Origin of the sequence: Amycolatopsis sp. A133 (assembly GCF_031082405.1) — a bacterium.
GTDB lineage: Bacteria > Actinomycetota > Actinomycetes > Mycobacteriales > Pseudonocardiaceae > Amycolatopsis.
Map to the genome: position 1 here is coordinate 1 of NZ_JAVHJU010000076.1, position 54,165 is coordinate 54,165.

Sequence of the window (54,165 nt, forward strand, 5' to 3'; positions counted from 1 at the left end):
AAGCGGCAAATGTACGGACGAGCAGGCTTTGCTCTCCTTCGCCACCGCATCCTCCTCGGGTAAGACCACCACCGAAATGCGCCAGAGCCGATCTTGGAACAGGCCCGACGGGGGTCGTGCTGGTAGCCCTGGTCGGCCAATTCATCCCGGTGGACGCCGAGTCCACCTGGGGGCGTGACCGCCCGGCAGGCGACCGGCGACCTCGACGGCGGGCCGGTCTGGGGCACGCGGGTGTTCGGGATGCCGGCTGATCCGCCGCGCAAGAGCACCCATTACAACACCGAGGTGTCCGACGCCGCGATGAGCCTGATCGACGAGGTGGTGACCAAAGCCGAAGACACCGGGTTCACGCCGCCAAGCCACCGCCAGCGGCCCGGCGCGGTGGGCAGGCCATGGTTTCTGCCCACGCCAGGCGCACTTTTCTCGCTGCAGTCCCGCCGGCCCGACGGGGCCGGAACCATCCCGTCCGCCCCGCCCACGACTTACCGGGCCGAGACCTGTTCGCTGATCGTGGTCGCGCGGTCCGCCGAATCGAACCTCCTCGGCCCCGCCCCGGCAGACCGGGACGGGGCTGATGGAGGTTCGGGGCCCTTCCGGCCGTTGACCGCACGATTGCGGCGGTGCGGCTGGTCGTCGAGGAGCGCCCGTCGCGGCGGCTCGCGCCCAGCGGCGGGAGCCAGGTCGACGGCATCCGGATCCGTGCCCACCGTCGGACCGGCGAGCTCGCGGCTACCGGGCGGGTGCGCTCTTCGCGCGGAGTGGCGCGCTCGCGTCGTGCAGGTGTTGCAGGACGTAGTGGTAGGTCTTCAGCAGCCCGCATTGGGCGTAGTCGATCCCGCGATCGGCGCAGAACGCTCGCACCAGGGGCTGCGCGCGGCGCAGGTTGGCGCGCGGCATGCTGGGGAACAGGTGGTGCTCGATCTGGTAGTTCAGCCCGCCGAGCGTGAAGTCGACCCACGGACCACCGCGGACGTTGCGGCTGGTGAGCACCTGCTTGCGCAGGAAGTCGAGCTGCGTCTTGTCGGTGTAGGTGGGCATGCCCTTGTGGCCCGGCGCGAACGAGCAGCCCAGGTAGACCCCCCACAATCCCTGGTGCACGGCGATGAACGCCACCGCCACCGGCGGGGACAACACCACGAACACCGCACCGAGGTAGACACCGACGTGGACGAGCAGCAGCACCGCCTCGAGCCGGCGGGCTTTGACCTCGCCGCGCCACACCGCTTGGATGCCCGCCCAGTGCAGGCTCAGCCCTTCCAGCAACAGCAACGGGAAGAACAGCGCCGCCTGGTGCTTCGAGGTCCAGCGCACGAACCCGCTCTTCTCGGCCGACTGTCCCCGGGTGAAGGCGAGCAGCGGGATGTCGATGTCGGGATCTTCGCCTTCGTGGTTGGGATTGGCGTGGTGGCGTCGGTGCTTGCCCATCCACCAGCCGTAGCTCATCCCGACCACGGCGCCGAAGGCGTAGCCGGCCCGGTCGTTGGCGCGCCCGGTGCGGAAGATCTGGTTGTGGCCGGCGTCATGGCCGAGGAACGCGATCTGGGCGAACACCACCGCGAAGAACACCGCGGTGGCCAGCTGCCACCACGAATCGCCCAGCACCGCGAACGTCACGCAGGCGCCGGCCAGCGCGAGCAGTGTGAGAGTGATCTTCACCGCGTAGTAGCCGTAGCGGCGGTCAAGCAGGCCTTCACCCTGCACGAGGCGAACGAGATCACTGAAGTCGTTACGCGACTTCGCGCGAACGCCGACGTCGACGCTCTCCGGAGACGCAACCATGGAAGCCCTTCCCTATCATGGCGCCGGGGACCGGGGCGACCACATGTTCGCTACTTTGCCGGGCTTCCCCGCGGACTCACGGGCTAAACGAGACAGGACCGGCGCCACAAGAACCGTCAGGTGTTCACGGGAACGACCGCGGGCACGGGAACAACCGGCTTCCGGCGGCCACCGGGAAGGAGCTGCGGGGGTCGGCGGCCCGCCAGGTCCTCGACCCAGCCGAAGGCGAGCACGGCCACGGCCGTGAGGACGGCCGATGTCGCCGGGCGGATCCGGCGGAGCAGGCTTTCACGATGGGCGAACCCCGGCACCCAGCACGCCCCGAAGGTGACGAAGTCCGGCACGTCCTCGCCGATCGCCCCGAATCGGCCGGCGGAGAGCCCAGTACGGCATCTGTTGCCCCCGCTGTGGCTCTTCGGCCTGGTCGCGGTCGGGCTGATGCTCGCGCACGGCCGGGCCCGCGACACCGGCGACCTCGCCTTGAGCTGGCCGCAGCTGGTGCTCTGGGTGTTCCCGATCCGACCGCGACGGTGACGGTGGCGAAGTGGTGGCCCTGCTGCTGGTGCACCGCCGCCGGCCCGCTCGTGCCATTCTGCGCTCCGCCTGCGGGCTGCTGTCCCCCTGGCACGTTGCCGCCCGCTACCGCGGACAGGCGGAGGACGTTCGCGGGTATGGCGATCCGCGGCCCGGACTTCCGGCCCGTCCCCGGCGACTGCTTCTCTCCCGCGCCGGCGGCGGGCTGCCACCCCGCGCCCGGCGCAGCCGGCAGTCCGCCCGGTGCGGAATTCGACTCGGCGTCGCCGGAGGCGGACGTCGCCGGCTGGTTGGCCGGCAACAGCCCCGTACCGGTGATGAACGCGACCCCGCGACGGCCGGCACTCCGGCCGAACCAGCCGCCGGCGCCCGCTCGGATCGGCGAACACCGGATCGAGGCGACGGTTCGCCTCGACTTCGAGCCTCGATCGCCGAATCGTGCCCCACCGGAAGTGGGGCTAAGATTCGGAAAGAGCAGCACGTCGCGGCAACCCCGGACCCCGGTGGCCGAACACACGTCACCCGCCCACCGGGAGCAGCCGATGACCAGCGTCCAGCACACGACGAAACCACCCATCACGCGCGAGTTCGGCCGGCGAGCAGCCAACGCCTGGGTCCGCGCCGCGGACGCCGGCATCATCGACGCCGCGGAACTCGTCTGGTTGCTGGACCACCTGCCGGTGGATTCAGCGCGGCCGAAGGTGAACGGATGACCGCCGAGAGCCGCTCCCGGTCCTCGGTGGCGGGCACCGTGCCGGAGTGGGAGTCAGCGGAGGTCGATCTGCCCGGCCGGATGCTGACGCTGGTGTACCGGGTCGCGTGCCAGACCGGCCATTCCCGGCGGACGAGTGCCACCTTGTGCCGCCGAATCCTTTGTGCACAGCCGAAAGCCACCGAATCGCGGGCGGTCGTGGACGCCGGACGGCAGGTGCGCGCCCGCGTCCTGCTGGAGCTGCGCGCCGACCTGGGCCGGCGGATCGACCGGCCACGGCTGGACGCGGCACTGCGGGACGCGGTGCTGCTCGACGAAGTGACGCTGTTACCGCCTCGCCAGCGCTTCGCCTTGTGGTCGACGGCGGTGGACCACCTCACGACGGCCGAACTCGCCACCCGCACCGGCTGGACCTCCCCTCAGATCGCCCGGCTGCTGCGGGGTGCGCTGCGAACCGTGACTTCGAAGGCCACGTTGCCCGCGTGAGGGCGCTCGACAACGTCGTCGCGACGCCGCGGCCCCGGTGGTGCTCGGAGCTGCGGCGGCGGCTGCTGGTGCCGGGCCGGCCTGCTGCGGAAAGACAGGCGGGCCGGAGACCGGTTACTTGTTCGTGCCGGGGGTGAGGACCTTGTCGATGACGAAGACGGTGGCGTTCTTGGTGGGGATGTTGCCGCACAGGACCTTGGCGCCGTTGACGGTCATGGTGTCGCCCGAGCCTTCGATCTTCAGCGCGCCACCGGCGGTGTCGAGGGACTCGAGCGTGCCGGCGGACTCCAGGCCCTTGGCGTCGTAACGCTGGCCGACGACGTGGTACTGCAGGATCGGGGACAGCTCGGCCGGCTTGCCCGCGAGCTCGGTGAACTTGGCGTCGCCGAGGGCGGCGAAGGCCGGGTCGGCCGGGGCGAACACCGTGATGGCCTGCTGGCTGTTGAGGGTGTCGACGAGGTTGGTGGCCTTGACCGCGGCGACCAGCTTGGTCAGCAGCGGGTTCGTCGACGCGGCGGAGGCGACGGGCTGCGGGCCCATCGAGTCCAGTGAGCCGGGCGCGGACCCCTGCGGCAGCTGCGAACACGCCGGGCCGAAGACGTCGGCGTTGGTGGTCACGCCGTTCGCGGCGGCCATGCTGGGCGACGGCGCGGCCATCGAGGGGGTCGGAGCCGGGGCGCCGGAGCTGCCCGAGGATGCGGTGTCGTTGCTGCCACACGCGGTCAGCGTGAGCGCGGCGGCCGCGGTGAGACCGAGACCGGCGATACGAAGATTACGCACGAATATTCACTCCAATTGGATGATGCGGCCGAGGCGAACTGAGCGGCGCTGCCTCTGGTCACTGGTTATTCGATCCCGGCGGCGAACCGGATTGGTCAATCGGGAAGGAATTTCTCAGGCGGCGGTGAAAGTGCCGTTGTGCCAGCCGGTGGCGCCGTCCGGGACGGTCCCGGCGCGCTGGTCGGTCTTGGTGTAGCCGGATTTGTCGGTGGCGCGGCAGAACACCTGGTGCACCCCGGTGGGCAGGTCGACCTCGGTCCGCCACATCCGCCAGGTGTTGCGGTTGACCTCTTGCGAGAGCGTGGCTTCACGCCAGGGACCTTGCTCGATCCGGACTTCGACCTTGGCGATCCCGGTGTGCTGGGCCCAGGCGACCCCCGCCACGCGCACTTTCCCTTGGCTACGTTGGCGAAACCGCGGTGGGAGTCGATCCGCGACTCGGTCCTGATCGGCGCCTCCTGGCCCCAGCCGCGTTTCAACCAGTACGCGTGGCGCGCGGCCCAGGTGGTGACCTCGATGTCCACGACCCACTTCGCCGCCGACACGTACCCGAACAAGCCAGGTGTCACCAGCCGGGCCGGGAACCCGTGCTCCAGCGGCAGCGGTTCGCCGTTCATCCCGATCGCGAGCATCGCGCCGCGGTCGCGATCCTGCGCCGCGCCGACGGGGTGCCCGACGTCCAGCCGTCCACGCTCCGGCAGAACAGCTGCTCGGAGCCGGGTTTCACGCCGGCTTCGGCGAGCAGGTCGGCGAGGTCGACGCCGATGAAGTTCGACGTCGACACGTAGTCGCCGCCGACCTCGTTGGACACGCACGTCATCGTCACCGTGCGCTCGACCAGCGGCCGGTTGCGGATGTCGTCGAAGCGGTAGCGCACTTCCCGCTCGACCATGCCGTGCAGCCGCAGTGTCCGGTCCTCGGCCCGCAGCTGCGGCACCGACAACGCGGTATCCACCCGGTAGAAGTTCGCGTTCGGCGTCAGGAACGGTGGAGTCCCGAGCTTCGCTAAGTCGGCGTCGGCCGGAATCATCGGCGCGGTCCGCGCCGGAACCAGCTTTCCGATCGCCTCCGGCGACGCGGGGCGTCTCGCGACGAGCTGATCAGCTGACCGCCGAGCCCGGCCGCGCCGACGCCGGCGACGACCCCGGCACCCCCGAGCAGGAACGCGCTCCGGGACGTCCCGGCCTGCACCCCGGACTTCGCTGACCACCAAGTGCGAGGCTCGATCCGGTGCAAGAGAAGGAAAACGGCGATGCCGGTGACCAGGCTGGCGAGCGGCGCGAGCAGCGCCACCGCGGTCAGGTCCGGGCGCTGGTAAACGGCGATGGCGCCGACGAGCCCGAACAGGGCGATGAGCGCGGTGCCGGGTACCGGCGATCGTCGCGAAAGGACACCGGCGAGCGCGGCGACACCCACCATGCTGCCCAGCAGCACCAGCTTGTCGTAAGTGCCGAAAGTGCGGACGGCGAAGTCCTTCAGCTCCACCGGGGTGAGGTCGATGGCGCCGTTGCCCACCGCCAGGTAAGGCGAGGCATTGACACTGATGAATCCCGCCACCAGGTGCCGGCCGCCAGCGCGGCGGCGAGGGCGAGGATCCCGGTGAACGCGGCCGCGAAGAATCGCAACCGTGTCCGCTGCGGCGGAGGGGGCTGGTCGGGCTTCTTCTCGATAGTTGCGGCATTCGGCGTGCCGGCTCGCCGGGATTGGTCTCGCCACCTTATCGAGACCCGTATCACCCATTTCGGTGAGCGCGAGCATCGGCCGGGCCTCGTACCAATACGCCGGGTCGTCGCCGACGAATCAGAGGCAACAGCTCACCCGCACCGCGGACGATCCGCCGTAGGGCGAGCTCGGCTCCGGCCGGGAAGGATCCACCATGGCCGCCGCGCGCACCACCCTCACCGCTCTTCCACCACTACCCGGCGATGCCCTCGTCGTCCCCTCGACGCCCGAGGAGCTTCTCGGACGAGCCGCCGTTGGTGACGAGCGGGCTTTCGCCGAACTCCACGACCGGCTCGCCGGTCCGATTTTCGGGACCGTGCTGCGGGTTCTCCGGTCCCGGGCCCAAGCCGAAGAGGCCGCCCAAGAGGTGCTGCTCGAGATCTGGCGCAAAGCCACGCAGTTCGACCCGGTCCGCGCCAAGCTCCTGGCTTGGGCACTGACCATCGCGCACCGCCGTGCCGTCGACCGGGTCCGCGCCGAACGGTCCGCCCGAGACCGGGAGGACCGCGACCAGCGGCTGGATCCGCGCCGTCCCTACGACGACGTCGCCGAGACCGCGTTGTCGACCGAGGAACAGCATCTGGTCCGCGAGGCGCTGTCCACCCTCACCGAGCTGCAGCGGGAATCGGTCCTGCTGGCCTATTTCGACGGGTTCACCTGCCGTGAAGTCGCCGAGAAGCTCGGAGTGGCCACCGGCACAGTCAAGACCCGCATGCGCGACGGCCTGATCCGGCTGCGGGACGCGTTGGGAGCAACCCGATGACCACCGCCGACGCCCACACGCTGACCGGCGCGTACGCCCTCGACGCGGTCACCGACGTCGAACGTGCCGCCTTCACCCGGCACCTGGGCGAGTGCCCGGCCTGCGCCCGCGAAGTCGCCGAATTCCGCGAAACGGCCGTCAAGCTCGCGATGGCGGCGACCACCCACCCCACCGGCCGGCTGCGCAGCAGAGTCCTCGCCGGCATCACCATGACGCGGCAGCTCCCGCCGGTGGTCGCGACACCGACGCGGAACCGCCGGCCGTGGCGCACGCGCGCCGCCGTCGCCGTGACCGCCGTGGCCGCCGCCGCGGTCGCCGGCGGAATGAGCATCGGCTCGTCGCCGCCGGAACCGGCGCCATCGACTCAGCTCGCCGGTCCCACCGGGGTGCACGGTGCGCCGGATGTCACGGTGTTGCGCGCCGACAGCACCGGCGGCGGTTCCGTCGTCGTGCACCTTTCGCGACAACGAGGTGAAGTCGCCGTCGCCGCGCAAGCTCTGCTTCCTCTCGACACGGGCCACGCCTACCAGGTGTGGCTCATCGGAACCCGGGGCGCGCAGTCTGCCGGGCTGGTGCCCGGCGTGTCCGGGATCGTCGCGGCGCGGCTTCCGGCGGACGTCGACCGGATCGGCATCACCACGGAACCCGCGGCGGGCTCCCCGCAGCCGACGACTCCGGCGGTGGCCCGCGTACCCCTCGCCTGAGGTGCGTGCCGCGCGAAATCGTCCAGCAGATCGGCAACGCCGGTCGACGGAATCGAAATTGCCGGCCTGGTCACGGTGCGAAAGGTGATCACGGGTGTCCCCGGAATCGTCGAGCAGCGGCGCCATCTCCGGTGTTGCCGGTGATGGTGCCGCTGTGGTGCAAAACCCACTCGACGTATCCACAAGAGACGCAGGATTCCGGCACGGCCCTCGCCCGCAACGCCGAACGGCCGCGCCCCCACTCGAGGCGCGGCCGTTCTCGTCGCCCCGGTTTCGTCCGGGGCAGGGACTGGATCAGCTGTTGGTCTACGGCGTGGTCGGGAGGACGCAGGCGTAGCTCAGCGGGAGCAGGTTCACGAACGTGCCGCCGGCCCCGGTGCAGATCCGGCCGGCCTCCGTGACGCGGCGGTTGGTGGGACTGAGGGGATTGAACACGCAGACGTAGCCGACCGGGTTCGCGGTGAGGGACAATACGCCGCCGGTCGCGGTGCACAGCTGGGTTGCGTTCGCCGTACCCGAGCCCGGGCCCGTCGTCGGCGGGGTGCTGGTGTTTTCGCAGCTTGCGTGGATGTCGGGGTCGGGTGCGGGGCCCTGGCAGGTGTCGGTACCGAGGCCGCCGTCGAGACTGTCCTGGCTGCCGTCGTTGGATGCGCCGATGAGGGTGTCGTTTCCGGCGCTGCCGGAGATCGTGTCGATGCCCAGGCCGCCGGTGAGGGTGTCGTTGCCGGTGCCGCCGGTGATGGTGTCGTTGCCGTCCCCGCCGTTGATCGTGTCGTCGAAGTCCGAGCCGGTGATCGTGTCGTTTCCCCCGTTGCCGTTGATGGTCTTGCCGGGGTTCGTGCCGCCGCAGTCGATCGTGTCGTTGCCGGGAGTGCCGATCACGGTCGTATCGGTCTGGGTCACCCCGGCGCTCACGACGCAGTTGACGGCGGCATCGGCGGTCAGCGGGGCGATCACCCACATGACGGGAACCGCAAGTACTCCGGCCAGCGCGGCGACGAATCCCCGGTGGAATTGAGTCTGTTGAATTCTCATGGCTTCATTTCCTGGAACGCAATTCAGCGATGACTCACATGGGCGCGGCGCGCCACCGTGACTGAGTTGTGCGGATCACCAGCCATTCACCGTCGCCGTACTGCCGGCGTGCGCTCCTGAGCGCAGAAGAACCTCGGCTCGTGATCTGCATCCGCGATCATCGCGGACTGTCACGTCACCGAGGTCCGGGGCAACGACACACGAATCTACCCCTGCGTTCGCCTGAATCAATACCGGAGTCCCCCGAATGGACGCACTCTCCCCGACGCCGACACGAACCCCTCTCGGAGGCACTCGGTTCGACGCGGCGCCGGCCCACGGCGATCGCGGGGCTGACCGATCTCCGAGCCGGCGCGTCGGCACGCTTGCGGCCCGAATGGCGGAAACATCGCGGGCGCACCGGGCGGAACGGCTCAAGCTGTTCCCCCAGCTCGTCGGTAGCGCTTCCTCACGCATACCAAGATTCCGGAAAGTCACGCAGGCGACGCGAGGACGACAGTGCAGACTTCGTCATCAAGCGGACGCGGCGGCCGATCAGCTGGAACCCACGCAGACGAACGGCCTACGGTACGGGTCTTGCGCAGTCGCCTGCGCGAGCGCGCTCGCCGGTTTGATCCCGGCCGCGAGCTGACGGTGAAATTCACTCATGGCCCGCGTCGCGGCGTTCCTGCCGACCCGGGTGACCGCGGCCACGACCGTGCTGACGCCCGACGCCAGCAGAACACCGGCGAATCCCAGCGGCTCGTCACCCGGCCTGATGTGGGTCAGGGCGAGCTCGCTCGCAGCCAGTACCACCTGTGCCGGAGGTTGCCGAAGTCGGAGCACGTCGTGGGCGAAGAGCGGCCCGTCGGCCAGCTCCAGCCGCGAAAACAAGGCATTTTCCGGCTCATGCTGCCCCTGGACGGCGAGGTGGGCCATCTGCGCACCGTCCAGGCGCTCCGTCTCGCCCGCCCGGCCGCGAGTCGGCGGGCGATCCGCAGCCAGCCAGGCCGTCGCGGAAGGAGTGACGACGTGCGGACGGCTCTGCAACGACGGCAGCACTCCCCAGGAGATCGAATGCAGCGGTCCGCTGGGAACGATCACCAGCTCCCGTCCGGCAAGCAACTCCAGCAAAGGCACAAACAGCTGGTCGTCCAGGGAACCGGCTCGCCGTCGCGCCGACGCGATCACGACCTCCGCGATCGGCTGCGGCAAGTTGTCCGGTGCGTAGGCGTCGATGTCCGCGTAAAGCTCCCACGCCAACTGTTCCGCGCGGCGCCGGCTGCCGATCTGGACGACATGGGCACGACCGGCGGCAATCACCACCGCGAGCTGCGTCTCGCCGATCGCCAGGAAGTTCACAAAAGCTCGATCGCCGAGCTGGTCCGCAAGCTGGGAGAGACCGGCCCGTCTCCGGAAGCCACCACGCGTTGCCGCAGTGGTGGACTGGCTGGCCGAGGCCGGTGTCGCTCCCACGAGCGCGGCACCGAATGCCACCACTGCGGCAGCGGTCGAAAACAGGCGTCTCATGCGTTACCTCCGGTGAAGAGGGTTAGTCGGATGGGCGAGTTTCCCGGCCGGCCGGGAGAATTCTTGATCAGCGCCGTCACTTCGTGAGGAGGGATCACTGCTGCGCGACAACCACGTGACCACCGGCCTCGTGGTTGTCACGGTCGCTCCTAGCGGACGGCCTGGAACTGAGCGGTCCAGGTCGTGTGGAAGGTCATGGCCTGGCAGCGGATGTCCGTGTCATCCTTCATTTTCACGGCGTCGGTCAGCTTGTACGGGAAGTTGGCCTCACTCACGGCGAGCGTCGGCAGCAGCGGGTCCGCGCCGGCGACGGACAGTTCGAGCTGACCCTGGCAGTAGGGTTTGTCGGCGACGTTTCCGACGGTGTCGATCGCAACATCACCCGGGGTCACGGACAACAGTTTGATCTTCACGTTGGCGTTCGGGTTGGACAAGGTCAAGGTGACGTAGGCCTTCTCTCCCGGCAGCAGCGTGCCGGTCTGCGCACCGGTCACGGTGGCGGGGGTCATCGCCTCGGCGGACCCGGACACCCCGCCGGTGGTGCTGTCCTGGACGAACGCGGCGACCGCGAAACCACCGACTCCCACCAGCGCGCCGGAAGTGGCGACGACGAGGACGGATTTGACTTTATTGCTGATACGCATGGAACTTCTCCTTCAATCGAATGGTGCTCGGTTCTCAGGGTTCGGTGGTCGGCGCCGGTTCAGGGGGACTGGGTGTCACCTGGGTGGGCGTGTTGCTCATCGGCGTGACTGTCCCGGCTGGTGTCACCGGCTCCGCCGACGGCGCGGCAGACGACGTTACAGTTTCGATCGCCGATTCCGGCGTGTGGATCGGCCGGTTCCCCAGTTGCCGGTCGTGCCGTCGACCGTCGCGGTCACCACGACCAGGTCAAACCCCGTGGCCACCGCTGAATTGGCGGCGGAAAGCGTGATGGCCGTCAAGGCCACGCATCTGCGACGTTCCCTGTTACGAAATTCGACCTGCGGCTTCGAACTGTTATAAATGTCCGAAAATCGCGCAGAAAACGAACTCCGTACGTACTGTGTTCACGAACGTGCCGAACCAGGTACCCTCGGCGAGATCATCGGGAAACCGCAGCCCGGATGTCGAGCGGGCAATGTTGTCGCCGCCATCGAGGCAATTGGCGCCTCGGCGCGCGGCCCGACCACCAGATGGTGATCAGGTGGGGTCGGGCCGCCTTCCGCGTCCACGACGTCCGGCTGGGCATGTTGACCAGTTCTCCGCGGCCGGTGCACCACAGCGGCACCCGAGCGGGGTCTTCGGCGGAGCGTCGGGAAACAGCCGATCGAGTGTGACTGCGCTCGACGGTGCCGACGACAGCGCGGCTGCAGCTTGTCCGCGGCACGGGGGTCAGCGCGCCGTTCGCGTCCGGATACCGGTGAGCCTGCGGGTCGGCCGCCGCCCGACGACGTACCAGGCGACTCCGGCGCTGCTGCCCGGCGATCGTCGTGGCCGACAGCGGCGGCGCAACTCGTGGCGTTCGCCCGCGGGGACGGCACGCCGCTCCCCGCTCACGGGGTGGCGATCGGCGAAGGCCTACACGGCGGCGGCGTTCACCCGTCGACAGCCGAAGCCGCGGCCGTGTCCGGCGGGCGGGTCCAGGTCACCGGGACCGGAATGGCTAAAGGCTCATCCAGCAGAACAGCGGCTCATCGGCTTCTCGAGCCCGCCGCGCGAGCCCGCCCACCGCCTCGATGAACGCCTGCGCCTCCGCCACGCCGACGCGGCCGCCGAGTTCTTCGATCCGGGCCCACTCCCGCGCCACCCGGGGCAGATCGCCGGCCTCGGCCAGCACATTGCGGGCCGACTCGTTCAGCTCGGTCACCCACGGGCCCTCGTGGCCGGGATCCGGTTCGCCGCCTGGTGGCCAGACCAGCTTTTCGCTCACGAGGTCCGGGCGCCACGGCACCTGCCGGACCGCCGCGATCAGCATGCCCAGCACGACCGCCGGATCGACTCCCTTCGCTTCGACCCCGTCGAACACCTCGCCCATCGGAGAGCACTCGTCAGTGACATCCATCGCCCGTCGCACGGCGTCGGCGCCGGGTGCACGGAAGTAGTCGAACAACGGCATGGGGCGATTATGTCGAAGCGGCGCCTCACAAGCTTCCCGCCACACCTCTGCGTCCGGGGTAACGCGACACGCCGGCACATCCCAGCAGCTCGGCGGTCGCCTCCCGCAGGCGCCGCTCCCCGTCGCGGTCGTGGGCGACCGGGTGGACCTCGACCCGCTCGGTCTTCACCACGAACGCGGCGTCACGCAGGTGCGCCCACCGGTCGTCGAGAGCCATCGCGGCCGGCCGCGGCCCCGAGCGCTGCGGCGTCGAGACGCCAGGAGGCCGGGAGCGGGTGCCCGGCCGGTCAGCCGGCGATCCTGCCGAACAGGTGCGCGGCGGGGGCGTCCGGGTTGTCGCCGTAGAAGAACTCCTCCAGCGCCTGGTGGAACTCGGCGCGATCCAGGCCGCCCGAGCCGTCCACGTCCAACGCGGCGAAGACCGCTGAACAGTCCTCAGTGGACACGTTGCCCGCCAGGCCGAAGATCTCCCCGAACTCCGCCTGGTCGATCCGGTCGTCACCGTCGAGGTCGATCAGGTCGAAGTAGCAGTCGGCCACCGGTCCGACCTGCTGCGGGTACAGGGCGGGATCGGCCAGCGCCCGCCGGAACCCCTCGGTCATCTCCCGCAGATCGACCTGCCCGTCGCCGTCCTGGTCCATCGGCGCGATCACGTTGGCCCAGAACGCGTCCAGCCCTTCGGTCAGCCGGCGGGCAGTCGCGGCCTCGGGCGCGGCCCCCCGGGCGGCGATGTAGCGTTCGCCCATCAACCGGACGTCCTGGCGGGTGATCACCCCGTCGCCGTCGACGTCCGCGCCCTTGAACCACTGACGGTACTTGAGATCCCGAATTTCAGTCATGGGCCCGCAACGTATGCACGCCCTCACGTGATGTCCAGCGGCGTCCCCCAAGGAGGGAATCGGATCATTCGTTCGGGTGGCTACCGGGCAGCACGAGGCTGGGTGGTGCGAAGGCGAGCACTTCGGGCAGGGGGCCGTCGTAACGCTCGACGTCGACCAGCGCGCTGAGAGCACTCGGTCCCTGGGACAGGCGCGAGCACGGCCGGTCCGCGGTGAGAACGTTCGGATTGCCGTGGCGGTCCATGGTTCCGCTCTGCCCCGGCTGAACCGGATCCCACCACGCTCCCGTGGACAGTTGCACGACGCCCGGCATGACGTCGTCCGACAGGACCGCGCCCGCGAGACAGCTGCCTCGGTCGTTGTGGACGCGGACGATCATGCCGCTCTCGATGCCGCGTGAAGCGGCGTCCGACCGGTTGATCGTCACCGGCTCCCGGCCACGGATCTTCGAGCCGAGGCTGTGGCCACCGTTGTCGTACTGGCTGTGCAGGCGCGAAGCGGGCTGGTTCGAGATCAGGTGCAGCGGGAACCGGTCCGACAGTTCGGCACCCAGCCACTCCGCCGGCTCGAACCACTTCGGGTGCCCGGCGCAGTCGTCGTAACCGAACGAGTCGATCTCCTCGGAGAAGATCTCGATCCGGCCGGACGGCGTCGTCAGGGGGAACCGCCGCGGGTCCGAGCGGAGAGCTGCGAAACTGCCGGGATACGGTCCGGTCGACGCCGGCAGCTCAGCGCTGGAGCTTCGCCAGAAGTCGTCGAAGCCCGGCAAGGCGGCATCGCCGCCGAGCTTGTCCCGTGTCTGCTCGTAAAGGTGCCGGACCCATTCGATCTCCGAACGCGACTCGGTGAATTCCCGCTCGAATCCGAGCCGGGAGGCCAAGGCGGCGAAAATCTCGTGATCGGTGCGCGACTCGCCCGCCGGCTCGCGGACTTTCGGCATCGCGACGAGGTGGGGATCGGAGAACCCGGCGGCGAAGTCGTCCCGTTCCAGGCTGGTGGCGACGGGCAGGACGATGTCGGCGAACTTCGCCGACGTGTTCCACCAGGCCTCGTGCACCACCACGGTGTCCGGGAGCTGCCAGGCGCGGGTCAGCCGATGGAGGTCCTGGTGGTGGTGGAACGGGTTCCCGCCGCACCAGTAGATCAGGCGGAGCTCGGGCAAGGTGAGGCGCCGGCCGTCGTAGTCGATGACCTCGCCCGGACGCAGCAGGGTATCGGCGATCCTCGCGACCGGGATGAAATCCGGGACCGGGTTGGCCACCTCCGGTACCGACGCCACGAAAGCGCGGTCTTCGGCCACGCCCGTCGCGTCCATCGTCGCGTAACCCGTGCCCCAGCCGCACCCGGGCCGCCCCATCGAACCCGCCATGGCGGCCAGCACGACCGACATCCAGACCGGTTGTTCGCCGTGGTCTCCCCGCTGCACCGCGTAGTTGACCATGACGAGGGAACGCCGGCTGGTGAGGCGGCGAGCGAGGTCGACGAGCGCGTCACGGCCGATGCCCGTGATCTCCGCCGCCCAGGCGGCGTCCTTCGGAACGCCGTCGAGTTCGCCGGTCAGGTAGGCGGCGAAGCGGTCGAACCCGGCGCAGCACCGGCGCAGGAAGTCCTCGTCGTGCCACCCGTTGACCAGCATCGTGTGGGCGATGCCGAGCATCGCGGCGACGTCGGTGTTGGGGACGACGGGCAGCCACTCGGCGTCGAGGAAGCCGGCGGTGTCGCTGCGGATGGGACTGATGTTCACGAACCGCACCCCGGCCGCCCGGCACCGGCGTTGCAGCTCCTGCGTCCGGTGCTTGACCAGCCCGCCGGGGTTGATCTGGCTGTTCTTGAGGGCCAGGCCGCCGAACGCCACCACCAGCTCACAATTCTCGGCGATGGCGTCCCACATCGGCATCCGGCTCTGGTAGCTCCACGGGTGACCGCCGATCACGTGGGGAAGGATGACCTCAAGAGCCGCGGTGCTGTAGGTGTTGCGGGAGTCGGTGTAGCCCCCGCCCAACGCCAGGAACCGGTGGAGCTGCCCCTGCGCGTTGTGGAACCTGCCCGCACTCGCCCACCCGTAGGACCCGCCGAACACCGCGCTGTCCCCGTACCGGGCACGAACTCGACGGAGTTCCTCGCTCACCAGGGTGATCGCCTGATCCCAGCTCACCTCCACGAAGGCGTCCGCGCCCCTGGCCGCGCCAGGGGCGCGCGGCTCGCCGTCCAGCCAGCCCTTGCGCACGGCGGGGCGCAACACGCGAGCGCTGTCGTCGGCGGCAGTCACCATTCCGGGGCCGATGAGCGACGGCGCCGGGTCATCGTGCCTCGGCTCGATGCGCACCAACCGCCCGGAATCGACGACGGCGACGAAACTACCCCAGTGCGTCGCCACCGGCACGCGTCGTTCCATCACGCATCAACTCCACCTCTGCAGTGTCCCGGTGTGACGTGGCTCTCACAGTACCCGGCCGAGGCGAGGCTGACGCCGACCTTCGCTCCCCGGGCCCGGACCGCGCAAGGTCTACAACTTCGCCCACGGCTACGGCAGCAGCCCGCAGAACTCCCTGTTCATCATCCGGGCCCTGGCTGCCGCCGGCTTCGTCGTCCCCGCCCCGCACTTCAACCACCACTTCGGCGACGTCAACAACGGCAACACCTCCAAAGACGTCTCCCAGATCATCACCAACACCCTCGCCCTCAACACCAGCGGCCCACTGGCCGGGCACCTCAACACCGGAATCGGCGTCGGCGTCTCGGGCCACTCCCTGGGTGGCATGGTGACCCACGGCCTGCTGACCTCCTGGCCCGACAGCCGGATCGTCTCCGCCAACCCACAGTCCTGCGTCGACATGGGCAACCCCGCCACCTCGGTCAACGCCAAAGGTCCTCTTCGTCCACGGCGACCGGGACACCACCTGCGCCTGCTCCTCGGCCCACCAGGCCTACAACGAAATCAACTGGCCCAAGGCGTTCCCCACCTTCGTCGGCGGCAGCCACACCAGCTTCTGGAGCGACCAGCGCTTCCCCAAGACCGTCGTCGACTGGGCCCGCTGGACCATGTACGACGACACCGCCGCACGAGACCGCCTCGCGGCCGACGCCTCCGGCACCAAAACCAGGTGGGAAGCCCAACTGGGCTGACCCGCCCGCGGTGCCGGGCCACCCGGGTGCGGGTGGCCCGGCACCGCGGCAAGCCCGCCGGCATCCCCCTTCGCAACCACACTGGGCGGGTTCCATGACCCAGCCTTTCCCCGAGTCGGCCGCACCGCGACGTCCGCGCCGACGCCGCAGTAGTCGCTCTGGCCGGCGCACTGCCCGCACTGCTGCGCCGCTTGCCGGCGCTGCGGCCGGCCGTGCCGTTCGAGGAGCTCGAATTCCGGACGCTCTCCCCGATCCACGGCGTGGCATCCCTTCCGGTGACCTGGTGACGCCCTGAGCCCCGCGCCGCTAAGCGGTCGGGTCGGGGCCCAGCGCGCGGTCGTGGAGTTCCGCGCGTTCCGGGAGCTCGCCGACCCCGGGACGTTCCACCGCTACGAGATCTACGCCGACACCGACGCGTTCCGCGCCCACCTCGCGACCGGCCACGTGGCGCACTTCTTCACCGAACCGGCCCGGCACAGCACCGCCGACGCCGGCGCGCTGACCCAGCTGGGCGAGCTGCCCACAGCCTGATCCCTCGGCGGCCGCCTTGCTCGACGACCGCCGGTGACCGGTCAGCCCGTCAGCCGTCTACAACGACGACGTCCCGTGCCATTTTCGAGCGAGGCGACGAGCGATCCAAGAGCCTGCGCGACTACCCGCCGCGCCGTGCCGCGAGCACTCGCACCGGCCAGGTGTGCGTAACCGGACGCCTGCACAACGTCATCCTCGACGGCTGATCGCAACACGACCTCGCCGGCCACAACATCAGTGCCGAGACAGGCCTTGGGCAAGCGCCCGGGATGCCCATCGGTTGATCAGCGCCGTCGTGAATCTCGCGTTGCGGTGCAACGCGAGATCGTGCGCGGCGTTCGGGATCAACACCGCCTGGACGCCGGCTGCGGCGTCGAATGCGCGCTTCTGGTCGGGTTCGAACGTTGCCGGATCGTCGCCCTCGTACTGCACGGAGGTGCGCGTAGACCACGATGTTGTCCAGATAGCTGCGCGCAGTACGGTCGAATTCGCCGCCGCAGGTGACCAGCCGAAGCCCGGCGTACTCCACCGCGCCGTAGACGTCCTTCGCCGGAAACCGGCTTTTCGGGTACTGCCGCTTGGCGTCGACCGTGAACGTCGCCGTCTTGCCGTCGCCGCGCAGCACCTCGATTCGATCGCCGGGGGCGAGCTTCGAAAGCCGGAAGAACACCGCCGGGCCGCGGTAGAAGTCGATGTGCCCGAGGATGACCGACGCGCCCACCTCGCCGGGCGTCGGCCCTTTGTCGTGCCACCCCGCCTTGCCGAAGTCCTTCGGGGACTCGACCGTCCTGTCGGGATTGAGCCCCAGAGACAGCAGCGGACTGCTCACCCCGATGCTCGGCACCCGGAGGGACACGGGCGCGGACCGGGGCAGGGGAACCGGCGGCCGGGCAACCGGCCGGGCGGTGGCCGTGGGGTCCGAGGTCGTCACCGCGGTCGCCGGCACCGGGATGCTGCCCACCGAAGCGACGGGATCCGGACCGGACGTGCGGGTGACGCCCGCCCAGATCAGGCCGCCGCCGGCGAGAGCCAGCACCACAGCGAGCGCGAGGAGGAGCCGGCGGGCGTTGCGGTGACGCCCACCGGCTCCGGCCTTCACGGGGTCCGCGTCAGGCATCGGTTCCTTCGCCGGTGTCGGCGCGGCGATGGCGGCCCACCGCTACCGCGGTCGCCGCCGCGCCTGCGACCAGCACGGCGCCGGTCGTGGTGAGGGTGGCGCCGGTCGAGTTGTCACTCGACCCGCCCGCGCCCATGTCCGGCGCACCGGCCGGGACGTTGGGGGTGGCGACCAGGAACGGCGCGACAGCGGCCAGCACGGTGGCCTTGTCCGTCGGGGTCTCGGTGTTGCCTTTGAAGACCCCACCCTTGGCGGGCAGGCCGAGCAGGTTACCCACGATCGCCGCGTGCCGCGCTTCGACACCGAAAATGCCTGCGGCCGCCAGCAGGATGGTCTTGTCCTTGATGAACCCGGCCGCACCGAGGTAGGCGCCGACACCGACGTTCTCGAAGGTGTGACTCGTGGTCAGGAAGCTCGTACGGCTCTCGAACGCGGCCCCGAAGTTCACCATCGGCGCCTCGACCGGGGTCCCACCCAGCTTTTTGATCGTCGAAGTCAAGGTCGTGACGTGCGACTCCTCGTCGGACTGGATCTTCTTGAGATAGTCCGCCTCGGCCCCCGAAAGAGAAACGGCTTTGTTGCCCTGCACGTAGAAGGCCGATTCGAGGTACTCCAGCGTCAATGCGTAGTTGAGAACATCGAGGTCGCTCCCGAAGTCGCCGGCCTGCGCCGGCGCCCAGCGGTTGTTGAGCGCACCGAGCGCCAGCAGAGGCGACACCTCGGTGGCCTGCCCGTGGATCAGATCACGCCTGTTCATAAGTGCTTTCCTTCAGGAGTCGGGAGTCAGGAGAGGAACGGCTTGACGAGGGCGAGGACTTCATCCTTCGTCCGCTGCTTCTCGATGGGCGCGGGGAACGGCGCCCCACCCATCAGCGAGGCCAGCACAGCCGCGTGCCGCGACTCCACACCGGCGATCGACGCCCCCGCCTTCAGCACATCGGCACTCTTGATCAGCCCGACCTGACCGTGATAGGCCGTTACCCCGACTTCTTCGAACATCGACGCCGACTTGAGGAAACCCGCCTTGTCGGCGAACGTCTCGGCCGGGTACTTGATCCCCGGCTTGGCGACCGGAGTGCCGCCGAGCTGCTTGATCAGGGCCGTGACCGCCGTGACGTGCGCGCTCTCGTGGTCGGCGATCTCCGTGATCAGCTCGAGCTCACGCCCGCTGACGAGGTCCTTCGTCAGCCCCATGGCGTAGAAGTCCGACTCGAGGTACTCGAGCGTCAACGCGTAGTTGAGGATCTCGAGATCGCCCGCGTCGCCCGCGGCCGGTGCGGCGATCGCCGAGGCCACCCCCGCCCCCAGGCCGCCGGCGACCAGCGTCGCGCCGACCCCGACCAGACCCGCCATCCGCAGGAAGGCCCTGCGATCGCTCTCCTTGGCGATACCCAGCACCGGCTTACCGCCGAAAACCCTGTCGTTCTTGGACGATCGCATTCGACATCACGCTCTCTGCCGCCCTGCACGCGGCCGCGCCGGGCAGGCTCGTTGGTGAAGATCCAGCCGGATCACCCGGGAACCCGGTGTCCGTCGACGAACACGATTCGGAGGCACGCCCGTTCGGGCTCAAGCGGTGCGGATGTTCCCGACACGCCCTCGCCTCCGGCAGAACGGCGCGACCACCGCCTTGGCCTGCGGTGACGTCGGCGAATGAGCCGAAATCCCGGGAAGCGACCGCGCACGGGAATCACTCTTATGGTCTAAGGGCCGCAGTTCCGCCGGACCAAGCTCGGCGCGGCAGTGCCTCGAACGCCCAGTGAAGAGGCAGCCCAGCCCCCGCTGCTGAACAGCTTGACATTTTTGTCGATCGGGCTACTGAGGCTGGAACGAGTCCATGGAAGAACTACTCGAGCGGGTGGCCGGCGGGGACCGGTCCGCTTTCGAGCTCTTGTACCGCGAGTTCTTCGGCTTGGTCTTCCACACCGTGTTCACGGTGGTGCAAGACCACGCGCAGTCCGAAGAAGTCGCTCAAGAAACCTTTCTCGAGCTCTGGTCGACGGCTGCGCGGTTCAACGGCGCCCAGGGCACCGCAGCGCGCTGGGTCACGATGATCGCACGCCGGAGGGCGGTCGACCGGGTGCGGGCGGCGCAAGCGGCGCGGGAGCGCGACACGTTGATCGCGCGTCAGGCGCTGATCCCGACGGACCCCGATCCCAGCGAGCTCGTGCTGGGCGGAGTCGAGGTCCGGCAGATCCGGGACGCACTGGCACAACTGACGCCGGAACAACGCGCTTTGCTGACGCAGGCCTACGTCGACGGCGTGCACTACAGAGAGATCGCCGCGTCACTGGGGATCCCGCTCAACACCGTGAAGTCGAGGGTACGGCTGGCCGCGACCAAACTCCGGGGCCTGATCAGCAGTGAACGTCGTCGACCCGAGATGCCTGCGAAGGTCCGGAACGCCATTGCCACTGCGGTCCGGGCAGGCCCCGTGGGAGCCGCGGCGGCGGCCCGGCCCGGCCGGCCACCACCCGCCGCCCGGACCGGGTGCGCGGGCTGATCATGCTCGGCTCGCCGGTGGTGGACCCGCTGGCGCGGTGCGGGGCCGGCGAGGTGCTCGCGTCACCGAAACGGCCGTGGGTTCGCCGACCGGTGAACCTCCTCGAGCGCCGCTCACGAGTGGAGGTGCGGGGAAGCCGATCTCCGGCTCGAACACCGCTACGAATCCCCCGGCACGGGAACGGGGTTTCACCCGGCCGAGTGAGAGGTATCAAGGGGTGGGCACTGCTGTGACCACGTTCTCCGCACGCGGAAAGGATGCAAGCCGAGGACCGACCGATCAGGTCCGGCCCGGTGAACGCCGGCCCCACCGACCAGTACGTCGAACCTGAGGGCGACGTGCGAGTGCGCCTGCACGAAGCCGGAGATCTACCCGGTTTGCTCGTGCTGGCCGTCGCCGGTGCGGTCGATTTGCTCACCTCGGGGCAGGTGGCCGACGCCGTCACCGCCGCACTCACGCGGCGCCCCCAGGTGCTCGTGGTCGACTTGAGCGAGGTCTCGTTCCTCGACTCCACCGGCCTGTCAGTCCTCGCCCAAGCCCACGCCGCCGGCCCAGCCACCGCACTGCGGGTCGTCGCCCCTGAGGACGGCATGCCCCGGCGCGCGATCACGTTGACCGGGATGAACTCGCTGCTGCAGGTGTTTCCCACCCGCGCCGCCGCGCTCGCTGTGGATTGACGCGATGCCCCGTACCACCGACGACCCCGGCGACGAAGACCGTGTCGCAGCCGTACCCGGCCTGCAGTGCCGGGCCGTGCCCGCCGACCCCGGACAGTTGAGCGCCCTGCGCGAAGACCTGGCCGCGTGGGCGGCTCGGACAAGCCTGCCGCCCCCGCGGGCGCAGGATCTGCTGCTGGCGGCATACGAAGCCATGGCCAACGTCATCGTCCACGCCTACCCCGGCCACGCCGGCACCCTCACCCAGCACGCGGACAACCACGCTGATGCCGTGACCGTGACCGTCACCGACCACGGCCAATGGCGTCCCGCTCCACGCCCCGGCCTCTTGGGTGGCGGCCGGGGCCTGCCGCTCATCCACGCCCTGGCCGACCACGCCGCCATCGAGACCAGCGCCGCCGGCACCACCGTCACGATGACCTGGACCCACGACCGGTAGGGACGGCACCTGAGGTCGGTCCTCACTGCTCAACGAGACCTTGAGCGGTCCAGCTCTTCCCAGCCGATGACCGCGACACGGTCATCGGCGCGCCGCAACGCGGCCACCGCACCCGTCCCCGCCATTGCTGCCGCCACGACGGGAGGGCACACAGGCCCGCGGCTGCGGCCGGCGACCAACCTCCGGTGACGGCGAGCAGCCACGGAACGGCCGAGAACCAGGTGACAGGCGCCTGTCGACCCCGACCGCCTGCAACTCGGCGGCGAACGCGTCCCGCAACCTCGACCTCCCTCGCGATCGAGCCACGTCGCTGGTCGGCGGGCAAGCTACGGCACTGCGCCCGGGTCATGTTCCCCATGGCCCGCCGAATTCAGCCGGGGAAAGATCCGAGTGCAGTCGCCGGGGGTACCGGCCGCCGGCGTTGGTCTCGATCGTGACGCCGTCGCAGCCCAGCTCGCCGACCGCGTACGCCAGCTCGGCGAGCGCACCGTCGACGTCCGGCAGCGAACTGCCCGAACCGGTCCGGGTGCACCCGACGTCCGGACGCGCAGGCGTCACATCGACCGAGGCGAAGGTGCTGGTCAGAACCGCTTGAAAATTCGCGGAAATCATGTGTTTGTGGTGATTTCCGCGGGGCATCCGCCCTACCAAGAGCCACCCACGGCTCTGACCGCACCCAGGACCCCGGTGACCCACGTCCGGTTTCATGTCACCGGAGAGGTCCGCGTGACTTCTCATGATCACCCGAGGAACGGCGACGACGGTCCGACGTCGAACGCGGTCTTCCGGGATCGCCCGACGCAGCGGTGACCACGACCGGACCGCGCCGGCGAAGAACGAACCGTCAAAGCAGGGCGAACGAGCACCCAGGGCCCCGGCCCAGCACGCCCGGCTTCCTGTGTGCGCGCTCGAAGCGCTTGATCCCGAACGGAAGGAAAACATGTCCTCAACCAACACTGTTGTCCGAGCCATGCACGACGTCGGCCTGGCCGCTTGGTTCGGCGGGTCGCTCGCCGGAGCGGTCGCCGTCAACGGCGCCGCTGCCGACCTTCCCGACGCCAAGATGCGCCTGAAAGTCGCCAATGCCGGCTGGGCGCGCTGGACACCGGTGAACGCCGCCGCCATCGGCGCCCACCTCGTCGGAGGCGCCGCTCTGCTGCGGGCGAACCGCAGCCGGGTCGCCGGACAGCGCGGAGTGGCCGCCCAGACCGTCGCCAAGCTCACCCTGACCGGAGCCGCTCTGCTCGTCACCGCCTACAGCCGGGCGCTGGGCAAGAAACTCGAGGGCGCCGAGGGGACGGCGGTCGAAGGCGGCACCACGCCCGCGGAGTCCACCCCGCCGGAAATCGCGCACACCCAGCGGCAGCTGGACGCCTGCCAGTGGCTGATCCCGGCCTTGACCGGCGGCGTTTCGGTGCTCACGGCGCTGGCCGGTGAGCAGCAGCGCCCCGGCCGGCAACTGGCCGGAGCGATCGCCAAGCCGGCGCGGTGGCTCCGTACCGCGGCGTGACGAAACCGCGGCCGGCGGGTCCTGACGACCGCCGACGCACCATGCCACCCCGATCTTTCCGCACCGGACCGGACCCTTCAGGAGAAATCATGACGACCCCCACCATCACGACCCCCACCCGCTCCGTCGAGATCGAGAAAGCCACCGCCGGCAAGCTGGCCTCGGCGCAGGGCACCACCACCATCGCCGACACCGTCGTGGCGAAGGTCGCCGGCCTGGCCACCCGCGAGGTCTCCGGGGTGTACGCCCTCGGTGGCGGCGCGGCTCGCGCGTTCGGCGCGATCCGCGAGCGCATCGCCGGCGCGTCCGCCTCGGTCTCGCAGGGCGTCTCCGTCGAAGTCGGCGAAAGCCAGGCCGCCGTCGACCTGCAGATTCTCGTCGAGTACGGCGTATCCATCGTCGACCTCTCCCGTTCGATCCGCAGCAACGTCATCTCGGCCATCGAGGCGACCACGGGGCTGGACGTCGTCGAAGTGAACATCAACGTCTCCGACGTGCACATCCCCGGGCAGGACGAGGACGACGACACCCCGCCCGACATCGGTCGCGTTGAGTGACCCCGGGCGTCGAGATCGACGCCGACCGCATCGCCGCCGCCGTGACGGCCCTCCCGCACTGGCGGGCCTCCACAGCGGTCGGTTCGGCGAGAGATCGCCACTCTGCTGCCGGGCCGTTCGGATCGGCGACATGGCACCCCCTGCTGCGATCGTGGTGACCGTCGCCCCGAGCACCAGTTCCCCGCTCCCCCTCGGCGGGCCGTTCACCGCAAGGAGAAACCCATGACCCACACCCAGCTGGGCCTGCTCACCGGCCTCGCGCTCGGCTTCGCCGCCGCGATCGGTGGCCTCGGCGTCTTCCTGGTCGTGCTGGTCCTCGGCGCACTGGGCCTGCTGGCCGGGCGCGTGCTCGACGGCAAGCTCGACCTGTCCCAGCTCAGCGGCCGCGACCGGGGCTGATCCGCGATGACGACCACCTTGCCGAAACCGGAAGAGCGCGGCCGGCTCACCATCTCCGACACCACCGTCGAACGGATCGCGGCTCACGCCGTGACCGAGGTCGAAGGCGTCGGTGGCACCGCGAGCCGCGTACTCGGCGTCGCCGTCGGCGGCGAAGGTCCGGACAAGAGAGCCGCGGTCACCGCGAGAGTCAGCGGCGACACGGCCACCCTCGATGTCCGGCTGTCCGTGGCTTATCCTGCCTCGGTCGGCGAGACCACCGCTGAGGCGCGCCGGCATCTGCTGCGCCGGGTCGGCGAGTCCACCGGGCTCATCGTGTCCCGAGTGGACATCGTCGTCACCGCACTGCACTCCGGGAGCGCCGGCACGAGGAGGGTGCGATGAAGCGCCGGACCCGCCGCAGCACTCCCGCGACCCTGACCGCGGTCGTCCTGCTCGCCGCGTGCGTCGTGGTCGCCGTCGTGGCCATCCAGATGATCGTCGCCACGACGCCCTGGTTCAGCTATCAGTCCGCCGCCCGTACTTTGCACGACACCCATTGGAACGATTCGGTTCCCGCCGTCGCGGGCGGGGTATCCGCGTTGCTGGGCGTGATCCTGCTGCTGGCGGCATTGCTGCCGGGCAAGCTCACCGTGCTCCCGCTGGAGGGCGAAGTGGACTCCGGCGCTTCGCGACGCAGCTACCGCTCAACCCTGCGCAGTGCAGCGTCCACTGTGGATGGTGTGTCGCGGGTGAGGGTGCGGCTGAAGCGTCGCAGTGTCTCCGCCGAGGTGACCACGGGGCGCACGAGCACAGACGGACTCGCCGACGCCGTCCGCCGGGCACTCGAACGGCGACTCGACCAGCTCTCCCCCGTCGCCCGTCCGAGCGTCAAGGTCAGCGTCCACTCCGCCAGGAGCACGTCATGACCAGCCGTCCCGCCGGCCTCAACCGAGCCTTGCTGGCGCTCGTCGGAGCGGTACTGCTCGCGGCCGGTGCTTTCGCCGTATTGGCGCACTTCGGTACGCTCCCGGCGCCCGAACCGGGTTCCGCGATCGTGCCCGGCACCGCGAACCCGCCGACCTGGGCCTTGTACATCGTCGTCGCGATCGCCGTCGTCTTGGGCGTGTCGCTGGTGCGCTGGCTCCTCGCGCAACTGGTCCGCAAGCCCAAAACCCACTTGTGGCACTGGGAATCGGACTCGGAGCCCGGACGCACCGAACTGGCGGCGAGCACCGCGGCCCAACCGTTCGTCGACGAGGTGAGAACCTACCCCGGCGTCCACGCCGCCCATGCCACTCTCGCCGGAACGCACGCCGCCCCGGCCATGGCCATGGTCGTCACCGCCGAGCACGACGGCGACCTCACGACGATCCGCCACCGGCTCGGCACCGAGGGAATCCCGAGGTTGCGCCAGGCTCTCGATCTCGACGCTCTGCCGGTGACCGTCGAATTCCGTTTCTCCGTGAAGAACGGCCCCCGCACTCATTGAGCCGGGTCGGCAGCCGGCACCGGTCGATCTCGTCGACGCGGCGAGCTACCTTGGCGCTGCGCGGTGATGCGCAAACCACCCTTGAACGCTTCGGTCTGGCCCAGTCCCCGCCGCCGCCCAGCGTCCGTCTCGACGCCGGCCAGGAGGCCCCGTGCCGAACCGAGTGATCATCAGCCGTGACACCGAACCGATCCCGTGCGAGTCGTGCGGTCTCCGAACGCTGTACGTCGCCCGTTTGGTGACGAGCGACGGCGTGACGATCGGCCGGGCAATGGTGTGCACCGCTTGCCGTCGCCACCGCGCCGAGGCAGCGGCCACCGCGGCGCGGTAGTGATCCTCGCTCGGGCATGGCCTTCGACCGGTTACCGCAACCGCCGAGGTCCACGCTTCTCCGAGCACACCTCAGGCCCGCGTCATCCAGTCTTCCGCCTTCGCACCGCACGCCCCACGCCGTCGCCAGTTCCTCGAGCAGCAGCCGTCCCCACGCAACGCCGGCGCCGGCCCGACCGCGCGTGAGGTGCACTTGTGCCGTTTCGACATGCCGGCCGCCGCGCACATCGAGGTGATCCGACCTCCGCGCGGAACGCCGGGCCGAACACCGGTGGGAGACACGCGAGACGGCCTCGGTCCGGGCCGGCCTCGCGGCAGAATCATGGTTGCCGCCGGTACAGCGGCAACGCGGTGTCATCCGGCAGGAACGTCTCAGAGCTGGATCGCGAGCAGGGCATGGGCAACGGTGCAGCGGTCGTTGCCGCCCAGCTCAACCTCGGTCATTCCCTCGACCGGCCGCATTGTTCCTACCGGGAGCCGGCACCAACATGACGATGAAAACGACGACCACCCAGCACAAAGCCACACCCACGATTCCGGCAGGCAGGTCGTTCCCCAGCGAGAACCGGAAACCGACCGCGACGACGGTACGCCACGCGCGCGAATTCATGGCTACGGCAAACTCCTTGCCGACAGACAGCTCATCCGTCGACCGCCAGGTAGCGCCGCGGATCGCCGCTCGCACGGGCACCGCTGCTCAGCCACCGTTCGAATCCGGCACGGTCCCGGCGCTCGATTTCGTCGAGGTACTTCTGCCGCCGCTGAATCAGCCGGTACCGGGCTTCCTCATCGGTGGCTCGGTGCAGAGCGAGGTAGCTCCGCCGCCACGCGAGGCACAGCTCGTCGGTCGGCAGTTCGCCGACACTGGGTTCCGCTGGCGGAGCCGCTGTGGTGCGTGTGGCCGGGTCGGGCCTGTGCGCCCGCTGTCGCGCGAGAAGGTGTCGGCTCGTCAGGAGGATTCCGACGCCGAACCCGACCGCCGTGGCCGCGGCGCCACCGAAGATCAGGACCAGCCCGCTGGCCACCAGGCAAACGGCGAGGATCCCGACGGCGGCGGCGGCTCCCAAGCCGCCGGGAGTCCCGGTCCAGCCCGTCAGCCGCCGTACGCAGCGGGTCGCGCCCGCACTGCGTCCCAGGCACAGCCCGGCCGTCGCGGCCAGTACGGCCCAACCGATCGTGGCACCGATCGGGAGTCCGGCGAGTCCGATCGTGCCGAACGAGAAGCAGATGGCGGCCTGTGTTTTCCAGCCGGCGTGGGTGGTCATCGCCTGCCTCGACTTTCGATATCGAGTTCGATCCGACGGCGACGGCGATCAGCCGACCGCACTGTGTTGCTCGACGAGGCGCTTGATGTTCGCCAGGGTGTCCTCGAGGCCCCGCTGGACGTTTTCGTCACCGTCGGGAACGCGCGTCGTGTGCATCCGGACGTCGACTTCTGTGCTGTCTTCGGCGTCCTGGAGTTCCAACGAGCCGTGGTGCTGTTGGCGCCCTCGGCGCCCCATTCGATCCGGTGGGTGGCGGCGTCCGCCCGAAACCAGGCTTTACCCGCGACGTGCTGACCGTCCGGGAGTTCCGCCGAGGTGCGTACCTCGTCGCCCCCGCCTCGTGCCGCGGAGGTCATCCTCGCGAAGTACCGAGGCAGGTTGCCGACCTCGGACAGGTAGTCGAACAGTTCTTCTTTCGCCGCGTTCACCCTGGTTGCGGCACGAAACTCGGACACATCTTCTCCTCTGTCGTTCTTCGGGGCTACCGGGCGAGCGGTACGTCGTGGGCGGAGGCCGCTCAGACTCGGCGCGGCGTGGTCCGGTATCGGGCCGCGCTGGCGGCGCCGAGGGCGATCATGCCGATGCCAAGGCCGAGGTGCAGCCAGTTGTCGGCGGTGTTGACCGGGACGAAGTTGGCGGCGGAGTCGTGGTCGATGATCAGGCCGTAGAGCCACAGCACCAGGTAGATCACCCCGCCGCCGATCAGGTAGCCGTGCGCGCCGCGGGAGGTGCGGGCCAAGACGAGGCCGGCGATGCCGAAGAGCAGGTGCACGATGTTGTGCAGGACCGACACCATGAACAGCCCGAGAAGCATGGCCGTCGAGTTGTGCCCGGCGAAGGTCAGCTGGTCGTAGCCGGTGGTCAGGCCGGGAATGAACCCGCCGAGGCCGACGAGCAGGAACACCGCCCCGACCACCGTGGCGATCACCTGGCCGGGAGAACGTGCCGTGGTGCGGGTCGCTTCGGGGGAACGAGTCATGATCTTCCTTTCTGCGCCGCTCGCGGCGGCTCGGCAGAGGTGAACGTGCGGGCATCGATGTGCCGGCGTATCCGGTGAACCAGGCGAGAGGACTGCTCGACGGTCACGGTGATCGATAGGGTGCGGGGTGCCGACCAGCCCGGGATGCCGGGTAGCCCGCCGAAATGACGGCAAACCCACTGAGGCGCACGGAGGCCGTCACGCGAGTCATCGTCGATCGGCTTCCGCCGACGGCTGTCCACCGACGGCCGGCAGTTCGGTCAAACCCATCACCGTCAGCACGCGTCGCACGAGCGGCGATGCGACCACGACCAGATCCGTGCCATCACGCCGGCATTCGTCGTAGAGGTCAAGCAGCGTGCCGATACCCGTCGACGACAGGAAGACCACGCCGGACATATTCACGACCAGGCTCTTGGGTCGTGTGCGGCGGACCGCGTCGAATTCGTCCGCCATCAGCGGAGCGGTGGCCAGATCCAGCTCACCTCGCATCGCCACGATCGCCACCCCGGGCTCGGGACGGGCGGTCGTGAAAGACAAAAGCCCGTGGTGACCGATGTCAGCCCAGATCGGTGAATGATCCATGGGATCCCCTGCACGGCGACGAGACAGACGCTCGTGACAGGCGGGGACCCGGCCAGATCGCGGCGATGGAAGCGGCGGCGGCAGTTCTGCCGACCACGCAGCGCTACCGTAGCTCGCCTTGATAGAAGGATCAACCACTGCCCGTCCCGCATTTCCTTATCACCTCGATGGAGCAACGAGGTGAAGCCGTCCTCACCCGGCGATCACCTCGGATCCCCATCCCGGCAAGGCTTGCGACGCCCCGGGCTGCTCGGCCGGGCCGTGCGGCGCACCGCATGATCGAACGCCTCCACCATCGACGGTGACTCTCACTTGCCGTATTGCATCGTTTATGCAACGATATGGAGACCTTCAGGTGCGGCCGTGCACACCGGCGGCTTTCGACGGCTGCGATGTCCACTCGGTCCGCGCCAACCGCCCCGGCCCCTGGCGGAGTTCGCACAGCTACCAGCGGTGCACCGATGCGGCGGGTGGGCAGATGTGATCCCCTCGGCCTTTGCCGTGCCGGCAAGGACTTCGGCCATTCCCCGGTGGGTGGCCGGCTCCGCGGTGCGCGTTTGCGATGTCCCACGGTTTGCCGGGCAGGCGCCGAGGTCTGCCGAGTCCGGCTACCCCCAGACCGACATGCGGGCGGACACCGTCCCCGACGGCGCCACCGGCTGGCACAACGTCACCTTCACCGCCGCCTAGGAAGTTTCTTCCCGATCACCAATCCGGCGCCCTCCGGAGCTCGAATACCCGATCAACAGAGGCGCTCACCGGAACGGTCGCGTCAGCCGCGTATCAATTGGAGTGATTTTCGTGCGTAACCTTCGTATTGCCGGTCTCGGTCTCACCGCGGCCGCCGCGCTCACGCTGACCGCGTGCAGCGGCAGCGACACCGCCTCTTCGGGCAGCAGTTCCAGCGCCCCGGCTCCGGCGCCGTCGTCCTTGATGGCCGCGCCGTCCTCCAGCATGGCCGCCGCCGACGGTACGACCACCAATGCCGATGTGTTCGGTCCGGCGTGTTCGCAGTTGCCGCAGGGTTCCGCGCCGGGTTCGCTGGACTCGATGGGCCCGCAGCCGGTCGCCTCGGCCGCGTCGACCAACCCGCTGCTGACCAAGCTGGTGGCAGCGGTCAAGGCCACCAACCTGGTCGACACGCTCAACAGTGCCCCGGCGATCACGGTGTTCGCCCCGGCCGACCCGGCCTTCGCCGCCCTCGGTGATGCCAAGTTCGCCGAGTTGGCGGGCAAAGCGGCCGAGCTGTCGCCGATCCTGCAGTACCACGTCGTGGGCAAGCGCTACGACGCCAAGGGACTGGCCACTGCCACGACGCTGGAGTCGCTGAACACCGCCGGTGGGCCGCTGAAGATCGAGGGCACCGGTGAGAACATGACCGTCAACGGCGCGAAGATCCTGTGCGGCAACATCCCCACCAAGAACGCCACGGTCTTCGTGATCGACAAGGTGCTGACCCCGGGCGCCAACAAGTAGCCAGTTCTCCGGCCGCCCGCCTCTTCGTCGCGGGCGACCCGCCGGCAGCGGCCGCCGGTCGTCACCACAGCCGAATCACTCCAGGGTTGTGGCGGCGACCGGTCTCGCCCGTACCCAGCCGCGGCATGCGCTGCTCACGCGGCGAACGACGAGCGGATTCTGCTGCTCCGGTTCCGCACGCTCGCCGTCGGACCGCAGTCCGCGGACGTCGCTTGCCGTACCGCACGGGTGTCGAGCAGCCCCAAGGCTTCCGCGCGCCGGCACAGTGGCCGGCCGCGCTGTCCCAGCGCGCCGGGATTCCCGCGAAGTATTAGCCTGGAATCACCGCGCCGGGAGGGCCGAGACCACGCGCTCGCGACGATCACCGTTCGACAGCTGGCCGCGTTTCCCGCCTCGGAAGCCAGCGCGCAGGAGCTGATCGTGGACCACTCCGAAAATCAAGGCTTCGAACCTGTCCTGGCCAGGTCGCCGATCGCCCGGGCCCACCCTGGCCCGGCACCGTCCCCGCCAGGGCTGCGGCTCTCCGTGACTCGCCGACGCGACGCGGTGGTGCTCACTGCAGCGGGTGAGATCGACCTCGCCACCACTTCGGCCTTCAGCGAGGCCCTTGTCGACGCGATCGGCCGGCGGCCGCCACTGCTGGTCGTGGACCTCACCTCGATCAGGTTCCTCGCCTGTTCCGGTCTGTCGGTCCTGGTCGCCGCCCGCCATCTGGCCGGTGAGCGAACCCGCTTGGCCGTAGTCGCCGGTTCGCGGACGACTTGGCGGTCCACGCACCTCACCGGGGTGGACCAGCTCTTGATCGTGCACCGCACCCTCGACGACGCGTTGCCCCAGCGGCCTCTGGCTCCCCGGCTGGTGCTGCGGACTGTCGTGGCGGATGGCTCGATTCTCCTGACCGCCACCGGCGGTTCGCGAAGCGGCGATGCGGAGGCCGTGACCGACGCGCTTCGACAGGCGTGCGACCTTTGCCGGGGCGTGGTGCTGTTCGACGTGTCGGCCTGCACGTTGCCCATTGCGGATCTCGTCGGCAGCCTGCACGCCGTCATTTCCCGCGGAGGCCGGGTCCGGTGTGGCGTGCGTGTGCTGACCGCCGACGAGCGGCTGATCAGGGCCTTGGATTTCGCGGGCATCGCGCACGGCGTCGCGGCGGAGCCGAGCTGATGACCAGGACGACGGAACAAGCCGTAGCAGACGGGGTCGCACCTCCGTGGATCCGGTGCTCCGAGGTCGGCGACCTCGACCGGATTCTCGCGATGGTGTACTCCGTCGCCCGGCGGACCGGCCGGTCCGCCGGCGCAGCCGCTCGGCCGTGGGCCCGGTCGGCGCCCGGGTTGGCCGTGGCATCGTCCGTCGACCGGCTTTCGCCCGATCACCGCTTGGCTGCGGCGCGACGCGGCCGGGTGGCGGTGGCCACCGCCCTTCGTGCCCACAGCCGTCGTTGCGAATAAGCGGTGTTCGAGGCCGCACTGGCCGAGGCGGTGGCCCGGGGCGAACTGGCGCTCCTGCCCCACGCCGGCGGTTCACCGTCTGGGCCATGGCAGCGCGGCACCAGCAGCTCGACGAAGTGGCCGACGAGACCGGGTGGACCCGCGCCCAGGTCGCGCACCTGCTCAACGCCGGCCTATCCACCACCACCAAGTGGAGTACGAACTCGGGTTTCGTGGCCTGATACGGCATGTCCACCCCCTGCCCGGCCGGCGGTGTCGAAGTCGCCGGGAACAGCGCGTCCGCGGCGCCACCGAGCGCCCTGCCCCGGCAGGCGGCGGGGCGTCAACCGGACATGACCGGACAGTTACCGCCGAGGCGCGGACGGTCACGCAGCGTGTGCTTAGTGATCAACGATTGGCGCAGGTCTCCACCCGCGGGGTGGATCGGCTGGGTCGGTCTCGATCATGCTGCCCACTCTGCGGCTCGAGGGTCGAGTCGTTGTCTCCAGCAGGGTCCTCGACCGTCTCGTCCAGTCATCAGCAGCGTCGGCGCCGCAGATTGGCCAAGCCGATGCGCGGTTTGCCGAGCCATCAAGCGTGTCGATCCGGTCTCGTTGTCCGAGCCGGCAGTCAGCGGCACAGTGGAGTGCGGGGTCATCGGGCCCCGCGGAAAAAGCAGCAGGGCGCCCGTGGTCGGGTGTCCGTGCCATGTCCGCGAAAGGCATGGCACGGCTGCACATCGGCACGCGGCGCCGGGGCCGCGTGCCGAGTCCGGATTCAGTCGCCGACGTGGAGTTCGGTGTTGCGACGCCGGGCTTCGTGAAGCTGATCTTCGAGAGTGATGATGCGGCAGGCGGCGTCGATCGGGGTGCCCTTGTCGACCAGTTCCCGCGCGCGGGCGGCCAGGCGCAGCTGGTGCCGGGAGTAGCGGCGGTGGCCGCCGGCGGAGCGCTGCGGGGTGATCAGGCCGGCTTCGTCGAGGCTGCGCAGGAAGCCTTGGGTGGTGCCGAGCATGTCGGCGGCCCGGCCCATCGTGTAACCCGGGTAGTTCTCGTCGTCGAACTTGTCGGCCGCGCTGGGCGTGGCCGGGCCTGGTTGGTCAGGGATCATTCCACCTCCACGTCACAGAGGACCCCGGGTGCCGCGCACGGCACCCGGGGTCCTCGAGGGTAGGGATTTTCACCATTGTCAACCGGCGCGACCGCCGGCTTCCTGCACCCGCGTCCGGCCGAAAGCCGGATGACGCGGGGATCGCTTACTCGTGACCGAGCACCACCTCCGAACTCGATGGGACTGCGGCACCCGCGCGGCACTACTTGGCCGCTGCGGGCGATCCAATGATGTTCCCGTTCCCTTCTTTCCTGTGTTTTCCACTTACTCGGTACTGCCACTTCACTTGCCAGTACTGTTACTTCACTTCCTGCTGCAGCCGTCACTGCCGGAACCCTTCCACTGATCGGTCCCAGCACGCTGACGCCGCTGGTCACTGCCCGGAGCCCCGTTCACTGATCGGCCCCGGCCACCTGACACGTACTGCACCTGCACTTGCACACAACAACTACTGGTACTGCTGATCTTCAACTACCGATACTGCAACTGCTTGCAACACTGTTACTGCTGTTCTTCACGGGCACATTCACTCCGCCCGCGTCCTGCACTTCCGCTCCAGGACCGGTACTGAACCTTCTTCACGACCCAGCCCTGGAGTAATCCTCGCGGTCACCAGCCGGAACCTTGTTCCCTTGATCGGCTCCGTGCTGCCTGACCGCCTTGTCTCACCTCGCGGGTAGTTACGTCCTCTCCCGCGCCTGCTTGACGTTGTCTCTCTCGGTACGAGAAGAACACTACACACACCCGTCGTGGAATGTCTACTGCGGGCGGCATAGGTTTTCTGGAGCCTCCGCCGGCCGCGTTGAACCAGCTGGCCGCGTCGCTGGCCGGCCGCATCTACAGCCGTCTCGGCGCCTGCCACCCGACCGGCCGAGTGTCCGTCGAAGGCACAGCCGACATTGCGCGCTCGCAACACCGGCACCGTCTTCGCTCCACCCGGATCGCTACCAACCGGTGACTTGTGCCGACACTGGGCCGCTTCGGCCCCAACCTCCACCGGTACGCAGCCTCGGCTACGCGAGTCCTCGAGTCACCGGCTACCTTGCGGCCGGGGCGATGTGGATGATGAGGTTGCGTTGGCTCGAGGGGTCGGAGGTGGTGGTGGACGATGGGGTGCTGGGGCCGCGTGCTGTGCTGGGCGCGGCCGAGAGCGCACCACCCGCGGAGTCGGTCGAGGTCGTCGCGCGCGACCTGGCGAAGCGGCTGGGTGCCTTCGATGTCTCCTTCCTGCTGGTCGACCTCGTCGAGGAACACCTGGTTCGGCTGGCCTCGACCGCGCAGGACCCCGACCCGGAGCCGGTCGATTTGCGGGACAGTGCCTACGAAAAGGTGCTGCGCACCCAACAGCCGTGGCAAGAGCAGAACGAGGACGGGGTCCGGGTGGTGCTGCCGGTGACCAACCGCGGCGACTGCATCGGTGTCCTGGAGGTGACCGTGCCCTCCTGCGACGAGGAAGTGCTGGCACAGCTGGGAGAAGCCGCGCACGCCCTGGCCTACGTCATCATCACCGACCGCCGCTTCACCGACCGCTACCACACCGGCCGGCGCACCACCCCGATGAGCCTGGCCGCGGAGATCCAACACCAGCTCCTGCCCTCGGCGTCCTGCTGCGAGGCGGCCCAGTTCACCGTCGCCGGTGCGCTGGTGCCCGCCGACGACATCGGCGGTGACACCTACGACTACACCCTGGACCACGACACCCTGCACCTGTCGATCACCGACGCCGCCGGCCACGACGTGACCTCGGCACTGACCGCGACCCTGCTGGTCGGTGCGCTGCGCGGGGGCCGCCGAGCTGGCCACGACCTGGCCGAGCAGGCCCGCCAAGCCAACCAGGCCCTGCTCGACCACGGCGAGGAAGTCTCCCTGGCGACCGGGCTGCTGCTGCGCGTGGACCTGCACACGGGAGGCGCCGAGCTGGTGAACGCCGGACACCCGCCACCCCTGCTGCTGCGCGACGGGGTGGTGGCGGAGCTCGAGCTGGAGATCGACCTGCTCTTCGGCTTCAAGCCGTACCAGTACCGGGTGCAACGGCTGAACCTGCGCCCCGGCGACCGGCTGGTCCTGCTCACCGACGGCATGCTCGAACGCGACGCCGCCGGCGTCGACCTGCCCGCGCTGATCCGCGAGACCGAGGAGCTCCACTCCCGGGAGGTGGTGCGCACGGTGACCAGGGCGGTGCGGCACGCCTGCCGCAACCAGCTCCAGGACGACGCCACCGTGCTGTGCCTGGACTGGCACGGAACCGATCGCACCGAACGCCAGGCCGACAACGGCGCCGACACCGACACCGCCTCGCCCGCCTAGCACCTCCACGATCGCGCCGCACGGCGCCCGCGACCACAGCCGCGCACGGCCGCTCACCTTGACCTCGGACCGGCTTCGAGGAACTTCCTTGGTGCCGACGTGCAGACGACACCAGGCCCCCAGGGTGCAGGTGCGGCGGCGCGGCCGATCCGCACCTCGCAAGACAGCGACGGCGAGCTCGCATAAAGGCTGACCACCGCCAGTCGCCTGGCACTTGACGGCGTGGCCTGCGATCGCCGCACAGACGGCCTACCCTCGAAGTACGGCACACGATGGGAGTGGTCAAGGTGTCCGAGCGGCGGCAGCGGTTCCAGGGGCTGCTGACCGCCGAAGGCGAGATCGACCGGGGACAGCGGATAGCGTGGATCTGCCGCTTGTGCGTCTCCGAGCTGGCCGTGTCCGGCGCCGGTGCCACCGTGCTCAGTGAGAGCCACAACGGTGCGGTGAGCAGTCCCCGCCGGGGCTTGGTGCACGCCAGCGATCCGGTGAGCGCCGGGCTCGAAGATCTGCAGCTCACCGTCGGTGAAGGCCCGTGCCTGGATGCCTTCGCCGCGGGCGGACCGGTCCTGGTGTCCGACCTCGCCGCCGACCTCGGGCGGTGGCCGGCGTTCGGCCCGGCCGCGGCCGGTCTGGGCGCCGCCGCGGTCTTCTCGTTCCCCCTGCAGGTCGGAGTGGTCCGGCTCGGCTCGATGGACCTTTACCGCGACCGGCCAGGTCCGCTGACCCCGCTGCAGCTGACCGATGCGCTGATCCTGGCCGACCTGGCCACGCACGCCGTGATCGACCAGCTGGACGGCCACGCCACCACCGATCTGAGCTGGCTGGCCGATGCCCACGTCGAAGTCCACCAGGCCACCGGCATGGTGAGCGTCCAGCTCGGCGCCACCACCGAAACGGCGTTGCTGCGCCTGCGCGGCTACGCCTTCACCCACGACGTGACGGTGACCCACGCCGCCCGCCAGGTCGTGGCCCGGAGGTTGCGGTTCACCCCGGACGGGGCAACCGCATGATGATCAACGACGAGAGGCGCGCCGCATGAGCACTGGCAACCCGGACCGGCGGCTGGCGCGGACCTTCGTCGCGCTCGCCGACACACTCGTCGCCGACTTCGACGTGCTCGACTTCCTCGCACTGCTGACCGAACGCAGCGTCGAACTCCTGGCCGTCGACGCCGCCGGGGTCATCCTGTCCGACCAGCGCGGCGGCTGGCGGCCCGCCGCCGGCTCGTCCGAGCGGGCGGACCTGCTGGAACTGTTCATCGCGCAAACGCGTCAAGGTCCGTGCTTCGACTGCGTCGCCACCGGGGAGGCGGTCACCAGCGCCGACCTCGGCCTGGCCACGGAACTGGCCCGCTGGCCCCGCTTCGCGCCCGCAGCCCTGGACGCCGGCTTCCGCGCGGCGTCGGCCGTGCCGATGCGGTTGCGGGAGCAGAACATCGGGGCGCTGACCCTGCTCAACCACGAACCCATCGCGCTCGACGCCGACACCATCGCCGTCGCGCAGGCACTCGCGGACGTCGCGACGATCGGCATGCTGCACCACCGCGCCGCCGACCGCGGCGAGCTCCTCGCCGAGCAGCTGCAAGCCACGCTCCACCAACGCACCGTCGTCGAGCAGGCCAAGGGCGTCCTCGCCGAACACGACGGCTTGGACATGCACGACGCGTTCACCCGGCTGCGCGAATACGCCCACCGGCAGCAGCGCCGGCTCTCCGATGTCGCGCGCGACCTCGCCGAGAGAACCCTCGATCCCGCGGACCTCGGCGCTGCCCTTCGCTGACCGCTCACCCGGGCAACCGTCAGGCGAGACGTCGCCGATCCGCCTCTTGCGACGGCGGTTCGATGATGGTGAACACCTCGGCCAACCCCGCCACAGTCAGTACACGCCGTACGAACGACGACGGGATCAACGCCAGATCCGTGTCGCCACTCTGACACTCACGATGGAGGTTCAGCAGCGCTCCGATACCCATCGACGACAGGAACACCACGCCGGACATGTCCAGCACGAGCCGCCGGGGTGCTTCGCCGTGAACCGTGTCGAGTTCGTCCGCCATCCGCGCGGCGGTGGCCAGGTCCATCTCGCCCCTGATCGCCACCACCGCCACCCCGGCCTCAGGACGAGACGTCCGGAAAGACAGAAGCGCCTCATGACCGATGTCGATCCAACCGGGCAACTTGTCCATCGAAACCCCTGCACGCGTCAAGATCAGACGCTAACGACAAGGCGGGGACTCGGCCAGGCCAAAGCGTTGGAGGCGGTGGTACTGCTCAACCACGCAGGGCTACGGTAACTCGCTCAGGTGACGCGATCAACCGGCGCCCGATCGCGGAGCCGCCACATCCGGGCGGATACGGCGGCGGGTCGTACGCTGCGGGTAGTCGCACGAGGGTCGAGCGCCTGGAGGACCGATGGTGGAAAACCGGCGTCAGCGGATGCAGGCCTTGCTGGCCGCCGACAGTGCCGCCAACCCTGCGTCGGCCGTGAGCCTGGCGTGCGAGCGGTGCGTGCGGGAGCCGTCCGTGTCCGGAGCCGGCGCCACCGTCCTGAGCAAAATGCCCCGACGGCAACGGGTCGTCGCCGAGCCGTGGACTGGTGCACGCGACCGACCACGTCAGCGCCGGACTGGAGGATCTGCAGCTCACCGTCGGTGAAGGGCCATGTCTGGACGCCTTCGCCTCCGGCGGGCCGGTGCTGATCGCCGACCTGGCTGCTGCGACCGCTCGGTGGCCCGCGTTCACCCCCGCAGCGTGCGAGCTGGGTGCGGCGGCGGTGTTCTCCGTCCCGCTGCAGATCGGGGTGGTCCGCCTGGGCTCGCTGGACCTCTACCGCGAAACGCCCGGCCCCCCTCACCAGAGTCGAGCTGGCCGACGCGCTGGTCCTCAGTGACCTGGCGACCCAAGGGGTGATGGCCGATCCGGACGGGGCACCGCACGGAGGACGTGAGCTGGCTGGCCGACCCGTACGCACAGGTGCACCAGGCCACCGGCATGGTTCAGGTTCAACTGCGCTCGACGACCGACGTGGCGCTGATGCGGCTGCGTGGCCACGCATTCACCCACAACGTGCCTCTGACCGACGTCGCCCGGCAGGTCGTCGAGCGGTCGCTGCGCTTCACCGACACCGAGGACGGGCAATGACACACAGTGACGGAAGGCCCGACAAGATGAGCGATGCCCGGGACCAGCGGCTCGCGAACACCTTCGTGGCGCTCGCCGACACCCTCGTCGCCGACTTCGACGTCCTTGACTTCCTCGGCATGCTCACCGAGCGCGCCGCGGAACTGCTCGACGTCGACGCCGCCGCAGTCGTCCTCGCCGACCAGCGCGGCGGCTGGCGCCCAACCGCCGGGTCATCAGAACAAGCCGAGCTGATCGAGGTGTTCGCCGCGCAAACTCTCCAGGGACCGTGCCTGGACTGCGTCGACACCGGGGTCGCGGTGGCCAGCGCCGACTTGGCGACCGAGTCCGGGCGGTGGCCCCAGTTCGCGCCGGCGGCGGTGAACGCGGGATTCCGCGCCGCGTGCGCGGTCCCGATGCGGCTGCGCGACGACGTCATCGGCGCACTGACCCTGCTGGGCACGACCCCGGGAACCATCAACGACGCCAGCGTCGCCCTGGGCCAAGCCCTGGCCGACATCGCCACCATCGGCATCCTGCAACAGCGCGCGATCCGCCACGACGAGGTCGTGTCCGAACAGCTGCAAGCCACCCTGCACCACCGCACCGTCGTCGAACAGGCCAAAGGCGTCCTCGCCGAAGCCGGCGGGCTCGACATGCACCAGGCGTACCTCGCACTGCGCGGCCACGCCCGCACGCACCGCCGACGGCTCTCCGACGTCGCGCACGACGTCGCGACCGCGGACCTCGACCCCGCCGAACTGCTGACCGGATCCACCCACACATCGCGGCCGTGAGATCGGGCGAGACGGGGGTAACCACCCCTCATGGCAGCCACCCCTGAAGCACTGGAGCAGGCGCTGCAAGACCGGGTGCGGCGGATATCCCGCACCTTCGTCGAGCTCGCCGACACCCTCGTGGCCGATTTCGACGTCGCCGACTTCCTCCACATGCTCACCGAACACTGCGTCGACCTGCTCGGTGTGTCGGCGGCCGGGGTGATCCTGCTCGACGCCGATCGCGGCCTGCAGGTGGCTGCCACGTCTTCGCAGCGAGCCGAACTGCTGGAACTGTTCGCCGTGCAGACGAACGACGGTCCCTGCGTCGACTGCGTGCGCAGCGGAGCGCCGGTGTCCTGCACCGACCTGCCGGCCGAGGCGCACCGCTGGACCAGGTTCGCCGCGGCCGCCGCCGAATGTGGCTTCCGCACCGCACAGGCCCTGCCGATGCGGCTGCGCGACCAGGTCATCGGAGTCCTGACCCTGCTGAACACCGAAACCGGCGGCGCGGACCGGGAGGAGATCGAGCTCGGGCAGGCATTGGCGGACGTCGCCACGATCGGCATCTTGCAGCAGCGGAGCATCGAACGCGGCGACCAGCTCACCCAACAGCTGCAAACCGCGCTCACCAGCCGCCTGGTGATAGAACAGGCCAAGGGAGTGCTCGCCGAACACGGCACCGTTTCGATGGACGAGGCGTTCGCCCGGCTACGCGGTTACGCTCGCGCGCGACACCTGCGTCTCACCGACCTCGCCCGCGCTGTCGTCGACGGCAACGTCGAGCTGACCAAAATCCTGGAGCGCCCGCAGCGGTGAGCGACTGCCTGCCGCCGCGGACAAGGCGTCCAGAGATCCGGCTGAACGGGGAGCGTGCCGAGGCCCATCCTCGGCCGGCAGCAGCGCCGCGCAGCGCCCGACCGACGGAAGCGATGAGCAAGACCAGGGGCCACGGAGGGCTCGCGAGGTTGCTCGGGACGCTCACCACCGCCACCTTCCTCGAGGTGAGCCGGATCTCGTCGCTGCGGCAGCGCATCGACGTGGCGAAAGTGATCGCCGACATCTCCGGCGTTGTGCCCATCGCCAGCCTCGTTCCCCCCGCGTCCGCATCAAGGAGTACCCCGGCTCGGTGTACTTGTACGTCCCTTGCCCAAGCGGCGAACTACTCCGCTACGGATTCAACGGCTACCGCGAGGCGGGACGGCGCAAATAGCCCGCGTCGCGACCGACATCCCGATGGGTCTCTCGTACGCGGCGGCGACGAAAGGATTGTCTGGCCGGCGGTGCGGTTGCGCTGTTCAGACCTGCTCCCGATCGCCTAACGGGCTGGGTCTCCCGCGGAACGGTTCAGCAATTCACGCCGGCGACGCTCCAATCCCTACCGCGCCGGGCCGGCGATCACGTCGTCGCCCGACAGGTGGTAGTAGTTGGCTCGACGCTCAAGTAGCTCGGCTGACTCTGGTGCCGCCCTCCGCGGCCTGATCCCGATAGGACTGTCCAGACCGGACATGGCGGAGCGGCGGACGGCAGCCCAGCCGTTCGGGGCGATGCGGCGGCCGGACTGGTCGGTGCCGGCGCTGGGGCTGGCCGGGATCGCGTCGTCGTTCCTGGAACCCGCCCCTGGAATCATCTGGGGCGCCGAGCGCATCGACGCCACGCGCCGGGCGACGGCGTCCCTGGCTGTGCCCACCCCGTGAGCACGGTGGTCCGGGCTACCCGTGACCGCACGTAGATGAGCCGGAGCTGCGGCAGGTGGCATGGCCACCCGGCAGATCCTGCTCAGTGGACCACCCTTGTCACCGAGTCAGAACTCGATCACCAGACGCGCGGGAACGCGGTTGGCCAAGACCTCTTCGAACGCTTCGTTGATATCCTCGAGCGTCCCGCCGACGTCGCGCATCCAGGCGTCGATGTCGGTGCGGCAGCCGCAGCGGATCGGGCACGCACCGGGATTCTGCGCGGTGTGGAGCGCCGACGGCACCGGCTGGTGCGGGAAGTCGGCGTTTCCGCGGATCCTCTACCGGATGCACGAGCTGGTGCCGTCGGCGAGCCTGGCCGGGCAGGTCCTGCTCGACGGTGCGGACATCCACGCCGACGGCACCCGGGCCCAGCACGTCCGGCTGCGGATCGGGATGGTGCTCCAGAAACCGAACCCGTTCCCGGCGATGTCCATCCGGGACAACGTGCTCGCCGGGCTCGAGTTGGCCGGCGCCAAGTGCGGCGACAAGGACGCGCTCGTCGAGCAGAGCCTGCAGCGCGCCGGGCTCTGGCGCGAGGTCCTCGACCGGCTCGGCGCTCCGGGCGGCGCGCTGTCGGGCGGCCAGCAGCAGCGGCTGTGCATCGCGCGGTCGCTGGCCGTGCAGCCGAATGTGCTGCTGATGGACGAGCCGTGCTCCGCGCTCGACCCGACGTCCACCCGCCGGATCGAGCCGACGATCGCCGAGCTCGGCCACGAGGTCACCGTCGTGATCGTCACCCACAACATGCAGCAGGCCCAGCGGGTTTCCGACCACTGCGCGTTCTTCCTCGCCGCGGAAAACGAGCCGGGGCGGGTGATCGAGCGCGGGCCGACGGCGAAGATCTCCGGCCGCAGCGTGGTGACCCGGCCGGGGACGACCACGTATGTAATCACCCACCTTAGCCTGTTCGGAGCCGAGTTGGTCGGCGGCCTTGGCGTGGAGCTCGGTGACGTTCTTCTCCGTGGCCTCGCTCTCGTTTGTTGCCGGCGCCTCACCGCCAGCAGCAGGCGAAGCCTCAGCCGCTGGGCTGCTCGCGGGTGAAGCCACAGCCGCTCCCGGGACATCAATCCGTCATCAGGTCGAGCCGGCCTTCTACGCACCTTCCGGGTGCGAGACAGTGCGGTGCCCATGACCTTCTTCGTCGTCTACCGACCCGTCGAGGACTACCTGCCGGTAGGGAGATCATCGGCAACGTACTCAAGGTTCCCGTGCTGGTCACCGTCGTCGCCGTCCTGCTCGGTGGCGCGCTGCTCGGCATCATCAGGGCGCTGGTCGTCATCCCCGTCGCCGCGGCGATCCTCCGGCTGGCCGAGGAGGTGCCCTACGCACGGCTCGACCAAAGCGTGACGCCTACGACGCGGGATCAACAGCGGCTCCGGTGCTCGGCGATCAGGTCGGCGTAGAAGTGGCCGCTGGCTTTGACGGTGCGCAGCTGGGTGCCGTAGTCGACTCGGACGAGGCCGAACCGTTTGTCGAGGCCGTTGTCCCACTCGAAGTTGTCCAGCAGTGACCAGGCGAAGTACCCCTTGACCGGCGCACCCGCTTCGGCGGCCGAGGCGACCGCCGTAAGGTGCTCCTCGAAGTAGGCGATGCGGTCGTTGTCCTGGACCGAGCCGTCCTCGGCAACCTTGTCGTCGAACGCGGCACCGTTCTCGGTGATGTAAATGGCCTGGGCGCCGTACTCCTCGTGCAGCCGGTGGATCAGGTCAGCCAGACCCTGACCGTGGATTTCCCAGCCCATGGCGGTGGTACCCGCGCCCTCCGCCGGCACCTGCCTGGCGAAGGGCGCGGGGCCGGTGGGATCGTTCTCGACGATCTGGCGGAAGTAGTAGTTAAGGCCGTGGTAGTCGGTGGACGCCGCGATGACGTCGAGGTCGTTGTCGAGCACGGGTGGCTCGACGCCGTAGACCGCGACCATGTCGGCCGGGTAGCCGCGCCCGTTGGCCGGATCGAGCCACCACCGGTTGACGTGGCCGTCCATCCGCTTCGCCGCGGCGATGTCCTCGTCGCGGTCCGAGGCGGCTTCGATGCCCGAGAGGTTGCAGACCAGACCGATGCTCGCGGGACGGGCGGCGTGCGCCCGGATCGCTTGCACACCAAGCCCGTGGGCAAGCAGCAGGTGGTGCGATGCGTGCACAGCCTGCTTCAGGTCCTTGACGCCGGGGGCGAACCGGCCCTCGAGGTAGCCGAGCCAGGCGGCGCACAGTGGTTCGTTGATGGTGCTCCAGTCCCGCACCCGGTCGCCGAGCCGGGCGGCGACGACCGCGGCGTACTCCGCGTAGGCGTAGGCCGTGTCGCGCTCGGGCCACCCGCCCGTGGCCTGCAGCGCCGAAGGCAGGTCCCAGTGGTACAGGGTGACGAACGGGCGAATCCCGGCTTCACACAAGGCGTCGACGAAGCGGTCGTAGTGGTCGAGACCTCGGGGGTTCACCTCACCGCGGCCGGTGGGGATCACCCGTGGCCAGGCGATGGAGAAGCGGTAGGCGTCGAGACCCAGCTGCTTCATGATCGCCAAGTCTTCGGGCCAGCGCCGGTAATGGTCGCACACGACGTCGCCGGTGTCGCCGTTGTCGATGGCGCCGGGTATCCGGCAGAAATCGTCCCAGATGGACGGGAGGCGGCCGTCGACGTCGACGGCGCCTTCGACCTGGTACGCGGCAGTGGCCGCGCCCCACAGGAAATCCGCGGGCAGAGAAAGCTTCAAGGCAGGACCTCACCTAGGGAAGTACGTGGGCGGGGGGTTACTTGACGGCGCCGGCGGTGAGCCCGGAAACCAGGTAGCGCTGGAAGAGGAGGAACCCGGCGACGATCGGCACCGAGACGATCAGGCTCGCGGCCATGACCTGGTTCCAGTACACCTGCACCTGCGTGGAGTACTCCTGCAGGCCGACGGCGAGTGTCCTGGTGTCCGAGTCGGTCATGACGGAGGCGAACAGGACCTCGCCCCAAGCCGTCATGAAGGAATAGATCGACACCGCGACGATGCCGGGGACCGCGGCGGGGATGACGACGCGGATGAGCGCGCCCACCGGCCCGTTGCCGTCGACCATCGCGGCTTCGTCGAGCTCCTTGGGGATGGAGTCGAAGTAGCCGGCGAGCATCCAGATCGCGAACGGCAGCGAGAAGGTCAGATAGGTCAGGGTCAGGCCGAGGCGAGATCCGTAAAGGACGATGCCGGTGGTGTTGCCGATGCTGACGAAGATCAGGAACAGCGGCAGCAGGAACAGGATGCCGGGGAACATCTGGGTCGACAGGACGGTCATGGCGAAGAAGTTCCGGCCGCGGAACTTGTACCGGTTGATGGCGTAGGCCGCGAAGATCGCGATCAGCACCGAGCACACTGTGGCCGCACCGGAGATGACCAGGCTGTTCAGGAAGTACTTGGCCAGCGGGATGGTCTTCCAGATGTCGAGGAACGGCTGGATCGTCAACGTCGTCGGAATCCACTGCCACACTCCCTGGACGTCGCCGAGGGGCTTCAGCGACGTGGATACCATCACGTACAGCGGCAGCAGGGTGAACAGCGCGAGGAAACCGAGGACGAAGCGGCGGGCCCAGGGGACCCAACGGGGCTCAGACACTGGCCGTCCTCCTCCGGCGGGCGGTCAGCGCGAGGTACGCGGCGCTGACCACCATCAGGAACAGCAGCAACAGCACCGACATGGCGGAGCCGAGGCCGAAGTTCCAGGTCACGAACGAACTCTGGTAGATGTGGATGGAGATCAGCGACGCCTCGCGCGGAGCGGACTTCCCGAACAGGACGTACGGGGTGTTGAAGTCGTTGAACGTCCACAGGAACAGCACGAGCAGCAGCACCTGGTTGACCGGCCGCAGCATGGGCTGCGTGATCGCCCGGAACTGGGTCCACCAGCCGGCGCCGTCGATCGAGGCCGCTTCGTAGAGCTCCCCCGGGATGTTCTGCAACCCCGCCATGACGATGAGGAACGCGAACGGCCAGTTCCGCCACACCGACACAGTCACCAGCGACCAGAAGCTGTTGTCCCCGATCAGCCAGAACGAGTGGGTGCCGAACAGGCTGTTCACCAGGCCGGTGTCGCGTTGGAACATGAACGACCAGGTGATGACGGCGGCGTACATCGGCAGCGCGTACGGAACGAGGAACAACGTCCGCAGCAGGCCCCGCCCGCGGAAGCTGCGCTGCATCAAGACCGCGGCGGACGTGCCGAAGAGCCAGCAGAGCCCCACCGACAGGACCGTGTACTCGACGGTGATCCCGAACGAGTGCGCCAGTGCCTTGCCCGTGGCGGTGTCGAAGTCGAGGACGAACTTGTAGTTGTCGAGCCCGGCACCCGGGGCAGCCGACCAGTTGCGGATGTAGTACTGGGTCAGCTTGACGAAGCTCATCACGACGCCGACGAGCATCGGGACGACGTGGATGAGCAGTTCGAGCAGCAGAGCGGGCAGCAGCAGGAGGTACGGGAGGGCCGGCCGGCGGCGTTTGCGCCGCGTGCTTCCGGGCCGGGGGGCGCCGGCCGCCTTCGCGGCCGGAGCCCCCCGCACAGCGGTCGTCATCTCGGGTTAGCTCCCGGCCGCGATCTGCTGGTCGGCTTGGGCCAGCTGATCCTTGATCTTGCCGGCCTCGACCGTGCGGCCCGCCGCGACGTCGGCGAACATCGTCTTCATCGCGGTGCCGATCAGCGTCTCGAACTGCGATTCCTGCGTGACCTGCGGCATCGGTTCGGCGGTGGTGCTCAGGACGCTCTGGAACACCTTGACGTCCTCGGTCTGGAAGGCCGGGTCACCGTAGGCGTCCTGGACGGTGGGCAACGAGCCGTAGGTCTTGTTCAGCTGTGCCTGCTCGGGCGCGGAAACCATGAACTTCACGAAGTCCAGCGCGGCGGCGGGGTTCTTGGCGCTCTTGAACACCGCCAAGTTGATGCCCGCGACGAAGCTGGTGACCTTCCGGCTGTTCGCGGGCGGGTTGGCCGGCAGCGGGATCGGCGCGACTCCGATGTTGGCCAGGTCCGCCCCGATGTTCTTGAACGAACCGGCCGACGCCTGGTTCATGAACATCGCGGCTTTACCGTCCACCAGGTCCTTGAGGGACTTCGCGGTGTCGGCGTACTCCGCGTTCGACGGGTTGACGATCTTGTCTTTCTGCATGAGGTCGACGTACTGCTGGACGGCCGCGACCGCCGGGTCGGACGCCAGCTGCGGCTTGCCGTCCTGGGAGAAGAAGTTCGCCCCGTGCTGAGCGCCGAGGATCGCGGCGTGATGGCTGTTCTCGGTCACCTGGCCCGCCTGCAGCGACAGCCCCCACTGCCCCTTCTTCGGGTCGGTCAGCTTCTTGCCGTCCGCGACGAGCTCTTCCCACGTCGCCGGGGGCGCGGTGATACCGGCGTCGGAGAACAGCTTCTTGTTGTAGTAGAGACCGTAGGCCTGACCGTAGAGCGGAACGCCCACCGGAGGCTGGCCGTTCGCACCGGTCGCGGCCAGTGAAGGTCCGAGGAACCGGGACTTGCCACCCACCTTGTCGAGGGCGGCGTCGTCGAACGGCAGGAAAGCGCCGGTCGCCTGGAGCGACGCCGACCACGTGTTGCCGATGTTGAGGACGTCGGGCCCCTGGCCGGAGGTCGTGGCGGCCAGGATCCGGTTGAGCAGATCCGACCACGGCACGACCTCGAGCTTGACCTTGACACCGGTGGCCTTCTCGAACTTGTCGAGCTCGGGCTGCAGGACCGCTTTGTCGTTGTCGAGGCTCGTGCCCTGGTTGGAGGCCCAGTAGGTGAGTTCCTTGGGGCCGTCGGCCGATGTGGAGTCGCCGCCGCTACAGGCGGCGGTGGTGGCGGCGGCCAGCGCAAGGACGAGCGCTGACGCGGTGGTTCTCATTCGCATCTGAAGTCCTCGGGGTGCGTGGACGAGCCACGAAGGGTATCTGTGACTCAGGACACAGCTTAATTCGCGCCTTGATTTAACTCGTGTGGCCAAGAAGAGTCAAGGCCATGGACCCCGTCCGTTCACGCCGGGGAGAAGTGTCACCGGGAGAACACAAGCTATGACGCAGCGCCAACCAAGCACAGTGGGCACCCTCGGCCGAGGCAATCGTTCGCTGCTGCTCCGCTCGCTGTACTTCAGTGCTCCGGCCAGCCGGCACACGCTGGCAACGGCCACCGGGCTCAGCGCGGCATCGGTCGGCAAAGTGGTGCGCGAGCTGGTCGGTGAAGGCGTCGTGATCGAGGCCGGTTCGCTGGATTCCAACGGCGGCCGACCCCAAAGGCTGCTGCGGATCGCTCCCGGTTACGGCCACGTGGTCGGTGTGGACGTCGACGAAGCGAGGCTCCGGGTCGGCTTGTTCGATCTGTCCATGACCGAGCTCGCCCGGGCCGACCATCCCCTCGATCCCCGCCGGCACGGCCCGGAAGCGGTCGTCTCGCGGATTCTCGCGGGCTTGACCAGCGTGCTCGCCGAGAGTGCCGTTCCCCGCGACACCATTCTCGGAGTGGGGCTGGGAGTGCCCGGCGCGGTACGGCAGACCCCCGAGGTCACGGTCAACTCGCAGACCTTCGGCTGGGAAATGGTCCCCCTCGAGAGGCTCCTGCGCGGCGGCACCGACCTGGCGCTGCATATCGACAATCGCGCCAACGCCGTCGGACGAGCCGAGCTGGGGTTCGGGAACCGGGAAAGGCCCAGCGTGGTGGTCGCCTTGCTCGGCTCCAGCGTGGGAGCCGGCATCATCTCCGACGTCCACGGCGCCTCGGCCGGGGCGGGCGAACTCGGACACACCGTGCTCGTCGCCGGCGGACGTAGCTGCCGATGTGGCAGCAAAGGCTGCCTCGAGGCCTACGTCGGAGCCGGAGCGATCCTCGATCGCTTCCGCGAAGCGGGCGGGATCGTCGCAAACGACGCCGACCAGGAAGCTGCCCTCGCCACTGTGGTGTACGACGACCAGGGAACCGGGATACTAGCGGAAACCTGCCGCCATCTCGGCGCCGCCATCGGCGGATTGATCAACCTCCTCAACCCCTCCCGCCTCATCCTCGGCGGCTGGGCCGGCTTACTCCTCGGCGAACGCAATCTCGACGCCATCCGCGACGCTGCCTGCCTTCACTCGCTGAAGCGCTGCTTCGCCGCCACGTCGATCGACCTGTGCCGCCTCGGACCGGACGCAGCAGTACGCGGCGCCGCCACCCTCCCCGTCGAGCGTTTCCTGAACGACTGAAGCTGCATCCACTACGGGGTGGCGGCACTCACCGCAACCGCTTCGACTTCGACCAGCAGCTCAGGCAGGGCCAACCCCGCGACGTAGACCAGCGTGGAGGCGTTCTTCGCCCCACCGGTGACTTCCGAACGGACAGCCGAGAAGGCAACCCGATCCTCCGGACGCACCAGGAACACAGTCGTCTTCACCACGTCGGAGAAAGCCATTCCCGCCTCATCCAAGACGGCTTTCATGTTGGCGAAAACCAACCGCGTCTGCGCCTCGACACCCTCCGGGACCGAGCCGTCCTGGTCCATCCCGATTTGACCGGCGATGTAGAGCGTGCGAACGGCTCCCGACACCTCAACGCCGTGATGGTAGCTCCCGGGGACGGGACGGCCCTGCGGGTTGCGGATGGCGATCACATCAACTCCTGTTCGCGCGGTGTCGACCGGACCACAAGTCCGACATATCAGCGACCGACAGCGTGTCACGGACCGGCCGTCCAGATTCGGTCCTGGCGAACGAGGCGCCCCCGCCGTCGAGCCGCACGATCGTCGAACTCCTGCCGTGCGTGAGCACCGGTATCGCCAACTCCGGCAGGCACTGCGGCAACCAGGTACACAAGATAGCGCGTAATGAGGGAGCTCAGGCGACGAGCCTGGATCAAGGGCGTCGCCACACCACTTCCCGTTGTTCGTATTCCAGTACCGTTTCGGCCCCTGCTGCGGCAGAAGCGCCTAACGCGACCGCGAGCATGTTCGTCTTCGGTCATCTGATCGGGGTGGCGTAGTCACGGCTGCGCGGCCGCCGGACTCCCCTGCTCAGCACCCGAGCCACGGCAGCTACGTGACATGTTCGGATGCTCGCCAATTTGTCTAGTGCTGTGACCGCATAGGTTCGCCGGGTCGGCGGTCGTGGCGGTTGCATGTGCGGTGACATCCGAGTGCCGGGGCAGCACGAGTTCGGTGTGCTACCGGCGGGCGATAATGCTGCTGGCCTCCGCTGGAGGAAAACGGGTGCCGGTGATCGCACAGCTGGTGCAGGCCGACGAGGACACCGTCCGGGATGTGATCCACGCGTTCAACGAGAAGGGCCTGGCCTGCCTGGACCCTCGGTGGGCGGGAGGCCGGCCCCGCCAACTCAAGTCTGACGAAGAGGACTTCGTCGTCCAGACGGCCACCACCCGCCCGGTCAAGCTCGGCCGGCCTTTCACTCGCTGGTCACTGCGCAAGCTCGTCGCCTACCTGCGCAAAGTCCACGGCCGGGTGATTCGCATCGGCCGTGAGGCGTTACGGTGCCTGCTCGCCCGCCGCGGCGTCACCTTCCAGCGCACCAAGACCTGGAAGGGGTCCCGGACCCCGAACGGGAGACGAAGCCGGACCGTATCGAGCACGTCTGGACCGCTTCCCGGACCGGGTATTCGCCTTCGATGAGTTCGGCCCACCCGGGATCCGGCCCATCGGCGGCAGCTGCTGGGCCGAACAGACCCGGCCCGACCAGCCGCCGGCCACCTACCATCGCACCCACGGCGTCCGGTACTTCCATGGCTGCTGCTCGGTGGGCGACGACCGTCTGCGGGGCGTGAACCGCCGCAAGAAGGGTGCCGGGAACACGCTGGCCGCGCTGAAATCGATCCGCGCCGCCCGGCCCGACGGCGCACCGATCTACGTGATCCTGGACAACCTGTCCGCCCACAAGGGCGCCGACATCCGCCACTGGGCAAAGAAGCACAAGGTCGAGCTGTGCTTCACCCCGACCTACGCCTCCTGGGCGGACCCGATCGAGGCGCACTTCGGACCACTGCGGCAGTTCACCATCGCCAACTCCCACCACCCCAACCACACCGTCCAGACCAGGACCCTGCACTCCTACCTCCGCTGGCGCAACGCCAATGCCCGCCACTGCGACGTCCTGGCCCCCGAACGCAAGGAACGCGCCCGCATCCGCAGCGAGAAAGGCACCCGATGGGGCGGACGCCCCCTCACAACCGCAGCCTGATCCAACCCGGCGAACCTACGCGGTCACAGCACTAGATCGCTGCCGTTGCGGCTCCGTAGGGCGACACGGCCGTCGGCCCACCGGCCGGCCAGGGCGCGGTAACCGTCCGACTTCTGTTATGCGCTGTTGAGCTGTCCACGGACTTTCGTCCAGCGTCATGTCGATCACCGGTTGGCGAGCACGGGAGTTCAGCTCCCTGTTGGCCGATCTCGGTGAGGGGTTGGATGATCTGGGGGTGCCCGAGGGGCAGCCCCTCCGGCCGGCCGGCCCCACCCGTCCAGTCATGCCGGTATGGGCAGCAACGGCCGGATGACCTGCCATTCGGGGATTCGGGCCATGCCGCAGCCGAGGGCTACCCGGATGGTCGCCTGGGCCTGAGGCTGGCCGCGCTTCAGCGAGGCAGCAGGACGTCGACCTGCCTGCGGATGTCCTGCACGATCTCCTCGACGCTCAAGGCGATGTTCACGCCCGCCGCCATGCTGAGGAACATCACGGCGGACACGATGTGTGCCAGCGTCGCGGCGTCGCCCTCTGCGACCCGTTCGTCTCGGCGCAGCACGGCGGCGATGGCCTCCTCGGTCTGCGCGACGATGGCCAGTGCCGCGCCGTGCCGGGGCTCCTCGGGGTCGCCGAAGACCATCTCTCGCAGGTAGGTGCGTCCGTTGTCGATCTGGATGCGGTTGCACTCGACGATCGGCCGGATGATCGCCAGCACCGCGTCCAGCACGCCGGGGACGGTCTCGGCGTCCGCCCGGCCCTGCTCAAGTGCTTCGACGTACTTGGCGTTCTGGACAAGGAGGAGCAGTTCGCCCTTGGTCTTGGCATAAAGGAACAGGGTCCCGGTGCCGATGTCGGCCTTGTCGGCGATCTGCTGGGTCGTGACCTCATCGACGCCGTGTTCGGCGAACAGCTCACTGGCGGCAGCGACGATGCGGTCGAGTTTTTCCTGCTTGTTCCGCTCGCGCCGGCCGACCGGCTGGGAGGCGGCAGACATGGGTGTCCTCGTGCGTTCTGTGTCGCCCGTCGCGGTTGCGGCGGGTCAGCTGTGGCCGATGACGGCCTTGCCGCGGATGCCACCCTGGGACAGGGACTGCAGCGCCTGCGGGGTCTGGTCGAAGCCGGCCACCTTTCCCACGACCGGACGCACCACGCCCTGGTCGATGAGAGTGGTGATCTGGCGGAGCTGGTCGCCGCTGGCGCGCATGAGCATGAACTCATACGTCACGCCGAGCTTCTTCGCCTGCTTGCGGATCTTGCGGCTCAGGGCGGCGACCCCCAGGCGCAGCAGCGGGTTGAGGCCGGCCTCGCGCGCGAAAGTGGGCTCCGGGGGACCGGCGATCTCGATGGCTTTGCCGCCGGGCTTGAGCACCCGCAGGGACTTCTCGAGAGTCTCCCCACCGAGGCTGTCCAGCACCAGGTCGTAGCCGGTCAGGAGCTGCTCGAAGTCCTGGGTGCGGTAATCGATCACCGTGTCCGCGCCGAGCGCGCGCACGAAGTCCGCGTTGGAAGCGCTGGCGGTCGTGGCGACGTGCGCACCGAGGTGCGCGGCGAGCTGGATCGCGATCGAACCGACCCCGCCGGCGCCGGCGTGGATGAGGACCTTCTGCCCGGGCCGCACCTTCCCGCGCTCCACCAGCGCCTGCCACGCCGTGAGCGCCACCAGCGGCAGCGAGCCGGCCTCATTCATGCTGATCGAGGCGGGCTTGAGCGCCAGGTCGCCCTCCGCGACGGCGATGCGTTCGGCGAAGGTGCCGATGCGGTCCTGGTCGGGCCGACCGTAGACCTCGTCTCCGGGCTTGAAGCCGCGAACCGCCGTCCCGACGCTGATGACAGTGCCCGCGACATCGTTGCCCAGGATCAGCGGCAGCTTGTAGGGCAGGATCTGCTTCAACTCACCGGCGCGGATCTTCTCATCCAGCTGATTCAGCCCGGCGGCCTCCACCCGCACAAGCACGTCGTGCTCCCCCACGGTGGGCTCGGGGACGTCCGCCTCCTGCAGCGGCTCCTTGTGCTTGGTGACGACGAACGCTCGCATGAAGCGCCACTCCTTGTCTTCATCCTATTTATCCGGGCATGAAGCCAGATCAGCCAATTCGGCGTGACATGGGGCCTAGCCTCACTCCATTAATCCGATTGCACTCAACTATGAGTCTACTCAGGATTACTGCCCAGGGAGGTCCCATGGGACACGGCTCACATGCCGATCGGGCGCCGCGAGCGGGCCACCGACGTCATCGTCCTCGGTGCCGGCTCGAGCTGGTACGTCGCCGCGATCCGCGCCGCGCAACTCGGCATGAACATCCAGTCCGGCAGTGCGGACAACGGACAGCCGCAAACCCTGTCCATAACTTCGGTTCCGGCGGGCTACCGGCAGGCGGGGCGGGCCGCGGTGGAGGAGCGGGGGAGCGGCGTGGCCGCATCGCGGGTCGAGGCGGTCCGAGGCGGTCCGGCGGGCGGGCGCCGCTGACGGGCGGCCGACGACGCCGCCGTCCTCGGCACCGAGGGTGTCCTGGGCCCGCAACGCGCCCTCCCCGGTGCCACATACCGGCCGCGAGCACCCGCCGGCAGCAGCAGGCCCCGGCCACCACCGAAGACACCCCTCCGGCGCGAGCCGCAGCCCTGCCTCCGCCCCCGTGCGAGCCGCCCCGGCCGTCACCGAAGCACCCCGACGAGCCGCAGCCCCGCCCCTCCGAAGCCCCGAGCCGCAGTTCCGTCCCGTCCGGCTGTGCCCGCAGGTCCGCCCCGTCCCGTTCGGCCGCGCCCGGAGCCGCGGGACCGGTCGGTCCCGGGGCTCCGGTCCCGCTCCACCTGCCCGCAGCCGACCCGGCCGGGGCGGCCGGCGTCAGGCGACGCTCAGGACGATCTTCCCGGTGGTGCGGCCCTGCTCGCCGATCTCGTGCGCCTTCGCGGCCTCGGCCAGCGGGACGACGGTCTCGACCACGGGCGTGAGCGCGCCCCGCTCGGCCAGTGCGGCGATCTCGCGCAGACCCAGGTGGTCGGGCTCGACCCAGCATCCACACCGCCCGCACGTGGCCGGGGACGTCGTCGGGGCCGGGCAGGGTGATCAGCCGGCCGCCCGGGCGCAGCACCGTCAGGGACCGCTCGGCGTTCTGGCCGCCGAGCCCGTCCACGTGCGCGAAAGCGGCGGACACCCTGTCGATCTGTTTCCAGTCATCGTCCCCCCAGTTACCGCGGTGGCCGGTGTAGTCGGCCACCAGGTACTGCACGAGGTTTTCGCCGCCGCTGCGAAACACTCCGGCTCGATGGATCAGACCGGCGAGCGCCCGGGCAGCAAACGCGCCCCGGCTGAACCCGAAGATGAAGACCCGATCGCCAGGTTCCCAGTGGTGCATCAGAAACTCGTAGGCCTCGGCGAGGTTTTCCCGGACGCCGACACCGAATGCCAGCCCGATGAGCTTCGATACGGCCCGGCCGACGCCCGTCCACGCCCCCTGAGCACTGAACGTTCCGACGCCGGGATCGTAGTACGCGACCTGAGCAGCCGGATCGGAAAGGTCGAGCAGCTCGGACAGGCGCACCACGTTGGTACTCGACCGCGCCTTGACCTGGTGGCCCGTACCGTCGAGGCACAGGACCACGTTCTTGCTCACCGCGACCACATCCGTCCACCGCCACGTGTTGCAAGCAGCGACGCTGGGGCCACCACCCGGGGCCTCGCTGCAGTGAGGAAGTCAGGCTGCCCGGAATTCTGTTACGGAGTTACAACATACGGATGAACCCGAGCTCGGTCACTCACCTACCACGTCAGCTCCCCGAGCCACGGGGCTGGAACGCCGACCGAGCGCTACCGTCGGCCCAGCATCCGAGGGCTCGGCTCGTCACCCTACGACTACCCTGTGCATCGATACGAGCACATTCAGTACCCGATTCGTGCGCGGAACAGGCCCCGAAACGACGCTGAGTGGTCGTGTCCAAATCTTTCGGCGCAGCCGCCCCACCCTTTACGGGCCAGTGTTCTTGAACCTCCTGACGCACCTCTGCTGCGTTGCTAAATTCGGTCGGGGAACTCGCGAAATCCGTGGAGGTAATGATGAGGAAAGTGCTGGCCTGGGCTGCCGTAGTCGTACTCTGCACCGTGCCGGTCTTCGCGGGATCGACGGCTTCCGCCGAGTCCGTCACGGCGACCGGACGAGTCGTGGTGTTTTCCACGGAATTGCAGGAACTCGACACGTGGGAAGCCCCGGAAGGCTGCCAGAAGCTGCCCGCCGCCGCGCACGTGCTCATCAACGAAACCGACGAGGTGGTCAACACCTACGGCGATCCCTTGTGCACGACGCCGGGCGCCTCGGTGCAACCGGGGTACGGCACGCACGTCGCGCCGGGCACCGGCTCGTTCTCGGTCGGCGCGTGAGGCCCGGCGCCGATCTGGTCGTGGTCGGGCTGGGCCACGCCGGTCTGCCCCTCGCCGAATCGGCCTGCCGGTCGGGGCTGCGCACCACGGGTTTCGACGTCGACGACACCGTGGTCGCGACTCTGGCCGCCGGCCGGTCACCGGTCGCGGGAGTATCCGACGCCGACGTCGGCGCCATGCTCGGCTCCGGGTTCACCACGAGCACGGACCCGGCGCAGCTCGGCGC

At 69.2% G+C, this 54,165-nt stretch carries 63 protein-coding genes and 3 pseudogenes (1 of these 66 only partly in view); 34 read left to right on the plus strand and 32 right to left on the minus strand.

The genetic code is table 11. The features are described 5' to 3' along the window. Positions 1-729: 729 nt before the first annotated feature. Together Q5425_RS43790 and Q5425_RS43795 are read right to left on the minus strand one after the other, a co-directional pair. On the minus strand, positions 730-1,779 hold the full coding sequence (locus Q5425_RS43790) for an acyl-CoA desaturase (RefSeq protein WP_308678359.1): 1,050 nt from the start codon (positions 1,777-1,779) through the stop codon (positions 730-732). A 116-nt stretch (positions 1,780-1,895) separates the two neighbouring features. Next, complete coding sequence (locus Q5425_RS43795; RefSeq protein WP_308678360.1) at positions 1,896-2,123, minus strand: hypothetical protein; 228 nt, start codon at positions 2,121-2,123, stop codon at positions 1,896-1,898. 52 nt (positions 2,124-2,175) lie between these two features. On the opposite strand from Q5425_RS43795, the gene Q5425_RS43800 reads away from it, so the two are divergent. From Q5425_RS43800 to Q5425_RS43810, 3 genes are all read left to right on the plus strand, one after another. Beyond that, positions 2,176-2,313 (plus strand): hypothetical protein, encoded by a 138-nt coding sequence (locus tag Q5425_RS43800; protein ID WP_308678361.1) that lies wholly within the window; start codon positions 2,176-2,178, stop codon positions 2,311-2,313. A 137-nt stretch (positions 2,314-2,450) separates the two neighbouring features. Beyond that, positions 2,451-3,026, plus strand: a complete 576-nt coding sequence (locus Q5425_RS43805; protein ID WP_308678362.1) for a hypothetical protein — start codon at positions 2,451-2,453, stop codon at positions 3,024-3,026. Beyond that, complete coding sequence (locus Q5425_RS43810) at positions 3,023-3,511, plus strand: hypothetical protein (RefSeq protein ID WP_308678363.1); 489 nt, start codon at positions 3,023-3,025, stop codon at positions 3,509-3,511. Before Q5425_RS43805 ends, Q5425_RS43810 begins: the two co-directional genes overlap by 4 nt. 114 nt (positions 3,512-3,625) lie before the next feature. Here the strand turns inward: Q5425_RS43810 and Q5425_RS43815 are convergent, their stop codons facing one another. Next, entirely contained in the window at positions 3,626-4,291 is a 666-nt protein-coding gene (locus tag Q5425_RS43815; protein ID WP_308678364.1) for a fasciclin domain-containing protein, read from the minus strand. 114 nt (positions 4,292-4,405) lie between these two features. Then, positions 4,406-5,886, minus strand: a pseudogene (locus Q5425_RS43820) (molybdopterin-dependent oxidoreductase). Between the two features lie 281 nt (positions 5,887-6,167). Between Q5425_RS43820 and sigK the strand changes: the two are divergent. Together sigK and Q5425_RS43830 are read left to right on the plus strand one after the other, a co-directional pair. Continuing rightward, positions 6,168-6,776, plus strand: coding sequence for an ECF RNA polymerase sigma factor SigK (gene sigK, locus Q5425_RS43825; protein WP_308678365.1), 609 nt, complete (start codon positions 6,168-6,170; stop codon positions 6,774-6,776). After that, positions 6,773-7,480, plus strand: coding sequence for an anti-sigma factor (locus Q5425_RS43830; RefSeq protein WP_308678366.1), 708 nt, complete (start codon positions 6,773-6,775; stop codon positions 7,478-7,480). The genes sigK and Q5425_RS43830 overlap by 4 nt, the downstream gene beginning before the upstream one ends. Before the next feature lie 306 nt (positions 7,481-7,786). On the opposite strand, the gene Q5425_RS43835 is transcribed toward Q5425_RS43830, so the two are convergent. The 9 genes from Q5425_RS43835 to Q5425_RS43875 all read right to left on the minus strand — a co-directional run bounded on the left by Q5425_RS43835 (position 7,787) and on the right by Q5425_RS43875 (position 16,017). Beyond that, entirely contained in the window at positions 7,787-8,443 is a 657-nt protein-coding gene (locus Q5425_RS43835) for a hypothetical protein (protein WP_308678367.1), read from the minus strand. Between the two features lie 606 nt (positions 8,444-9,049). After that, positions 9,050-10,024, minus strand: coding sequence for a CHAT domain-containing protein (locus Q5425_RS43840; RefSeq protein WP_308678368.1), 975 nt, complete (start codon positions 10,022-10,024; stop codon positions 9,050-9,052). Positions 10,025-10,173: 149 nt separating this feature from the next. Continuing rightward, the gene (locus tag Q5425_RS43845) at positions 10,174-10,668 is read right to left on the minus strand and encodes a hypothetical protein (RefSeq protein WP_308678369.1); all 495 of its coding nucleotides are present in this window, start codon (positions 10,666-10,668) and stop codon (positions 10,174-10,176) included. 1,001 nt (positions 10,669-11,669) lie between these two features. Then, positions 11,670-12,122 (minus strand): hypothetical protein, encoded by a 453-nt coding sequence (locus Q5425_RS43850; protein WP_308678370.1) that lies wholly within the window; start codon positions 12,120-12,122, stop codon positions 11,670-11,672. A 25-nt stretch (positions 12,123-12,147) separates the two neighbouring features. Continuing rightward, positions 12,148-12,339: a hypothetical protein gene (locus Q5425_RS43855; RefSeq protein ID WP_308678371.1), complete on the minus strand. Its 192-nt coding sequence runs from the start codon at positions 12,337-12,339 to the stop codon at positions 12,148-12,150. A gap of 70 nt (positions 12,340-12,409) precedes the next feature. Then, complete coding sequence (locus tag Q5425_RS43860; RefSeq protein WP_308678372.1) at positions 12,410-12,961, minus strand: EF-hand domain-containing protein; 552 nt, start codon at positions 12,959-12,961, stop codon at positions 12,410-12,412. Positions 12,962-13,025: 64 nt separating this feature from the next. Next, a complete protein-coding gene (locus tag Q5425_RS43865; RefSeq protein ID WP_308678373.1) occupies positions 13,026-15,356 on the minus strand; it encodes a molybdopterin-dependent oxidoreductase in 2,331 nt (776 codons plus the stop codon). Between the two features lie 129 nt (positions 15,357-15,485). Continuing rightward, positions 15,486-15,821 (minus strand): hypothetical protein, encoded by a 336-nt coding sequence (locus Q5425_RS43870; RefSeq protein ID WP_308678374.1) that lies wholly within the window; start codon positions 15,819-15,821, stop codon positions 15,486-15,488. 67 nt (positions 15,822-15,888) lie between these two features. Further along, positions 15,889-16,017, minus strand: coding sequence for a hypothetical protein (locus Q5425_RS43875; protein WP_308678375.1), 129 nt, complete (start codon positions 16,015-16,017; stop codon positions 15,889-15,891). 409 nt (positions 16,018-16,426) lie between these two features. Between Q5425_RS43875 and Q5425_RS43880 the strand changes: the two genes are divergently transcribed. Further along, positions 16,427-16,618 carry an antibiotic biosynthesis monooxygenase gene (locus tag Q5425_RS43880; RefSeq protein ID WP_308678376.1) on the plus strand — a complete coding sequence of 64 codons (192 nt, stop codon included), beginning with the start codon at positions 16,427-16,429 and terminating at the stop codon, positions 16,616-16,618. Between the two features lie 121 nt (positions 16,619-16,739). Here Q5425_RS43880 and Q5425_RS43885 read toward each other — a convergent pair whose 3' ends face one another. The 3 genes from Q5425_RS43885 to Q5425_RS43895 are packed head-to-tail and all read right to left on the minus strand — an operon-like array spanning position 16,740 to position 19,175. Then, positions 16,740-17,735: a class F sortase gene (locus tag Q5425_RS43885; protein WP_308678377.1), complete on the minus strand. Its 996-nt coding sequence runs from the start codon at positions 17,733-17,735 to the stop codon at positions 16,740-16,742. Next, complete coding sequence (locus Q5425_RS43890) at positions 17,728-18,492, minus strand: ferritin-like domain-containing protein (RefSeq protein WP_308678378.1); 765 nt, start codon at positions 18,490-18,492, stop codon at positions 17,728-17,730. The genes Q5425_RS43885 and Q5425_RS43890 overlap by 8 nt, the downstream gene beginning before the upstream one ends. 26 nt (positions 18,493-18,518) lie before the next feature. Continuing rightward, positions 18,519-19,175, minus strand: coding sequence for a ferritin-like domain-containing protein (locus Q5425_RS43895; protein WP_308678379.1), 657 nt, complete (start codon positions 19,173-19,175; stop codon positions 18,519-18,521). Between the two features lie 397 nt (positions 19,176-19,572). Here Q5425_RS43895 and Q5425_RS43900 point away from each other — a divergent pair, with 397 nt between their 5' ends. From Q5425_RS43900 to Q5425_RS43915, 3 genes are all read left to right on the plus strand, one after another. Next, complete coding sequence (locus Q5425_RS43900; RefSeq protein WP_396135374.1) at positions 19,573-20,238, plus strand: sigma-70 family RNA polymerase sigma factor; 666 nt, start codon at positions 19,573-19,575, stop codon at positions 20,236-20,238. 293 nt (positions 20,239-20,531) lie between these two features. Next, on the plus strand, positions 20,532-20,915 hold the full coding sequence (locus Q5425_RS43910; protein ID WP_308678380.1) for an STAS domain-containing protein: 384 nt from the start codon (positions 20,532-20,534) through the stop codon (positions 20,913-20,915). A gap of 4 nt (positions 20,916-20,919) precedes the next feature. Beyond that, positions 20,920-21,354, plus strand: coding sequence for an ATP-binding protein (locus Q5425_RS43915; protein WP_308678381.1), 435 nt, complete (start codon positions 20,920-20,922; stop codon positions 21,352-21,354). Between the two features lie 345 nt (positions 21,355-21,699). Here the strand turns inward: Q5425_RS43915 and Q5425_RS43920 are convergent, their stop codons facing one another. Continuing rightward, on the minus strand, positions 21,700-21,912 hold the full coding sequence (locus Q5425_RS43920) for a hypothetical protein (RefSeq protein WP_308678382.1): 213 nt from the start codon (positions 21,910-21,912) through the stop codon (positions 21,700-21,702). Positions 21,913-22,294: 382 nt separating this feature from the next. Between Q5425_RS43920 and Q5425_RS43925 the strand changes: the two genes are divergently transcribed. The 6 genes from Q5425_RS43925 to Q5425_RS43950 all read left to right on the plus strand — a co-directional run bounded on the left by Q5425_RS43925 (position 22,295) and on the right by Q5425_RS43950 (position 25,291). Next, positions 22,295-22,864, plus strand: coding sequence for a hypothetical protein (locus Q5425_RS43925; protein ID WP_308678383.1), 570 nt, complete (start codon positions 22,295-22,297; stop codon positions 22,862-22,864). Between the two features lie 89 nt (positions 22,865-22,953). Further along, complete coding sequence (locus Q5425_RS43930) at positions 22,954-23,421, plus strand: Asp23/Gls24 family envelope stress response protein (RefSeq protein ID WP_308678384.1); 468 nt, start codon at positions 22,954-22,956, stop codon at positions 23,419-23,421. 222 nt (positions 23,422-23,643) lie between these two features. Next, entirely contained in the window at positions 23,644-23,820 is a 177-nt protein-coding gene (locus tag Q5425_RS43935) for a hypothetical protein (RefSeq protein ID WP_308678385.1), read from the plus strand. Between the two features lie 6 nt (positions 23,821-23,826). After that, positions 23,827-24,204: an Asp23/Gls24 family envelope stress response protein gene (locus Q5425_RS43940; protein WP_308678386.1), complete on the plus strand. Its 378-nt coding sequence runs from the start codon at positions 23,827-23,829 to the stop codon at positions 24,202-24,204. Then, the gene (locus Q5425_RS43945) at positions 24,201-24,728 is read left to right on the plus strand and encodes a DUF6286 domain-containing protein (RefSeq protein ID WP_308678387.1); all 528 of its coding nucleotides are present in this window, start codon (positions 24,201-24,203) and stop codon (positions 24,726-24,728) included. Before Q5425_RS43940 ends, Q5425_RS43945 begins: the two co-directional genes overlap by 4 nt. 29 nt (positions 24,729-24,757) lie before the next feature. Then, the gene (locus Q5425_RS43950) at positions 24,758-25,291 is read left to right on the plus strand and encodes an alkaline shock response membrane anchor protein AmaP (protein ID WP_308678388.1); all 534 of its coding nucleotides are present in this window, start codon (positions 24,758-24,760) and stop codon (positions 25,289-25,291) included. A gap of 971 nt (positions 25,292-26,262) precedes the next feature. On the opposite strand, the gene Q5425_RS43955 is transcribed toward Q5425_RS43950, so the two are convergent. The 4 genes from Q5425_RS43955 to Q5425_RS43970 all read right to left on the minus strand — a co-directional run bounded on the left by Q5425_RS43955 (position 26,263) and on the right by Q5425_RS43970 (position 28,450). Next, a complete protein-coding gene (locus Q5425_RS43955) occupies positions 26,263-26,886 on the minus strand; it encodes a hypothetical protein (RefSeq protein ID WP_308678389.1) in 624 nt (207 codons plus the stop codon). 48 nt (positions 26,887-26,934) lie between these two features. Then, a complete protein-coding gene (locus tag Q5425_RS43960) occupies positions 26,935-27,087 on the minus strand; it encodes a hypothetical protein (RefSeq protein ID WP_308678390.1) in 153 nt (50 codons plus the stop codon). Between the two features lie 316 nt (positions 27,088-27,403). After that, entirely contained in the window at positions 27,404-27,865 is a 462-nt protein-coding gene (locus Q5425_RS43965; protein WP_308678391.1) for a DUF4383 domain-containing protein, read from the minus strand. A 207-nt stretch (positions 27,866-28,072) separates the two neighbouring features. Continuing rightward, positions 28,073-28,450 carry an STAS domain-containing protein gene (locus Q5425_RS43970; protein WP_308678392.1) on the minus strand — a complete coding sequence of 126 codons (378 nt, stop codon included), beginning with the start codon at positions 28,448-28,450 and terminating at the stop codon, positions 28,073-28,075. Positions 28,451-29,251: 801 nt separating this feature from the next. Here Q5425_RS43970 and Q5425_RS43975 point away from each other — a divergent pair. The 3 genes from Q5425_RS43975 to Q5425_RS43985 all read left to right on the plus strand — a co-directional run bounded on the left by Q5425_RS43975 (position 29,252) and on the right by Q5425_RS43985 (position 31,598). Next, a complete protein-coding gene (locus Q5425_RS43975) occupies positions 29,252-29,926 on the plus strand; it encodes a fasciclin domain-containing protein (protein WP_308678393.1) in 675 nt (224 codons plus the stop codon). A 420-nt stretch (positions 29,927-30,346) separates the two neighbouring features. Continuing rightward, complete coding sequence (locus Q5425_RS43980; protein ID WP_308678394.1) at positions 30,347-31,090, plus strand: STAS domain-containing protein; 744 nt, start codon at positions 30,347-30,349, stop codon at positions 31,088-31,090. A 373-nt stretch (positions 31,091-31,463) separates the two neighbouring features. Continuing rightward, positions 31,464-31,598, plus strand: a complete 135-nt coding sequence (locus Q5425_RS43985; RefSeq protein WP_308678395.1) for a hypothetical protein — start codon at positions 31,464-31,466, stop codon at positions 31,596-31,598. A gap of 535 nt (positions 31,599-32,133) precedes the next feature. On the opposite strand, the gene Q5425_RS43990 is transcribed toward Q5425_RS43985, so the two are convergent. Further along, a complete protein-coding gene (locus Q5425_RS43990; RefSeq protein ID WP_308678396.1) occupies positions 32,134-32,466 on the minus strand; it encodes a MerR family transcriptional regulator in 333 nt (110 codons plus the stop codon). A gap of 1,095 nt (positions 32,467-33,561) precedes the next feature. Here Q5425_RS43990 and Q5425_RS43995 point away from each other — a divergent pair. The 3 genes from Q5425_RS43995 (at position 33,562) to Q5425_RS44005 (ending at position 36,552) form a co-directional block, all read left to right on the plus strand. Next, positions 33,562-34,773, plus strand: coding sequence for a PP2C family protein-serine/threonine phosphatase (locus tag Q5425_RS43995; protein WP_308678397.1), 1,212 nt, complete (start codon positions 33,562-33,564; stop codon positions 34,771-34,773). Between the two features lie 272 nt (positions 34,774-35,045). Next, complete coding sequence (locus tag Q5425_RS44000) at positions 35,046-35,783, plus strand: GAF and ANTAR domain-containing protein (RefSeq protein WP_308678398.1); 738 nt, start codon at positions 35,046-35,048, stop codon at positions 35,781-35,783. A 25-nt stretch (positions 35,784-35,808) separates the two neighbouring features. Next, positions 35,809-36,552, plus strand: coding sequence for a GAF and ANTAR domain-containing protein (locus Q5425_RS44005; protein ID WP_308678399.1), 744 nt, complete (start codon positions 35,809-35,811; stop codon positions 36,550-36,552). 19 nt (positions 36,553-36,571) lie between these two features. Here the strand turns inward: Q5425_RS44005 and Q5425_RS44010 are convergent, their stop codons facing one another. Then, entirely contained in the window at positions 36,572-36,958 is a 387-nt protein-coding gene (locus Q5425_RS44010; protein WP_308678400.1) for an STAS domain-containing protein, read from the minus strand. A gap of 410 nt (positions 36,959-37,368) precedes the next feature. Between Q5425_RS44010 and Q5425_RS44015 the strand changes: the two genes are divergently transcribed. From Q5425_RS44015 to Q5425_RS44045, 7 genes and pseudogenes are all read left to right on the plus strand, one after another. Further along, complete coding sequence (locus tag Q5425_RS44015) at positions 37,369-37,662, plus strand: GAF domain-containing protein (RefSeq protein ID WP_308678401.1); 294 nt, start codon at positions 37,369-37,371, stop codon at positions 37,660-37,662. A 53-nt stretch (positions 37,663-37,715) separates the two neighbouring features. Further along, a complete protein-coding gene (locus Q5425_RS44020; protein WP_308678402.1) occupies positions 37,716-37,913 on the plus strand; it encodes an ANTAR domain-containing protein in 198 nt (65 codons plus the stop codon). 26 nt (positions 37,914-37,939) lie between these two features. Further along, a complete protein-coding gene (locus tag Q5425_RS44025) occupies positions 37,940-38,689 on the plus strand; it encodes a GAF and ANTAR domain-containing protein (RefSeq protein WP_308678403.1) in 750 nt (249 codons plus the stop codon). A gap of 30 nt (positions 38,690-38,719) precedes the next feature. After that, positions 38,720-39,487 (plus strand): GAF and ANTAR domain-containing protein, encoded by a 768-nt coding sequence (locus Q5425_RS44030; RefSeq protein ID WP_308678404.1) that lies wholly within the window; start codon positions 38,720-38,722, stop codon positions 39,485-39,487. A gap of 689 nt (positions 39,488-40,176) precedes the next feature. Beyond that, positions 40,177-40,365: a hypothetical protein gene (locus Q5425_RS44035; RefSeq protein ID WP_308678406.1), complete on the plus strand. Its 189-nt coding sequence runs from the start codon at positions 40,177-40,179 to the stop codon at positions 40,363-40,365. 213 nt (positions 40,366-40,578) lie between these two features. Then, positions 40,579-41,250: pseudogene (locus tag Q5425_RS44040) on the plus strand (phosphate ABC transporter ATP-binding protein); the annotation flags it as partial. A gap of 365 nt (positions 41,251-41,615) precedes the next feature. After that, the gene (locus Q5425_RS44045) at positions 41,616-41,810 is read left to right on the plus strand and encodes a hypothetical protein (protein WP_308678407.1); all 195 of its coding nucleotides are present in this window, start codon (positions 41,616-41,618) and stop codon (positions 41,808-41,810) included. On the opposite strand, the gene Q5425_RS44050 is transcribed toward Q5425_RS44045, so the two are convergent. From Q5425_RS44050 to Q5425_RS44065, 4 genes are read right to left on the minus strand one after another with little or no spacing between them, the layout of a single operon-like run. Next, complete coding sequence (locus Q5425_RS44050; RefSeq protein ID WP_308678408.1) at positions 41,771-43,111, minus strand: GH1 family beta-glucosidase; 1,341 nt, start codon at positions 43,109-43,111, stop codon at positions 41,771-41,773. The genes Q5425_RS44045 and Q5425_RS44050 overlap by 40 nt on opposite strands. A 37-nt stretch (positions 43,112-43,148) precedes the next feature. Further along, on the minus strand, positions 43,149-43,988 hold the full coding sequence (locus tag Q5425_RS44055; RefSeq protein ID WP_308678409.1) for a carbohydrate ABC transporter permease: 840 nt from the start codon (positions 43,986-43,988) through the stop codon (positions 43,149-43,151). Continuing rightward, positions 43,981-44,940, minus strand: coding sequence for a sugar ABC transporter permease (locus tag Q5425_RS44060; RefSeq protein WP_308678410.1), 960 nt, complete (start codon positions 44,938-44,940; stop codon positions 43,981-43,983). Before Q5425_RS44060 ends, Q5425_RS44055 begins: the two co-directional genes overlap by 8 nt. A gap of 6 nt (positions 44,941-44,946) precedes the next feature. After that, positions 44,947-46,263 (minus strand): sugar ABC transporter substrate-binding protein, encoded by a 1,317-nt coding sequence (locus Q5425_RS44065; RefSeq protein ID WP_308678411.1) that lies wholly within the window; start codon positions 46,261-46,263, stop codon positions 44,947-44,949. A 184-nt stretch (positions 46,264-46,447) separates the two neighbouring features. Here Q5425_RS44065 and Q5425_RS44070 point away from each other — a divergent pair, with 184 nt between their 5' ends. After that, a complete protein-coding gene (locus tag Q5425_RS44070) occupies positions 46,448-47,587 on the plus strand; it encodes an ROK family protein (protein ID WP_308678412.1) in 1,140 nt (379 codons plus the stop codon). Between the two features lie 11 nt (positions 47,588-47,598). On the opposite strand, the gene Q5425_RS44075 is transcribed toward Q5425_RS44070, so the two are convergent. Then, positions 47,599-47,991 carry a RidA family protein gene (locus Q5425_RS44075; protein WP_308678413.1) on the minus strand — a complete coding sequence of 131 codons (393 nt, stop codon included), beginning with the start codon at positions 47,989-47,991 and terminating at the stop codon, positions 47,599-47,601. A 594-nt stretch (positions 47,992-48,585) separates the two neighbouring features. Here Q5425_RS44075 and Q5425_RS44080 point away from each other — a divergent pair. Both Q5425_RS44080 and Q5425_RS44085 read left to right on the plus strand, forming a co-directional pair. Further along, entirely contained in the window at positions 48,586-49,002 is a 417-nt protein-coding gene (locus Q5425_RS44080; protein ID WP_308678414.1) for a helix-turn-helix domain-containing protein, read from the plus strand. Positions 49,003-49,027: 25 nt separating this feature from the next. Further along, a complete protein-coding gene (locus tag Q5425_RS44085; protein WP_308678728.1) occupies positions 49,028-49,567 on the plus strand; it encodes a transposase in 540 nt (179 codons plus the stop codon). A gap of 391 nt (positions 49,568-49,958) precedes the next feature. Here Q5425_RS44085 and Q5425_RS44090 read toward each other — a convergent pair whose 3' ends face one another. Both Q5425_RS44090 and Q5425_RS44095 read right to left on the minus strand, forming a co-directional pair. Beyond that, complete coding sequence (locus Q5425_RS44090) at positions 49,959-50,561, minus strand: TetR/AcrR family transcriptional regulator (RefSeq protein WP_308678415.1); 603 nt, start codon at positions 50,559-50,561, stop codon at positions 49,959-49,961. A 45-nt stretch (positions 50,562-50,606) separates the two neighbouring features. After that, a complete protein-coding gene (locus tag Q5425_RS44095; RefSeq protein WP_308678416.1) occupies positions 50,607-51,602 on the minus strand; it encodes an NADP-dependent oxidoreductase in 996 nt (331 codons plus the stop codon). 162 nt (positions 51,603-51,764) lie between these two features. Here Q5425_RS44095 and Q5425_RS44100 point away from each other — a divergent pair, with 162 nt between their 5' ends. Further along, on the plus strand, positions 51,765-52,034 hold the full coding sequence (locus Q5425_RS44100) for a hypothetical protein (RefSeq protein WP_308678417.1): 270 nt from the start codon (positions 51,765-51,767) through the stop codon (positions 52,032-52,034). Between the two features lie 375 nt (positions 52,035-52,409). On the opposite strand, the gene Q5425_RS44105 is transcribed toward Q5425_RS44100, so the two are convergent. Next, the gene (locus Q5425_RS44105) at positions 52,410-52,559 is read right to left on the minus strand and encodes a zinc-binding dehydrogenase (RefSeq protein WP_308678729.1); all 150 of its coding nucleotides are present in this window, start codon (positions 52,557-52,559) and stop codon (positions 52,410-52,412) included. Between the two features lie 244 nt (positions 52,560-52,803). Further along, positions 52,804-53,187: pseudogene (locus tag Q5425_RS45975) on the minus strand (T6SS phospholipase effector Tle1-like catalytic domain-containing protein); the annotation flags it as partial. 431 nt (positions 53,188-53,618) lie between these two features. On the opposite strand from Q5425_RS45975, the gene Q5425_RS44115 reads away from it, so the two are divergent. Continuing rightward, positions 53,619-53,939 carry a hypothetical protein gene (locus tag Q5425_RS44115; RefSeq protein ID WP_308678419.1) on the plus strand — a complete coding sequence of 107 codons (321 nt, stop codon included), beginning with the start codon at positions 53,619-53,621 and terminating at the stop codon, positions 53,937-53,939. Further along, positions 53,936-54,165: the start of a nucleotide sugar dehydrogenase gene (locus Q5425_RS44120; RefSeq protein ID WP_308678420.1), read on the plus strand. It continues 1,024 nt past the right edge of the window; the window shows 230 of its 1,254 coding nt (coding positions 1-230); it begins with the start codon at positions 53,936-53,938; its stop codon lies beyond the right edge, outside the window. Before Q5425_RS44115 ends, Q5425_RS44120 begins: the two co-directional genes overlap by 4 nt.

Excerpts from the sequence above, each read along its gene's own strand:
- Q5425_RS44030 (WP_308678404.1), top strand. The coding sequence starts at position 38,720 with ATGGCAGCCACCCCTGAAGCACTGGAGCAGGCGCTGCAAGACCGGGTG.
- Q5425_RS43940 (WP_308678386.1), top strand. The coding sequence starts at position 23,827 with ATGACGACCACCTTGCCGAAACCGGAAGAGCGCGGCCGGCTCACCATC.
- Q5425_RS44100 (WP_308678417.1), top strand. The coding sequence starts at position 51,765 with ATGCCGATCGGGCGCCGCGAGCGGGCCACCGACGTCATCGTCCTCGGT.
- Q5425_RS43865 (WP_308678373.1), bottom strand. The coding sequence starts at position 15,356 with ATGGAACGACGCGTGCCGGTGGCGACGCACTGGGGTAGTTTCGTCGCC.
- Q5425_RS43955 (WP_308678389.1), bottom strand. The coding sequence starts at position 26,886 with ATGACCACCCACGCCGGCTGGAAAACACAGGCCGCCATCTGCTTCTCG.
- Q5425_RS43860 (WP_308678372.1), bottom strand. The coding sequence starts at position 12,961 with ATGACTGAAATTCGGGATCTCAAGTACCGTCAGTGGTTCAAGGGCGCG.
- Q5425_RS44025 (WP_308678403.1), top strand. The coding sequence starts at position 37,940 with ATGAGCGATGCCCGGGACCAGCGGCTCGCGAACACCTTCGTGGCGCTC.
- Q5425_RS43890 (WP_308678378.1), bottom strand. The coding sequence starts at position 18,492 with ATGAACAGGCGTGATCTGATCCACGGGCAGGCCACCGAGGTGTCGCCT.
- Q5425_RS43935 (WP_308678385.1), top strand. The coding sequence starts at position 23,644 with ATGACCCACACCCAGCTGGGCCTGCTCACCGGCCTCGCGCTCGGCTTC.
- Q5425_RS44035 (WP_308678406.1), top strand. The coding sequence starts at position 40,177 with ATGGCGGAGCGGCGGACGGCAGCCCAGCCGTTCGGGGCGATGCGGCGG.
- Q5425_RS44060 (WP_308678410.1), bottom strand. The coding sequence starts at position 44,940 with ATGACGACCGCTGTGCGGGGGGCTCCGGCCGCGAAGGCGGCCGGCGCC.
- Q5425_RS44000 (WP_308678398.1), top strand. The coding sequence starts at position 35,046 with ATGGGAGTGGTCAAGGTGTCCGAGCGGCGGCAGCGGTTCCAGGGGCTG.
- Q5425_RS43925 (WP_308678383.1), top strand. The coding sequence starts at position 22,295 with ATGTCCTCAACCAACACTGTTGTCCGAGCCATGCACGACGTCGGCCTG.
- Q5425_RS43895 (WP_308678379.1), bottom strand. The coding sequence starts at position 19,175 with ATGCGATCGTCCAAGAACGACAGGGTTTTCGGCGGTAAGCCGGTGCTG.
- Q5425_RS44010 (WP_308678400.1), bottom strand. The coding sequence starts at position 36,958 with ATGGACAAGTTGCCCGGTTGGATCGACATCGGTCATGAGGCGCTTCTG.
- Q5425_RS43850 (WP_308678370.1), bottom strand. The coding sequence starts at position 12,122 with ATGCCGTTGTTCGACTACTTCCGTGCACCCGGCGCCGACGCCGTGCGA.
- Q5425_RS43810 (WP_308678363.1), top strand. The coding sequence starts at position 3,023 with ATGACCGCCGAGAGCCGCTCCCGGTCCTCGGTGGCGGGCACCGTGCCG.
- Q5425_RS44115 (WP_308678419.1), top strand. The coding sequence starts at position 53,619 with ATGAGGAAAGTGCTGGCCTGGGCTGCCGTAGTCGTACTCTGCACCGTG.
- Q5425_RS43830 (WP_308678366.1), top strand. The coding sequence starts at position 6,773 with ATGACCACCGCCGACGCCCACACGCTGACCGGCGCGTACGCCCTCGAC.
- Q5425_RS43885 (WP_308678377.1), bottom strand. The coding sequence starts at position 17,735 with ATGCCTGACGCGGACCCCGTGAAGGCCGGAGCCGGTGGGCGTCACCGC.
- Q5425_RS43840 (WP_308678368.1), bottom strand. The coding sequence starts at position 10,024 with ATGAGACGCCTGTTTTCGACCGCTGCCGCAGTGGTGGCATTCGGTGCC.
- Q5425_RS43900 (WP_396135374.1), top strand. The coding sequence starts at position 19,573 with ATGGAAGAACTACTCGAGCGGGTGGCCGGCGGGGACCGGTCCGCTTTC.
- Q5425_RS43790 (WP_308678359.1), bottom strand. The coding sequence starts at position 1,779 with ATGGTTGCGTCTCCGGAGAGCGTCGACGTCGGCGTTCGCGCGAAGTCG.
- Q5425_RS43835 (WP_308678367.1), bottom strand. The coding sequence starts at position 8,443 with ATGTGGGTGATCGCCCCGCTGACCGCCGATGCCGCCGTCAACTGCGTC.
- Q5425_RS44005 (WP_308678399.1), top strand. The coding sequence starts at position 35,809 with ATGAGCACTGGCAACCCGGACCGGCGGCTGGCGCGGACCTTCGTCGCG.
- sigK (WP_308678365.1), top strand. The coding sequence starts at position 6,168 with ATGGCCGCCGCGCGCACCACCCTCACCGCTCTTCCACCACTACCCGGC.
- Q5425_RS43915 (WP_308678381.1), top strand. The coding sequence starts at position 20,920 with ATGCCCCGTACCACCGACGACCCCGGCGACGAAGACCGTGTCGCAGCC.
- Q5425_RS43970 (WP_308678392.1), bottom strand. The coding sequence starts at position 28,450 with ATGGATCATTCACCGATCTGGGCTGACATCGGTCACCACGGGCTTTTG.
- Q5425_RS44065 (WP_308678411.1), bottom strand. The coding sequence starts at position 46,263 with ATGCGAATGAGAACCACCGCGTCAGCGCTCGTCCTTGCGCTGGCCGCC.
- Q5425_RS43805 (WP_308678362.1), top strand. The coding sequence starts at position 2,451 with ATGGCGATCCGCGGCCCGGACTTCCGGCCCGTCCCCGGCGACTGCTTC.
- Q5425_RS43965 (WP_308678391.1), bottom strand. The coding sequence starts at position 27,865 with ATGACTCGTTCCCCCGAAGCGACCCGCACCACGGCACGTTCTCCCGGC.
- Q5425_RS43985 (WP_308678395.1), top strand. The coding sequence starts at position 31,464 with ATGGCAGCGCGGCACCAGCAGCTCGACGAAGTGGCCGACGAGACCGGG.
- Q5425_RS43855 (WP_308678371.1), bottom strand. The coding sequence starts at position 12,339 with ATGGCTCTCGACGACCGGTGGGCGCACCTGCGTGACGCCGCGTTCGTG.
- Q5425_RS43945 (WP_308678387.1), top strand. The coding sequence starts at position 24,201 with ATGAAGCGCCGGACCCGCCGCAGCACTCCCGCGACCCTGACCGCGGTC.
- Q5425_RS44090 (WP_308678415.1), bottom strand. The coding sequence starts at position 50,561 with ATGTCTGCCGCCTCCCAGCCGGTCGGCCGGCGCGAGCGGAACAAGCAG.
- Q5425_RS43930 (WP_308678384.1), top strand. The coding sequence starts at position 22,954 with ATGACGACCCCCACCATCACGACCCCCACCCGCTCCGTCGAGATCGAG.
- Q5425_RS43845 (WP_308678369.1), bottom strand. The coding sequence starts at position 10,668 with ATGCGTATCAGCAATAAAGTCAAATCCGTCCTCGTCGTCGCCACTTCC.
- Q5425_RS44095 (WP_308678416.1), bottom strand. The coding sequence starts at position 51,602 with ATGCGAGCGTTCGTCGTCACCAAGCACAAGGAGCCGCTGCAGGAGGCG.
- Q5425_RS43990 (WP_308678396.1), bottom strand. The coding sequence starts at position 32,466 with ATGATCCCTGACCAACCAGGCCCGGCCACGCCCAGCGCGGCCGACAAG.